The organism is Planococcus sp. NCCP-2050, from assembly GCF_023708025.1.
Taxonomy (GTDB): Bacteria; Bacillota; Bacilli; order Bacillales_A; family Planococcaceae; genus Planococcus.
Genome location: NZ_BRCX01000001.1, coordinates 1,783,236 through 1,840,906, shown reverse-complemented (window position 1 = coordinate 1,840,906; position 57,671 = coordinate 1,783,236). Strand labels below are relative to the sequence as shown.

60 protein-coding genes (2 of these 60 cut by a window edge) are annotated in these 57,671 nt (G+C 44.9%); 52 read left to right on the top strand and 8 right to left on the bottom strand.

Going from position 1 to position 57,671, the window contains the following annotated elements; all coding sequences use genetic code 11:
- The 9 genes from rsmG to NFU07_RS09155 all read left to right on the top strand — a co-directional run.
- Window positions 1-444: the 3' portion of a 16S rRNA (guanine(527)-N(7))-methyltransferase RsmG gene (rsmG, locus tag NFU07_RS09195; RefSeq protein WP_251476987.1), read on the top strand. Its footprint begins 270 nt before the window's first position; the window shows 444 of its 714 coding nt (coding positions 271-714); the start codon falls outside the window, past its left edge; its stop codon occupies window positions 442-444.
- 101 nt (window positions 445-545) lie between these two features.
- Window positions 546-1,400: a nucleoid occlusion protein gene (noc, locus tag NFU07_RS09190; RefSeq protein WP_251476985.1), complete on the top strand. Its 855-nt coding sequence runs from the start codon at window positions 546-548 to the stop codon at window positions 1,398-1,400.
- A gap of 169 nt (window positions 1,401-1,569) precedes the next feature.
- Window positions 1,570-2,331 carry a ParA family protein gene (locus NFU07_RS09185; RefSeq protein WP_235197732.1) on the top strand — a complete coding sequence of 254 codons (762 nt, stop codon included), beginning with the start codon at window positions 1,570-1,572 and terminating at the stop codon, window positions 2,329-2,331.
- Window positions 2,324-3,157 (top strand): ParB/RepB/Spo0J family partition protein, encoded by an 834-nt coding sequence (locus tag NFU07_RS09180; RefSeq protein WP_251476982.1) that lies wholly within the window; start codon window positions 2,324-2,326, stop codon window positions 3,155-3,157. The genes NFU07_RS09185 and NFU07_RS09180 overlap by 8 nt, the downstream gene beginning before the upstream one ends.
- Window positions 3,158-3,408: 251 nt before the next feature.
- Complete coding sequence (locus tag NFU07_RS09175) at window positions 3,409-4,122, top strand: DUF554 domain-containing protein (protein WP_235197730.1); 714 nt, start codon at window positions 3,409-3,411, stop codon at window positions 4,120-4,122.
- A 104-nt stretch (window positions 4,123-4,226) separates the two neighbouring features.
- A complete protein-coding gene (locus tag NFU07_RS09170) occupies window positions 4,227-5,063 on the top strand; it encodes a mechanosensitive ion channel family protein (protein WP_251477182.1) in 837 nt (278 codons plus the stop codon).
- Between the two features lie 18 nt (window positions 5,064-5,081).
- Window positions 5,082-5,285, top strand: coding sequence for a DUF951 domain-containing protein (locus NFU07_RS09165; protein WP_251476978.1), 204 nt, complete (start codon window positions 5,082-5,084; stop codon window positions 5,283-5,285).
- Between the two features lie 112 nt (window positions 5,286-5,397).
- Window positions 5,398-6,498 (top strand): redox-regulated ATPase YchF, encoded by a 1,101-nt coding sequence (gene ychF, locus NFU07_RS09160; RefSeq protein ID WP_251477179.1) that lies wholly within the window; start codon window positions 5,398-5,400, stop codon window positions 6,496-6,498.
- A gap of 110 nt (window positions 6,499-6,608) precedes the next feature.
- Window positions 6,609-6,980 carry a gamma-glutamylcyclotransferase family protein gene (locus NFU07_RS09155; protein WP_251476975.1) on the top strand — a complete coding sequence of 124 codons (372 nt, stop codon included), beginning with the start codon at window positions 6,609-6,611 and terminating at the stop codon, window positions 6,978-6,980.
- Between the two features lie 256 nt (window positions 6,981-7,236).
- Here NFU07_RS09155 and NFU07_RS09150 read toward each other — a convergent pair whose 3' ends face one another.
- The gene (locus NFU07_RS09150) at window positions 7,237-7,794 is read right to left on the bottom strand and encodes a DUF3267 domain-containing protein (protein WP_251476974.1); all 558 of its coding nucleotides are present in this window, start codon (window positions 7,792-7,794) and stop codon (window positions 7,237-7,239) included.
- Window positions 7,795-7,969: 175 nt separating this feature from the next.
- Between NFU07_RS09150 and rpsF the strand changes: the two genes are divergently transcribed.
- From rpsF to NFU07_RS09010, 27 genes are all read left to right on the top strand, one after another.
- The gene (gene rpsF / locus NFU07_RS09145) at window positions 7,970-8,257 is read left to right on the top strand and encodes a 30S ribosomal protein S6 (RefSeq protein ID WP_235197727.1); all 288 of its coding nucleotides are present in this window, start codon (window positions 7,970-7,972) and stop codon (window positions 8,255-8,257) included.
- A 44-nt stretch (window positions 8,258-8,301) separates the two neighbouring features.
- Complete coding sequence (gene ssb / locus NFU07_RS09140; protein WP_052649571.1) at window positions 8,302-8,772, top strand: single-stranded DNA-binding protein; 471 nt, start codon at window positions 8,302-8,304, stop codon at window positions 8,770-8,772.
- Window positions 8,773-8,823: 51 nt separating this feature from the next.
- The gene (rpsR, locus tag NFU07_RS09135) at window positions 8,824-9,060 is read left to right on the top strand and encodes a 30S ribosomal protein S18 (protein WP_052649572.1); all 237 of its coding nucleotides are present in this window, start codon (window positions 8,824-8,826) and stop codon (window positions 9,058-9,060) included.
- A 360-nt stretch (window positions 9,061-9,420) separates the two neighbouring features.
- Window positions 9,421-10,371 carry a YybS family protein gene (locus NFU07_RS09130; RefSeq protein ID WP_251476972.1) on the top strand — a complete coding sequence of 317 codons (951 nt, stop codon included), beginning with the start codon at window positions 9,421-9,423 and terminating at the stop codon, window positions 10,369-10,371.
- 13 nt (window positions 10,372-10,384) lie between these two features.
- Complete coding sequence (locus NFU07_RS09125) at window positions 10,385-12,358, top strand: DHH family phosphoesterase (RefSeq protein ID WP_251476970.1); 1,974 nt, start codon at window positions 10,385-10,387, stop codon at window positions 12,356-12,358.
- Window positions 12,358-12,807, top strand: a complete 450-nt coding sequence (gene rplI / locus NFU07_RS09120; RefSeq protein WP_235197724.1) for a 50S ribosomal protein L9 — start codon at window positions 12,358-12,360, stop codon at window positions 12,805-12,807. The genes NFU07_RS09125 and rplI overlap by 1 nt, the downstream gene beginning before the upstream one ends.
- Before the next feature lie 12 nt (window positions 12,808-12,819).
- Window positions 12,820-14,175, top strand: a complete 1,356-nt coding sequence (gene dnaB, locus NFU07_RS09115) for a replicative DNA helicase (protein WP_251476968.1) — start codon at window positions 12,820-12,822, stop codon at window positions 14,173-14,175.
- Between the two features lie 131 nt (window positions 14,176-14,306).
- A complete protein-coding gene (locus NFU07_RS09110) occupies window positions 14,307-15,593 on the top strand; it encodes an adenylosuccinate synthase (RefSeq protein ID WP_251476966.1) in 1,287 nt (428 codons plus the stop codon).
- A gap of 1,437 nt (window positions 15,594-17,030) precedes the next feature.
- The gene (locus NFU07_RS09100) at window positions 17,031-17,417 is read left to right on the top strand and encodes a M23 family metallopeptidase (RefSeq protein ID WP_397443713.1); all 387 of its coding nucleotides are present in this window, start codon (window positions 17,031-17,033) and stop codon (window positions 17,415-17,417) included.
- Window positions 17,418-17,631: 214 nt separating this feature from the next.
- Window positions 17,632-18,339, top strand: coding sequence for a response regulator YycF (gene yycF / locus NFU07_RS09095; RefSeq protein WP_052649579.1), 708 nt, complete (start codon window positions 17,632-17,634; stop codon window positions 18,337-18,339).
- 5 nt (window positions 18,340-18,344) lie between these two features.
- Complete coding sequence (gene walK / locus NFU07_RS09090; protein ID WP_251476962.1) at window positions 18,345-20,171, top strand: cell wall metabolism sensor histidine kinase WalK; 1,827 nt, start codon at window positions 18,345-18,347, stop codon at window positions 20,169-20,171.
- Entirely contained in the window at window positions 20,168-21,505 is a 1,338-nt protein-coding gene (locus NFU07_RS09085) for a YycH family regulatory protein (RefSeq protein ID WP_251476960.1), read from the top strand. The genes walK and NFU07_RS09085 overlap by 4 nt, the downstream gene beginning before the upstream one ends.
- Entirely contained in the window at window positions 21,492-22,301 is an 810-nt protein-coding gene (locus NFU07_RS09080; protein ID WP_251476957.1) for a two-component system regulatory protein YycI, read from the top strand. Before NFU07_RS09085 ends, NFU07_RS09080 begins: the two co-directional genes overlap by 14 nt.
- Window positions 22,302-22,313: 12 nt before the next feature.
- Window positions 22,314-23,102 carry an MBL fold metallo-hydrolase gene (locus NFU07_RS09075; RefSeq protein WP_235197718.1) on the top strand — a complete coding sequence of 263 codons (789 nt, stop codon included), beginning with the start codon at window positions 22,314-22,316 and terminating at the stop codon, window positions 23,100-23,102.
- A 328-nt stretch (window positions 23,103-23,430) separates the two neighbouring features.
- Window positions 23,431-24,633 (top strand): S1C family serine protease, encoded by a 1,203-nt coding sequence (locus tag NFU07_RS09070; RefSeq protein ID WP_251476954.1) that lies wholly within the window; start codon window positions 23,431-23,433, stop codon window positions 24,631-24,633.
- Window positions 24,634-24,743: 110 nt separating this feature from the next.
- Window positions 24,744-25,250, top strand: a complete 507-nt coding sequence (locus NFU07_RS09065) for a DinB family protein (protein WP_251476951.1) — start codon at window positions 24,744-24,746, stop codon at window positions 25,248-25,250.
- Window positions 25,251-25,551: 301 nt separating this feature from the next.
- Window positions 25,552-25,716 carry a CxxH/CxxC protein gene (locus tag NFU07_RS09060; RefSeq protein WP_251476948.1) on the top strand — a complete coding sequence of 55 codons (165 nt, stop codon included), beginning with the start codon at window positions 25,552-25,554 and terminating at the stop codon, window positions 25,714-25,716.
- 90 nt (window positions 25,717-25,806) lie between these two features.
- Window positions 25,807-26,286, top strand: coding sequence for a 23S rRNA (pseudouridine(1915)-N(3))-methyltransferase RlmH (rlmH, locus tag NFU07_RS09055; RefSeq protein ID WP_251476946.1), 480 nt, complete (start codon window positions 25,807-25,809; stop codon window positions 26,284-26,286).
- A 185-nt stretch (window positions 26,287-26,471) separates the two neighbouring features.
- Window positions 26,472-27,980 (top strand): DUF1846 domain-containing protein, encoded by a 1,509-nt coding sequence (locus NFU07_RS09050; protein ID WP_052649586.1) that lies wholly within the window; start codon window positions 26,472-26,474, stop codon window positions 27,978-27,980.
- Window positions 27,981-28,178: 198 nt separating this feature from the next.
- Window positions 28,179-29,762 (top strand): histidine kinase N-terminal 7TM domain-containing diguanylate cyclase, encoded by a 1,584-nt coding sequence (locus NFU07_RS09045; protein WP_285835943.1) that lies wholly within the window; start codon window positions 28,179-28,181, stop codon window positions 29,760-29,762.
- A gap of 396 nt (window positions 29,763-30,158) precedes the next feature.
- Window positions 30,159-30,572 carry an NAD(+)--rifampin ADP-ribosyltransferase gene (arr, locus tag NFU07_RS09040; protein ID WP_251477170.1) on the top strand — a complete coding sequence of 138 codons (414 nt, stop codon included), beginning with the start codon at window positions 30,159-30,161 and terminating at the stop codon, window positions 30,570-30,572.
- 36 nt (window positions 30,573-30,608) lie between these two features.
- Window positions 30,609-31,100, top strand: a complete 492-nt coding sequence (locus NFU07_RS09035; protein ID WP_251476943.1) for a GNAT family N-acetyltransferase — start codon at window positions 30,609-30,611, stop codon at window positions 31,098-31,100.
- Between the two features lie 46 nt (window positions 31,101-31,146).
- On the top strand, window positions 31,147-31,629 hold the full coding sequence (locus NFU07_RS09030) for a nucleoside deaminase (RefSeq protein ID WP_251476940.1): 483 nt from the start codon (window positions 31,147-31,149) through the stop codon (window positions 31,627-31,629).
- Between the two features lie 37 nt (window positions 31,630-31,666).
- Entirely contained in the window at window positions 31,667-32,473 is an 807-nt protein-coding gene (locus NFU07_RS09025) for a nucleotidyltransferase (RefSeq protein WP_251476938.1), read from the top strand.
- Window positions 32,474-32,533: 60 nt separating this feature from the next.
- Window positions 32,534-33,007 (top strand): GNAT family N-acetyltransferase, encoded by a 474-nt coding sequence (locus NFU07_RS09020; protein WP_251476934.1) that lies wholly within the window; start codon window positions 32,534-32,536, stop codon window positions 33,005-33,007.
- Window positions 33,008-33,138: 131 nt separating this feature from the next.
- Window positions 33,139-33,756 carry an NAD(P)-dependent oxidoreductase gene (locus NFU07_RS09015; protein WP_251476931.1) on the top strand — a complete coding sequence of 206 codons (618 nt, stop codon included), beginning with the start codon at window positions 33,139-33,141 and terminating at the stop codon, window positions 33,754-33,756.
- Window positions 33,757-33,892: 136 nt separating this feature from the next.
- Complete coding sequence (locus tag NFU07_RS09010; protein ID WP_251476928.1) at window positions 33,893-35,086, top strand: DUF4317 domain-containing protein; 1,194 nt, start codon at window positions 33,893-33,895, stop codon at window positions 35,084-35,086.
- A 145-nt stretch (window positions 35,087-35,231) separates the two neighbouring features.
- Here NFU07_RS09010 and NFU07_RS09005 read toward each other — a convergent pair whose 3' ends face one another.
- Window positions 35,232-36,101 carry a helix-turn-helix domain-containing protein gene (locus NFU07_RS09005; RefSeq protein ID WP_251476925.1) on the bottom strand — a complete coding sequence of 290 codons (870 nt, stop codon included), beginning with the start codon at window positions 36,099-36,101 and terminating at the stop codon, window positions 35,232-35,234.
- A gap of 111 nt (window positions 36,102-36,212) precedes the next feature.
- Here NFU07_RS09005 and NFU07_RS09000 point away from each other — a divergent pair, with 111 nt between their 5' ends.
- Together NFU07_RS09000 and NFU07_RS08995 are read left to right on the top strand one after the other, a co-directional pair.
- Entirely contained in the window at window positions 36,213-36,518 is a 306-nt protein-coding gene (locus NFU07_RS09000; protein WP_251476922.1) for a hypothetical protein, read from the top strand.
- 32 nt (window positions 36,519-36,550) lie between these two features.
- Window positions 36,551-36,886 carry a hypothetical protein gene (locus tag NFU07_RS08995; RefSeq protein WP_251476920.1) on the top strand — a complete coding sequence of 112 codons (336 nt, stop codon included), beginning with the start codon at window positions 36,551-36,553 and terminating at the stop codon, window positions 36,884-36,886.
- A gap of 62 nt (window positions 36,887-36,948) precedes the next feature.
- On the opposite strand, the gene NFU07_RS08990 is transcribed toward NFU07_RS08995, so the two are convergent.
- The gene (locus NFU07_RS08990; protein ID WP_251476918.1) at window positions 36,949-37,518 is read right to left on the bottom strand and encodes a YdeI/OmpD-associated family protein; all 570 of its coding nucleotides are present in this window, start codon (window positions 37,516-37,518) and stop codon (window positions 36,949-36,951) included.
- A 182-nt stretch (window positions 37,519-37,700) separates the two neighbouring features.
- On the opposite strand from NFU07_RS08990, the gene NFU07_RS08985 reads away from it, so the two are divergent.
- The 5 genes from NFU07_RS08985 to NFU07_RS08965 all read left to right on the top strand — a co-directional run bounded on the left by NFU07_RS08985 (window position 37,701) and on the right by NFU07_RS08965 (window position 41,682).
- Window positions 37,701-38,198 carry an LURP-one-related/scramblase family protein gene (locus NFU07_RS08985; RefSeq protein WP_251476916.1) on the top strand — a complete coding sequence of 166 codons (498 nt, stop codon included), beginning with the start codon at window positions 37,701-37,703 and terminating at the stop codon, window positions 38,196-38,198.
- A 159-nt stretch (window positions 38,199-38,357) separates the two neighbouring features.
- Window positions 38,358-39,059 carry a response regulator transcription factor gene (locus NFU07_RS08980; RefSeq protein WP_285835949.1) on the top strand — a complete coding sequence of 234 codons (702 nt, stop codon included), beginning with the start codon at window positions 38,358-38,360 and terminating at the stop codon, window positions 39,057-39,059.
- Complete coding sequence (locus tag NFU07_RS08975; protein ID WP_251476914.1) at window positions 39,056-40,003, top strand: sensor histidine kinase; 948 nt, start codon at window positions 39,056-39,058, stop codon at window positions 40,001-40,003. Before NFU07_RS08980 ends, NFU07_RS08975 begins: the two co-directional genes overlap by 4 nt.
- A gap of 70 nt (window positions 40,004-40,073) precedes the next feature.
- Window positions 40,074-40,997 carry an ABC transporter ATP-binding protein gene (locus NFU07_RS08970; protein ID WP_251476912.1) on the top strand — a complete coding sequence of 308 codons (924 nt, stop codon included), beginning with the start codon at window positions 40,074-40,076 and terminating at the stop codon, window positions 40,995-40,997.
- Window positions 40,990-41,682 carry an ABC transporter permease gene (locus tag NFU07_RS08965; RefSeq protein ID WP_251476910.1) on the top strand — a complete coding sequence of 231 codons (693 nt, stop codon included), beginning with the start codon at window positions 40,990-40,992 and terminating at the stop codon, window positions 41,680-41,682. Before NFU07_RS08970 ends, NFU07_RS08965 begins: the two co-directional genes overlap by 8 nt.
- Window positions 41,683-41,751: 69 nt before the next feature.
- Here NFU07_RS08965 and NFU07_RS08960 read toward each other — a convergent pair whose 3' ends face one another.
- Window positions 41,752-42,753, bottom strand: coding sequence for a GNAT family N-acetyltransferase (locus tag NFU07_RS08960; RefSeq protein WP_251476907.1), 1,002 nt, complete (start codon window positions 42,751-42,753; stop codon window positions 41,752-41,754).
- 209 nt (window positions 42,754-42,962) lie between these two features.
- Here NFU07_RS08960 and NFU07_RS08955 point away from each other — a divergent pair, with 209 nt between their 5' ends.
- The 3 genes from NFU07_RS08955 (at window position 42,963) to NFU07_RS08945 (ending at window position 47,054) form a co-directional block, all read left to right on the top strand.
- The gene (locus NFU07_RS08955) at window positions 42,963-44,528 is read left to right on the top strand and encodes a histidine kinase N-terminal 7TM domain-containing diguanylate cyclase (RefSeq protein WP_251476903.1); all 1,566 of its coding nucleotides are present in this window, start codon (window positions 42,963-42,965) and stop codon (window positions 44,526-44,528) included.
- A gap of 266 nt (window positions 44,529-44,794) precedes the next feature.
- The gene (locus tag NFU07_RS08950; RefSeq protein WP_251476900.1) at window positions 44,795-46,309 is read left to right on the top strand and encodes a malate:quinone oxidoreductase; all 1,515 of its coding nucleotides are present in this window, start codon (window positions 44,795-44,797) and stop codon (window positions 46,307-46,309) included.
- A 106-nt stretch (window positions 46,310-46,415) separates the two neighbouring features.
- The gene (locus tag NFU07_RS08945; protein ID WP_251476897.1) at window positions 46,416-47,054 is read left to right on the top strand and encodes an O-methyltransferase; all 639 of its coding nucleotides are present in this window, start codon (window positions 46,416-46,418) and stop codon (window positions 47,052-47,054) included.
- 50 nt (window positions 47,055-47,104) lie between these two features.
- Here NFU07_RS08945 and NFU07_RS08940 read toward each other — a convergent pair whose 3' ends face one another.
- Window positions 47,105-47,638, bottom strand: a complete 534-nt coding sequence (locus NFU07_RS08940) for an ECF transporter S component (RefSeq protein ID WP_235197691.1) — start codon at window positions 47,636-47,638, stop codon at window positions 47,105-47,107.
- A 343-nt stretch (window positions 47,639-47,981) separates the two neighbouring features.
- Between NFU07_RS08940 and NFU07_RS08935 the strand changes: the two genes are divergently transcribed.
- The 4 genes from NFU07_RS08935 (at window position 47,982) to NFU07_RS08920 (ending at window position 52,501) form a co-directional block, all read left to right on the top strand.
- Window positions 47,982-48,986 carry an S-layer homology domain-containing protein gene (locus NFU07_RS08935; RefSeq protein ID WP_251476895.1) on the top strand — a complete coding sequence of 335 codons (1,005 nt, stop codon included), beginning with the start codon at window positions 47,982-47,984 and terminating at the stop codon, window positions 48,984-48,986.
- A 359-nt stretch (window positions 48,987-49,345) separates the two neighbouring features.
- Window positions 49,346-50,533 (top strand): YhgE/Pip domain-containing protein, encoded by a 1,188-nt coding sequence (locus NFU07_RS08930; protein WP_251476893.1) that lies wholly within the window; start codon window positions 49,346-49,348, stop codon window positions 50,531-50,533.
- Between the two features lie 43 nt (window positions 50,534-50,576).
- Window positions 50,577-51,116 carry a PadR family transcriptional regulator gene (locus NFU07_RS08925; protein ID WP_251476891.1) on the top strand — a complete coding sequence of 180 codons (540 nt, stop codon included), beginning with the start codon at window positions 50,577-50,579 and terminating at the stop codon, window positions 51,114-51,116.
- A 134-nt stretch (window positions 51,117-51,250) separates the two neighbouring features.
- Window positions 51,251-52,501, top strand: coding sequence for a cation:proton antiporter (locus tag NFU07_RS08920; RefSeq protein WP_251476889.1), 1,251 nt, complete (start codon window positions 51,251-51,253; stop codon window positions 52,499-52,501).
- A gap of 181 nt (window positions 52,502-52,682) precedes the next feature.
- On the opposite strand, the gene NFU07_RS08915 is transcribed toward NFU07_RS08920, so the two are convergent.
- The 3 genes from NFU07_RS08915 to NFU07_RS08905 form a co-directional block, all read right to left on the bottom strand.
- Window positions 52,683-54,269, bottom strand: coding sequence for an NlpC/P60 family protein (locus tag NFU07_RS08915; RefSeq protein WP_251476887.1), 1,587 nt, complete (start codon window positions 54,267-54,269; stop codon window positions 52,683-52,685).
- Window positions 54,270-54,415: 146 nt separating this feature from the next.
- Window positions 54,416-55,180: a peptidoglycan editing factor PgeF gene (gene pgeF / locus NFU07_RS08910; protein WP_251476885.1), complete on the bottom strand. Its 765-nt coding sequence runs from the start codon at window positions 55,178-55,180 to the stop codon at window positions 54,416-54,418.
- A gap of 47 nt (window positions 55,181-55,227) precedes the next feature.
- The gene (locus NFU07_RS08905) at window positions 55,228-56,151 is read right to left on the bottom strand and encodes a DMT family transporter (protein ID WP_251476883.1); all 924 of its coding nucleotides are present in this window, start codon (window positions 56,149-56,151) and stop codon (window positions 55,228-55,230) included.
- A gap of 183 nt (window positions 56,152-56,334) precedes the next feature.
- Between NFU07_RS08905 and NFU07_RS08900 the strand changes: the two genes are divergently transcribed.
- Window positions 56,335-56,814, top strand: a complete 480-nt coding sequence (locus NFU07_RS08900) for an Lrp/AsnC family transcriptional regulator (protein WP_251476881.1) — start codon at window positions 56,335-56,337, stop codon at window positions 56,812-56,814.
- Between the two features lie 153 nt (window positions 56,815-56,967).
- Window positions 56,968-57,671, top strand: the 5' portion of a protein-coding gene (gene mnmH, locus NFU07_RS08895; protein ID WP_251476878.1) for a tRNA 2-selenouridine(34) synthase MnmH. It continues 358 nt past the right edge of the window; the window shows 704 of its 1,062 coding nt (coding positions 1-704); it begins with the start codon at window positions 56,968-56,970; its stop codon lies beyond the right edge, outside the window.

Sequence of the window (57,671 nt, the reverse complement as noted above, 5' to 3'; positions counted from 1 at the left end):
TTCCCTGAAATCAACGTGACGATTGTGGACTCACTTAACAAACGCATTCAATTCCTCACGCATCTAAGCGAAAAACTAAATCTATCAGGTGTGGAATTTGTCCATGCGAGAGCGGAAGACTTTGGCCAATCGGCTCAACGCGAAAGCTTTGACCTTGTGACAGCACGAGCAGTAGCCCGTTTGTCGGTACTCGCGGAATTATGCGTTCCTCTTGTTAAAAAAGGCGGGGTGTTTGCCGCAATGAAAGCAGCTTCGGCTCCAGATGAACTGAATGATGCAGAAAACGCTTTACAAAAATTGGGAGTAAAAATTGAAGATGTCTACTCTTTCAAACTGCCAGTAGAAGAAAGCGACCGCTATATTCAAGTGTTTAAAAAGTTCAAAGATACTCCGAAAAAGTATCCGAGAAAAGCAGGCATGCCAAATAAATCGCCAATCAGCTAAATCGATTTCAATGTTTCACGTGGAACATTCATCAATAAAGGTATTTTTGTATCGCACAGCGAATAATGAACAAGTGAGCTTTTAAAAGGTGGTGCTTGAGGATGAAGAGTCCTTTTTCCCGTTTCTTCGGAGGTGGAGATAAAGAAGAACCGGTGAAGGCAGCAAATGAAGCGACAGAGAATGTCGTGAAATTGCCGATTGAAAAAATAAGCGCAAATAAATTTCAGCCGCGAACGGTTTTTGACCAAGAGAAGATCGAAGAACTGGCAAAAACAATTCATATACATGGTGTGATCCAGCCGATTGTCGTTCGCACAACAGGCGACGATGGCCATTATGAAATCATCGCTGGAGAGCGTCGTTTCCGTGCAATGAGTTCACTCGGATGGGAAGAAGTTCCTGCCATTGTCCGAGAGTTGAGCGATAAAGAAACCGCTTCGATCGCTTTGATTGAAAATTTGCAGCGGGAAGAACTTACGGCGATTGAAGAAGCGAATGCGTATCAGAACCTTTTGGGGATACACGGCATTACGCAAGAAGCATTGGCACAGCGGCTTGGCAAAGGGCAATCGACGGTAGCCAATAAGCTGCGTCTGTTGAAACTTCCAGCTGAAATCCAGAAAGCCTTGCTGAACCGATTAGTGACGGAGCGGCATGCACGGGCTTTATTAAAGATAAAAGATCCTGAACTTCAGCAAAAACTGTTTAATGAAACCCTTGAACTAGGGCTTAATGTTAGCCAGTTGGAAGCGAAAGTGGCAAAGCTGTTGACCGATGAACCGAAAAAGCCGAAACAGCGGAGAAAAACGGTGAGCCGGGATGTCCGCATTGCGATGAACACGATCAAAGAATCGTTGAACATGGTGACGAAGACGGGAATCGAATTGACAACAGAAGAAGAAGACCACGACGATTATTATCAAATCACTGTAAAAATACCAAAGAAAAAAACGTAAAAAGCTCTTTCTGCTTACAGAAAGGGCTTTTTTAATAGGAATGTAATCATAAAAAGTACAAAGGTTTGCTACAATAGATAAAGAACTATCATTATTTCTAGGTTTCTAATGGTATTAAGCGTGTTGCCGCAGTAAAATGGAAGAAGTATGAAAGAAAGTTGGTGCAAGTGTGGGTAGAATTATTGCGATCGCCAATCAAAAAGGCGGCGTAGGAAAAACAACCTCTTCAGTGAACTTGAGTGCCTGCCTTGCTTATTTAGGCCAAAAAGTTCTCTTAATAGATATCGATCCCCAAGGAAACGCGACAAGCGGAGTAGGGGTTAATAAAGGCGATGTCGACCAGTGCATTTATGAAGTGCTGATTGATGACGTTAACATCAAAGACACGATTATGGAGACAAAAGTTGAAAATCTTCATATTGTGCCTGCCACAATATCATTGGCAGGAGCAGAAATCGAGCTTGTATCGACGATTTCAAGAGAAGTTCGGCTAAAAAACGCTATAAATGAAGTAAAAGACCAATACGATTTCATCATTATTGATTGTCCGCCGTCATTAGGGTTATTGACCATCAATTCGCTTACAGCTTCTGATTCAATTATTATCCCCGTGCAATGCGAGTATTATGCGCTTGAAGGGTTAAGCCAACTGCTAAGCACGATCCGCTTAGTCCAAAAACACTTGAATCACGATCTCATGATTGAAGGCGTATTGCTTACGATGCTGGATGCACGGACAAATTTAGGAATACAAGTGATTGAAGAAGTGAAGAAATACTTCCAAGACAAAGTGTACCGGACGATCATTCCCCGTAATGTGCGTTTAAGCGAGGCACCGAGCCACGGCGAACCGATCATCATTTATGATCCGAAATCTAGAGGGGCAGAAGTCTATCTAGAATTAGCGAAGGAAGTGATTCGTAATGGCTAAAGGATTAGGCAAAGGAATCAATGCATTGTTTCCGGGCGAATCAGTCAGTGAATCCGAAAAAATCAATCAAATCAGCATCAGCCAATTACGGACGAACCCATATCAACCTCGTAAAATTTTCGATGAAGCAGCATTGCAGGAATTGTCTGAATCGATAAAAGAACACGGCATTTTACAGCCTGTAGTCGTTCGGAAAGTGAACAACCATTTTGAATTAGTGGTAGGGGAAAGACGGTTCCGGGCAGCAAAACTTGCGAAAATGAAGGAAGTTCCAGCGATTGTAAAAGACTTAAACGACCAGCAAATGATGGAATTAGCTATATTAGAAAACCTTCAACGGGAAGATTTAACGCCGATTGAAGAAGCGGAAGCTTACCAAAAGTTGATGGAAGCCTTAAGTTTAACTCAAGAACAACTTGCTTTCAGGCTCGGAAAAAGCCGTCCGCATATTGCAAACCATGTCCGTTTATTGGCTTTGCCGGAACCTGTGCGCCAGATGATTTCGGACAAGAAATTAACAATGGGCCATGGCCGTACTTTGCTTGGATTGAGAGCGAAAAAGCTGATTTTAGAAACGGCTGAAAAAGTTGTGAAAGAAAATATGAATGTGCGCCAACTTGAGAATTTGGTGCAGCGACTGAATGAAGATGTTCCACGTGAAACAAATGAAAAGAAAAAGGATTTATTTATAGAAGAAAAGCAGTCCGAATTGAGAGACCGTTTCGGAACGAATGTGCAAATCAAGAAATCAAAAAACAAAGGCAAGATCGAAATCGAATTTTTCTCAGAAGAAGATTTGGAACGGATACTTGAACTTTTAAACTGACAAGCACCTATTTCCTGAAAAGGGAAATAGGTTCTGTTTTGTCGGAAGAAAAGCGGAGGCTCCCGTATAGGCTCGACAAGCTTAAGGCGCATGGCTTAGGAAATCTCGATTTCCTAAGCCAGGTGACTTAAGACCTCGAGAGCCTGGGAGCTGCAGCTGGACAAGAAAAGCGGAGGCTCCTGTATAGGCTCGACAAGGAAAAAGAGGAAGCGATTGAAAATTACATAGCACCGGGAAGGGGAAGTAAAGCGATGGTTCTCTTAGGAACATTGGTTAATGCGATTTTGATCGTAGTGGGAACGCTGATCGGCAGGGCGCTTCGGAATATTCCCGAGAAGATGAAAGAAACGGTCATGTATGTGATTGGCTTGGCTGTAGTGGTATTAGGGCTGCAGATGGGGTTAGAGAGCCAAAACTTCATTGTCGTCATCATCAGTTTGGTGTTTGGTGCTGTAATCGGTGAATGGATGAATTTAGATAAGAAGCTAAATGATTTTGGACGCTGGATCGAAGTGAAACTGGGAGCTAAAGAAAGCAAAGACAGCATAGCCCAAGGATTTGTAACCGCTACGTTGATATTTGTAATTGGGGCTATGGGGATTATCGGGGCGCTTGAAAGCGGCTTGAGCAACGAACATGGCGTCTTGATATCAAAAGGTTTGATAGATGGCTTCACATCGATTATACTGGCGTCTACCCTTGGAATCGGTGTGCTGTTAGCAGCAATTCCGGTATTTGTTTACCAAGGATTAATCGCTTTATTTGCTACTCAAATCAGTTTGATCGTTCCGGAAGCGGCATTGGATATGTTCATTACGGAAATGACCGCAACCGGCGGCGTTATGATTGTTGCCATCGGATTGAATTTGATGGGGCTAACGAAAATGCGCGTGGCGAATTTATTGCCGGGTGTCATAGTTGTAGGGCTGATTGTCACGGTGATGTTTAAAATGAACTTAGGATAATTGTGTGCAAGGAAGGTGAAAGAGTGGCTGTAGATACAGAGGCTGCAGTAGGTGCAGTAAGTACATTCACAGAAAACGTGAAGGATATTTTGACCGATGAGGAAATGTGGGTAGGTGTCGGTTTTGTGGCCATTAAAGTGATTTTGATCATTGTTGCGGCAGTGATCGTAGTGAAACTCGCCCGTCCGTTAATCCGGAAAACTTTTTCAGTGCGGATTAAAGGGCCGCTTCATTACAATGAACGCCGCCAGCAGACGTTATCGAAATTGCTTGAAAACGTGGTCGCTTATGTTGTTTATTTTATGGCTATAATTGCGGTGTTGTCCGCTTTTACAATCGATGTCACCGGACTGATTGCCGGGGCCGGGGTACTGGGTCTCGCTATCGGTTTTGGTGCACAGAACTTAGTGCGTGATGTGATTACCGGGTTTTTCATTATTTTTGAAGACCAGTTTTCAGTAGGCGATTATGTCCGGGTGGGCCAAGCGGAAGGAACCGTTGAAGAAATTGGCCTTCGGACTACAAAAATAAAAGGATTCACTGGAGAGCTGTTTATCTTTCCAAATGGCAATGTAACAGACGTTGTGAACTTTTCCATCCATAACTCGATTGCGGTGGTGGATGTGAACATTTCCTATGAATCGGATATTGCGAAAGTGGAAAAATTGATCCAGGAATTTCTTGTTGATCTTCCGGAGAGATACGAGCAGATTATCAAACCGCCTGAATTGCTCGGCGTCCAAAATATTACGACGACAGAAATCATTATGCGAATCACGGCAGAAACTTTGCCGATGCAGCATTTTGCCGTTTCCCGCGGCATCCGGAGAGATTTGAAAGAGTATCTGGATCGAAAAGGTGTGGAAATTCCGTATCCACGGATGGTTATGGTGCAGCGTTCGCCGGAAGAATCAAATCCTTCTGTTATTGCAAAAAAATAATAAAGGAGACTCCCAACGATGGAAATGAAAGAATTTGGCTTAAATGATGTGGTGGAAATGAAAAAAGGGCATCCTTGTGGGGCCAACGCTTGGAAAATTATTCGCATGGGGGCAGATATCCGTATTAAATGTGAAGGCTGCCAACATAGCGTGATGATTCCACGAGTCGAGTTCAATAAAAAGATGAAAAAGATTTTAGTCAAAGCGGAAGTTCCGGAATAAGCGGTTCACTTTGCAAAAGCTTTGAGGAATGGACAGATTCGTGTTTCATTCCTATAATGGAATGGTTGCATAAAAATAATTCGTTTTATATAGAGGAAAGGTCGTGAATCCTATGGCATTAACTGCAGGGATTGTAGGATTACCAAACGTGGGGAAATCCACATTATTTAACGCTATCACAAAAGCGGGGGCTGAAGCAGCCAACTATCCGTTTTGTACAATAGACCCGAACGTCGGGATCGTAGAAGTTCCAGATGAACGGTTAGACAAACTGACGGAATTGGTCGTACCGAAAAAAACCATTCCAACAGCATTCGAATTTACCGATATTGCCGGAATCGTTAAAGGCGCCAGCAAAGGTGAAGGGCTTGGAAATAAATTCCTTTCGCATATCCGTGAAGTAGATGCCATTTGCCAAGTTGTCCGTTGCTTCGCTGACGAAAACGTGACGCACGTATCCGGAAAAGTAGATCCGATTTCAGATATCGAAGTCATCAACTTGGAATTGATCCTAGCGGATATGGAAAGCATCGAAAAGCGCATTGCGCGTGCTGCGAAACTGGTAAAGCAAAAAGACAAAGATGCTGTTGCTGAAGAGCCGGTATTGATGAAACTGCGTGAAGCATTTGAAGCAGGGCATATGGCGCGTTCAATCGACTTCACAGACGATGAATTGCAAATCGCGAAGAACTTGAACTTGTTGACATTAAAGCCGATGCTTTACGTGGCTAACGTTTCTGAAGATGAAATTGCAGATGCAGAAGATAACGAATACGTTCAAAAAGTGCGTGAATACGCAGCGGAACAAAATTCTGAAGTAATCGTCGTTTGTGCGAAAATCGAAGAAGAAATGGCCGAGCTGGAAGACGAGGAAAAAGAAATGTTCCTTGAAGAGCTGGGCATCCAAGAGTCGGGGCTTGACCAATTGATCAAAGCTTCTTATAATTTGCTTGGATTGGCTACTTACTTTACTGCTGGCGTTCAAGAAGTGCGCGCATGGACCTTTAAAAAAGGAATGAAAGCTCCGCAATGTGCGGGCATCATCCACTCTGATTTCGAACGCGGATTCATCCGTGCCGAAACAGTGGCATACGAGGATTTAGTTGAGCTGGGTTCCATGGCTTCAGCGAAAGAAGCAGGGAAAGTACGTCAAGAAGGCAAAGAGTATATCGTAAAAGACGGCGACGTTATGCTGTTCAGATTCAACGTCTAAAAGTTAATTTCGACACCAATGATGAGAATATAAGGTCGCAGCAGCGATAAAAATAATAAAAACCGGATGCCTCAACCGCATCCGGCTTTTTTTCGGGGAGGCATATCAAATTGTTATTATTTGTATACGGAACATTGAAACAAGGCGGCAAGTATCATGCGTATTTGGAAGAAGCGAATCTAGTTTCTGAGCATGCATCAGCAAAAGGATCGCTTTATGACACAGGGCTTGGCTATCCAGCTTTTAGTTTGGCTGGAAGCGATGATGTCGTGGGAGAAGTTTATGATATTCCAGACGTCTTATGGCCGGCCCTCGACTTTTTAGAAGATTGTGTGGGTGACGAAAGCGATCTTTATGAGAAAAAGACCTTAACTGTCCAAACGGAAAACGGGACGCTAGAAGCGGTCGTCTATTTGGCAAGACAACAGGATTTATTGAAAACGAAGATTTCTTCAGGCAACTGGGAAATCGTCTATGCCTAACAAAAGCCCCGAGTGGAATCACTCGGGGCTTTTAAATTATCGAGAAACTAGGGGATTTTAACATCGTTTTTTATAGATCGCACTTCGGTGCTAGAGAACTCTTAAAAGATACAGAGCGAAATAGCAGAGACATTATTCTTAAGCCGTACAGCTTTTAACATCGTGCACTTCGTCGCTGTTTTACGGAATAAGGTGATCATGAAAACAACTTAATTTTGGTTTCACTTTTTTAATAAACTTAAAGCCCCGAGCACATTCACTCGGGGCTTTCGTTTATCGGTTTGCTGTTATATAGGTGAAGGCGCGGAAGTTCCGGATCGTCAAGCACCCAGATATCTTTCTTTTCTTTTAGAAGTTCACGGTACATGATGAAATCACCGGCAGCACCGGCAGCAAGCATAGCCCCGAGCAAAACAAGAACTTGGTCCTCCATCCAAAATCCAATGAGGGTAGGAAGGACAGCCGTGGTCCAAAACGGCAGCAGCAGCGCTTTTCTCATGGCCGAACTTGGCAGAGGGGTGCTGGTCGTGGCATAGGCGATGCCCAATTTTAAATTGAGTCCGTATTTTAAAGAATCAAAAGAAACTTTTCCAAAGAGCAGGAAGCCGATTAAATGGAAAAGTTCATGCAGCACAATCAATACGGCATAGCCGATGATGAAATAGAGAATAGCAGAAAAGGAAAAGCCAAAAGATAAAGGTTCTGCGAAAAAATGATAGGCAGCGGCGAAAATAACCAACAGAAAAATATTGATCCATAAAAGTTTAGGGGCAATCTCTTCTAAATTTATATCGATGACGCGAGAAGGTTTCATTTGTTCACTTCCTTTATTATTTTCTATCTTCACTATAGCTTACGGGAATGCGAAATACACTTGCAGAGGCAATGGCATTGTGATACAATACAGTGATGTGAGTAATATTATGAATTGCTTGCTCCTTGCCCGCTGGAAACAGCAGGGCCCAAGTCCATGAGGAGGTGACAACACGATGAGAGAATACGAATTAATGTATATTATTCAGCCTGCAATTGAAGAGGAAGCGAAAAAAGCTCTAGTTGAGCGTTTTAACGAAATCCTAACTTCAAACGGTGCTGAAATCATCGAGTCGAAAGAGTGGGGTAAACGTCGTTTAGCTTATGAAATCAACGATTTACGTGAAGGTTTCTACCAAATCGTAAAAGTTAACGCTGGTTCTGAAGCTATCAACGAATACACACGTCTTGCGAACATTAACGAAGACATTATCCGTCATATCGCTATCAACAAAGAAGCGTAAGCGTATAAACCTGTAAATATTGACTAAAAGGGGGTTGAATTCTGATGATTAACCGAGTTGTTTTAGTCGGAAGACTGACAAAAGATCCTGATCTTCGTTATACGCCAAGCGGAGCGGCAGTAGCACGCTTTACACTAGCTGTAAACCGTACTTTCTCCAATGCGCAAGGTGAAAAGGAAACGGATTTTATCAATTGTACGGTTTGGCGCAAGCAAGCTGAAAACACGGCGAACTTCTTGAAAAAAGGAAGCCTCGCTGGTGTAGAAGGCCGCATTCAAACTGGCAGCTACGAGGGACAAGACGGAAAACGCGTTTACACGACTGAAGTAGTAGCAGACAGTGTTCAATTCCTTGAACCTAAAAATTCTGGTGCTGGTGCAGATCGTTCACAAGGGCAGCCATCTTATCAGCAGAACCAATCGCCAAGTCAGCAAAACCATACCCGTGTAGATCAAGACCCATTCTCAAGCGGCAGCGGCCCGATCGAAGTATCGGATGACGATTTGCCATTCTAAGACAGGCTTGAACTGACGGACCAAAATTTAGTACAAAGGAGGTAATTCGATATGGCACCACGTCGCGGAGGCAAAAAACGCAAAAAGGTTTGTTATTTCACTTCAAACAACATTACGTACATCGACTATAAAGATACTGACCTATTGAAGAAATTCATTTCTGAAAGAGGAAAAATCTTGCCACGTCGTGTTACAGGCACAAGCGCTAAATGGCAACGTAAGTTGACAATCGCTATCAAACGCGCTCGTATCATGGCACTTCTACCGTTTGTTGCGGAAGAAAAATAAATAAGAAAAGCGGAAGCACCTGATCAGCTCCGACAAGCGCTGGAGGGCTTGAAGTTAATGGCGTTCTGTGCCATTAGCGGCAAGGCCGAAGCGACTCGAGGAGCCAGGTGCTGGAGTCTGGACATAAACATTCTCCTTTTAAGCTATTTTCATATTATAAGAAAGGCCGGGAAACCGGTCTTTTTTTATTTGGTTTACTTAAAGAAAGCCAATCAAAAATTTTTTTATCCGTCTCATCCAAGTAAACTCTTCTTTCAGCCTTCTTCAGCTTTGCTGAAGAGGCGTTTTTTGTTCCTGCACTTCAATCATGTTACAATTACAAGGATGAAATAAACCCGAAAGAAGGGGACAAATACTCGAATGCAGAATCAACAAACAAGACAACTTACACAGGGTGCCATGATGGCCGCAGTCTTTACGGTGCTGCTGGCGATTTCCATTTATGTGCCTCTTTTACAGATTGTCAGTTCGCTATTTCTAGCGCTGCCAATCGCTTGGTATAGTGCAAAATACGGCGGCAAAGCCTCGGCTCTTTTTACAGCAGTCTGTCTGGTTTTGACCTTTATCATCGGCGGAATATTGTCGTTGCCGCTTGCGCTTATCCACATCCCGCTCGGCTTGGTCATCGGTTTGTCTATTTATAATCGAAAAAGCAAGCTTTTTATGTTCATGGGATCAAGCATTGTCATTCTGATATCTCTAGTCGTGCAATATGTAGCTTCGATCGCATTGCTTGGCATCAATGTTTTGGAAGAATTCATGACTGAGATGAAGAGTTCATTTCAACAGACAAGTGCTATAATGGAAAATTTCGGCACCTTGCCGGAGGATTACACAGAAAACATGAATCAGCTATTGCTGTCCATGGAAATCTTAATGCCGACATGGCTAGTATTGGGTGTATTTATGGCCACTTGGGTCATGCTCCTTCTCTTGCTGCCAGTGTTAAAACGGTTGGGGATCGAAGTTCCGGCATTTCCTCCTTTCCGGGAGATGAAATTGCCGAAATCCGTATTATGGTATTACTTGATCGTCATCGTGGTTTCTGTGTTCACTGAATTCCAGCCGGGAACCATGCCTTATATGATTTTGATGAACGCAACCCTCATGCTCCAATTCCTATTGTTCTTGCAAGGGATTTCGTTCTACCATTACTACATCAAGCAAGAAGGCTGGCCAAAATGGGTGACGGTCATCGTGACCATCCTAGCCATACCGCTGCAATCATTTACGAGCATCGTTGGAATCGTGGACCTTGGATTTGATATCCGGGGCTGGGTGAAGCGGGCACACGAGTTTAAAGGAAAATAAGGAGCTGAAGAGAATGTCGGCTTTTTTTAGGAAAAGAAAACTTCGATATCCGCTTATAGCGCTGCTAGTGTTAGGGTTAGTGGCGGCAATTCTGATTTCACTTTGGTCGGAATGGGCAGCAGGAGGTTTTGTCCTGCTTTTTGCGGCAGCATTTGCCGCTGCCTGGATGACAGAAAAAAGAGTGTACGAAGAAACGGAAAAGCATATCGAAACGCTGTCTTACCGCGTCAAAAAAGTGGGCGAAGAAGCGCTGCTAGAAATGCCGATCGGGATTTTGCTCGTCAATGAAAATTTTGATATTGAATGGGCCAATCCGTATATGACAACTGAATTGGAGTACGATACCTTAATCGGCGAATCGATTTATAGCTTATCCGATGAATTCCACACAATGATAAAATCGGAGGAAGCGAAAGAAACGATCATCACGCTTGGTGAACGGAAATACCGGGTTTATTACAAAGCGGATGACCGGTTATTCTACTTATTCGACATCACGGAGCAAGTGGAAATCGAAACGCTTTATTATGCCGATCGGACCGTCCTTGGAATTCTCTTCATCGATAACTATGATGAGTTGTCTCAAGGGATGGACGACCAGACGCGAAGCAATTTGAACAGCTTGGTCACATCGCTGATCAATGAATGGGGCGCCGACCACGGAATTTTCGTGAAGCGGATTTCTTCGGACCGGTTTATGGCCGTGTTCAACGAATCCATTCTAAAAGAGCTGGAGCTGTCGAAATTCGCGATTCTGGATAATATCCGGGAAGTGACATCAAAAGACAATTTGGCGTTGACTTTGAGCATCGGTGTCGGTGCGGGATCGGCGTCCTTAGTGGAGCTTGGCAGCATGGCACAATCCGGGCTGGATCTGGTTCTTGGGCGCGGCGGCGACCAAGTGGCGATCAAACATCCAAGCGGCAAAGTGAAATTTTACGGCGGCAAGACCAACCCGGTCGAAAAACGGACACGGGTTCGGGCACGCGTCATTTCCCACGCATTGCGCGATTTGATGCAGGAAAGCGACCAGGTCTTTGTCATGGGCCATAAAATGCCCGATATGGACGCCATCGGAGCGGCAGTCGGCGTTGCCAAAATGGCCGCGATGAATAAGGTCAACGGCCGCATTGTTTTGGATTTCAATGAGTACGACCGCAGCGTCATGCGCTTAATGCAAGAAATCGAACAAGATCCGGATTTATTCGACCGCTTTATCACGCCGGAAGAAGCGCTTGCTGATATGACGGACAATTCACTGCTCGTCATTGTCGATACGCACAAACCTTCAATGGTTATTGATGAACGGCTGCTGCAGCGCATGGAACGGATCGTCCTGATCGACCACCATCGCCGCGGCGAGGAATTCATCACCAATACGATGCTCGTTTATATGGAGCCTTACGCATCTTCAACGGCGGAACTGGTGACCGAATTGATCGAGTATCAACCGAAATACGAAAAACTGACGATGCTTGAAGCGACGGCTATGCTCGCCGGCATCATCGTCGATACGAAAAGCTTCACGCTCCGCACAGGGGCAAGAACGTTCGAAGCGGCATCGTATTTGCGATCAAATGGCGCTGATACGGTGCTGGTGCAGCGTTTACTAAAAGAAGACCTGGATACCTACGTGGAACGGGCGAAAATCGTCCAGACCGTCGAGTTTGTCGGGGACGGCATCGCCATTGCGAGAGGCGAACCGGGCCGCATCTACAGTCCGGTGCTGATTGCCCAGACGGCGGACATTCTGTTGACGATGAAAGACGTCAATGCGTCGTTCGTCGTAGCGGAAAGAAGCGAAGGCGGCATTGGCATCTCGGCACGCTCCCTTGGAGAAGTGAACGTGCAGATTGTCATGGAAAATATGGGAGGCGGCGGACATTTAACGAATGCCGCAACGCAAATCCCCGGCTCTACGATCGATGAAGCAGTCGACCGATTAAAAGAAGTAATTACCGAACAATTTGAAGGAGGCACAACTTAATGAAAGTGATATTCTTGAAAGACGTTAAAGGAAAAGGCAAAAAAGGCGAGATCAAAAACGTGGCGGATGGCTACGCACATAACTTTTTATTGAAAAACAACTTAGCAAAAGAAGCCGATCAGGCAGCGATCAGCCAATTGGCTGGGCAGAAGAAAAAAGAAGAAAAAGAAGCTGAAAAAGAATTGCAGGAAGCACAAGAGCTGAAAGCGAAGCTAGAAAACCTGACAATCGAATTAAAAGCGAAATCAGGGGAAGGCGGCCGTTTATTCGGTTCGATTACAACAAAGCAAGTGGCAACAGAACTTGAGAAAAAACATGGCATCAAAGTGGATAAGCGCAAAATGGAATTAGATGATGCAATCCGTGCACTTGGCTATACGAACGTGCCAGTCAAATTGCATCACGATGTCACAGCTACTCTTAAAGTCCATGTAACAGAAGAAGCGTAAGGTGATGACCCGATGAACGAAACACTGGATCGTGTCCCTCCGCATAACCATGAAGCCGAGCAATCGGTTATTGGGGCCATCTTTTTAGAACCGCAATCGTTGATCACCGTAGCAGAAATCGTTATGCCGGAAGATTTTTACCGCCTCGCCCATCAAAAGATTTTCCAGACCATGCTGACGCTGTCAGACCACGGAAAAGCAATTGATGTTGTAACGGTAACGGAAGAATTGTCGGTCAAAAAGGAACTTGAAGATGTTGGCGGCTTGTCGTATTTAACGGAAATCGCCAATGCTGTTCCGACGGCTGCAAACGTTGCGCATTACGCCCATATCGTGGAAGAGAAGTCGCTGTTGCGGCGCTTGATACGGGTTGCGACTTCGATTGTGGAAGACGGTTTTACGCGCGAAGATGAAGTGGAAGCTTTACTTTCGGAAGCTGAGAAGAAAATGATGGAAGTGTCGAACCGCAAGAATGCAGGCGACTTCATCCATATCAAAGATGTACTCGTAAAAACCTATGATAATATCGAATTGCTCCATACCCGAAAAGGAGACGTTACAGGCATTCCTACAGGCTTCCGTGACCTGGATAAGGTAACAGCAGGGTTTCAGCGCAACGACTTGATCATCGTCGCTGCACGGCCTTCTGTCGGTAAGACAGCCTTTGCATTGAACGTCGCCCAGAACGTGGCAACAAAAACCGATGAGAATGTCGCGATTTTCAGTCTGGAGATGGGGGCCGAGCAGTTGGTTATGCGTATGCTCTGTGCAGAAGGAAACATCGATGCGCAAATCATGCGGACCGGAGCTCTTCAGAATGAAGATTGGCGCAAACTCACTATGGCAATGGGAAGCTTGTCGAACGCAGGAATCTTTATCGATGACACGCCGGGGATCCGGGTCAACGATATCCGTGCCAAATGCCGTCGTCTAAAACAGGAATACGGCCTTGGCATGATCATGATCGATTATCTTCAGTTGATCCAGGGACCTGGCCGTTCCGGGGAAAACCGGCAGCAGGAAGTATCGGATATTTCCCGCTCGCTGAAAGGCCTTGCCCGTGAACTGGAAGTTCCGGTTATCGCCTTGTCCCAGTTGTCGCGTGGCGTTGAGCAGCGGCAAGATAAACGTCCGATGATGTCCGATTTGCGGGAATCCGGAAGTATTGAGCAGGATGCTGATATCGTATCCTTCCTGTACCGTGAAGATTATTACGACAAAGAGACCGAAGATCAGAACATGATTGAAATCATCATTGCCAAGCAGCGTAACGGCCCGACCGGTACGGTGAAATTGGCATTTGTGAAGGAATACAATAAATTCGTGACCATTGACTGGAGCCAACACGAAGGCAGTCCGGATTTCTAAAAAAACGAACGATAGATGCAGAAATGCATTTATTGTTCGTTTTTCTTTGGGATTTTATTGACGAAAGGGCATTTCACTGCTACAATAGAGACTGTTTGAGATAGGGCAGAGGCCTAACGGAGGTGCGGACAATGACATCAGTCGTAGTAGTAGGAACGCAATGGGGAGACGAAGGAAAAGGGAAAATCACAGATTTTCTATCTGAGCACGCAGAAGTGATTGCGCGTTACCAAGGCGGAAACAATGCTGGACATACCATCATTTTCGGCGGCGAAACGTATAAATTGCACTTGATTCCATCGGGGATCTTTTATAAAGACAAAATTTCAGTAATCGGCAACGGAATGGTAGTGGACCCGAAAGCGTTAGTAAAAGAGCTAAAAGCTTTGCATGAGCGCGGAGTCACTACTGAGAATCTGCGCATTTCCAACCGTGCACACGTTATTCTTCCTTACCACATCAAGCAGGACGAAGTGGAAGAAGCGCGCCGCGGGGCGAATAAAATCGGAACAACGGGCAAAGGCATCGGGCCTGCTTATATGGACAAAGCAGCGCGTGTCGGCATCCGCATGGCGGATCTTTTAGACCATGTTGTGTTCGAAGAAAAACTGCGTATGAACTTGAATGAGAAAAACCGGATGTTCGAGAAATTCTACGAAACAGAAGGATTTACAGTAGAAGAAATTATGGAAGAATATTATGGATATGGCCAAGAAATCGCCAAATACGTAACCGATACGTCGAAAGTATTGAATGATGCAATCGATGATGGCCGCCGTGTCCTTTTTGAAGGCGCACAAGGCGTTATGCTCGATATCGACCAAGGAACTTATCCTTTTGTCACTTCTTCTAACCCGGTAGCCGGGGGTGTAACGATCGGCGCTGGTGTTGGACCGACAACGATCCAGCACGTAATTGGTGTATGTAAAGCTTATACATCACGCGTTGGAGACGGCCCGTTCCCGACTGAACTTTTTGATGAAGTCGGCCAACAGATCCGCGAAGTCGGCAAAGAATACGGTACGACTACTGGCCGTCCGCGCCGCATTGGCTGGTTCGACAGTGTAGTCGTTCGCCATGCAAGACGCGTCAGCGGGTTAACGGACTTGACGGTTAACTCAATTGACGTATTGACAGGCCTTGAGACAGTGAAAATCTGTACAGCTTACCGCTACCAAGGGGAATTGATCACGGAATATCCTGCGAACTTGCGTATGCTTGCTGAGTGCGAACCGGTATACGAAGAACTGCCAGGTTGGTCAGAAGATGTAACGAAATGCAAATCCCTCGATGAACTTCCGGATAATGCCCGCCATTACTTGGAGCGCATCGCCCAATTGACAGGGGTACAGATTTCGATTTTCTCGGTCGGCCCAGACCGCAACCAAACGAATATCGTAACAAGCGTTTGGCGTTAATTTGAAAAGCGAAAGCGCTCAACTAACGATCGAATAGGATAAAAGAGCTGAAATGAACTTTCATTTCAGCTCTTTTTTTATGTTTTTTTATTATTTTAACAAAATGTACACATTTGTTGCTGTTGAAAACCCTTCCTATGTAACAAATATGACAATAAACGCGCATTTTGATAAAAATATATTAGAAAATATTTCTATTAAAGCGGGAAAAAGATGAAAAATCGTATAAAAATAACCAGTAATTAGAATTTATTGCCAAGAATACGACAGACTGTTTACAAAAAAGCGATTGGTGCTATTTCAAAATAAGAATGTGCTAGAGTAATGGAAGCTTAGAAAAAGAGTAGAAAGCAGCAGCGAAAATGCTGTCAATAAAAGCAGGGGGAAAACAATTAAAATGAAAGAAAAAAAGAAAGCGGGCCAATCGACTAAATTGAAATTGGCGGCTGCATCCATTCTCTTAGTGACAGGCTTTGGAATTAATACCGTTTCAGCAAAACCTATTGAAGAATCAGGGCTAGAGCCCATTTACCATATATACAATAACGGCGAATACTTAGGGGCCGTCAGTAATAATGAGTCGCTAAAAGCGGCAGCAGAAGAAAAAATCGACCATACACAATCGGCTTACGAAGAGTTGAATCTCCAGGTAGACCGTCGAGTGAATGTCATTGAAGAGAAAGTCTTTGCTTCGCCTATTTCCAATGACCATGAAGCACTCGACCGGGTAGCAGAAGCTTTGCCAATCAAAGCAGCAGCTTTTAGCTTGTCAGTAGACGGCGAAGCGGCAGTGTATGTAAAAGACCGGGAAGCATACAACGAAACCATCAAGCAAGTGAAGCTGGCATTTGTGTCGCCAGAAGAGTTGGCGGAATGGGAAGAGCGGTTAGAGACGGGGAAAGCACCTGCCGATATCGGTGTCGGTGAAACCCGGCTAATGGATTTAGCCATTGCCCAGAAAATCTCAGGTGCTTCGCAGCAAGTGGATCCTTCGGCCGTAATGACAGTTGACCAAGCAGTGAGCTACTTGCTGAAAGGCGAACGTTTCCACAGAGCAGCAAGCGGGGAATCGGCACAACTGATTGCGGAAGAATTTGATATGACTGTAGAAGATTTGAAAAAAATGAACCCGAACTTGAATTTAGCTGCGTTTGAAGTAGGCACTTCCATAAAAGTCGCAGAAGAAGGACCTAAAGTGACGGTGCAAGTTCAACGTGAAGAAAAGACGGCTAAAGCCATCGCGAATAAAACCATTACGAAAAAAGACAAGAATGTGTTGATCGGCGAGAAAAAAGTGAAGAAAAAGGGCGAGCTGGGGAACGGCATGTCACCTACTCCATCCGGGAAGAGAATGGACAGCGGACCGGGCGTACGGTGTCAGCAGAAGGCGTGGCGAAAGATCCAGTTGACCGCATTGTCCTGGAAGGCACGAAGCCATTGCCGAGTGTCGGGACCGGAAAATTTGCTTGGCCTGCTGAAGGCGGCTATATCTCAAGCGGCAGAGGCGAACGTTGGGGACGCCTGCATAATGGCATCGACATTGCCCGCCCAGACGGACTTGCGATTAAAAGCGCCGACCACGGCGTAGTAAAAGCAGCCGGGGCGGCCGGCACTTTTGGCAACCGCGTCGTTGTAGACCATAAAAACGGCTATGAAACCATTTATGCGCACCTTTCATCCATTGATGTCAAAGTGGGCGAAAAAGTCCCGAAAGGCAAAAAATTGGGCGTCATGGGCTCCACGGGACGTTCAACTGGCCTCCATTTGCATTTTGAAGTTTCCTATAAAGGCGTCACTAAAAACCCGTTAAATTATATTAAATAAACTTTTGAATCGATCCATTCACGTGGATCGATTTTTGTTATTTTATTGGCGCTTCGGAATTAGCGGAAATACAGCCGGCAGTATTTCCCGGGGAATAGTGGAGAGGGAGTCAGAGATGCGAAACCTCTTCAACAATGATAAAGTAAAGGGTAGAAAAGAATGTACAGCGAAGGAAATTCCATCGAAAGCTGGAATAAAAAGGGGAGAAAAACTGATGAGTAAAACGATTTTGGTTGTAGACGATGAGAAGCCGATTGCGGATATACTGCAATTTAATTTGAAAAAGGAAGGATTCAATGTCGTTTGTGCCTATGACGGAGATGAAGCAGTGAAGATTGCAGAAGAAATCCAGCCGGATTTGATGCTTTTGGACATTATGCTGCCCAACCGTGATGGCATGGAAGTATGCCGGGAAATCCGCAAGAAGTTCGATTTTCCGATTATCATGCTGACGGCAAAAGACTCGGAAATCGATAAAGTGCTAGGGCTTGAACTGGGAGCGGATGATTATGTAACAAAACCATTCTCTACCCGTGAATTGATTGCGCGTGTAAAAGCGAATTTGCGCCGCCAGAATGTCACGCCTGCAGATGAAGAAGGGCCAAGTTCAAATGATATTGAGGTAGGTTCTTTAACCATTCAGCCAGACGCATATTTGGTCCAGAAACGCGATGAAACCATCGAGTTGACTCACCGCGAGTTTGAATTGCTTCATTATCTCGGAAAACATATTGGCCAAGTGATGACCCGCGAGCATTTATTACAGACGGTATGGGGCTATGATTATTTTGGAGATGTCCGTACAGTCGATGTAACGATTCGTCGCCTGCGTGAAAAAATTGAAGACAACCCAAGTCACCCGGCCTGGATTGTGACCCGCAGAGGAGTAGGTTATTACTTGCGGAATCCTGAACAGGAGTAGGTTGAATGCACAAGGTAGGTTTTTTTAAATCGATTCATGTGAAATTTGTGCTGATCTATATTCTGCTCATTTTACTGGCGATGCAGATTATCGGCTTGTATTTCGCACAGCAACTGGAAGATTCATTGAGTAAAAACTTCAAAGATTCGATAGAGGACCGGATGAATATTGTGGAGTTCAGTGTCCGTGAAGAATTGATCAAGGACCGGACGGATGAAGATTTAACGCTTGAACAAAGCTTGTATTCCGTCCTTTACGGATTCCAATCGGAAGATATTGACGAAATTCGGGTCATCGATTCGAGCTACCGGATCCTGGCTTCTTCAGAGATTGAAAATCAATCATTGGTAGGGCAACGGTCAACCGATGAATTGGTCATGCAGTCGGTTGTCGGGGAAACACCGCTCGACCGCACGAAGATCAATCGCCAATCCGAGCGGCGTATATGGGTCCGGACGCTGCCGATCATCACATCAGGCGGTGAAGTCCTCGGTACGTTATATATGGAAGCAGATATTGAAAATGTTTATGAACAAATGAATGAAATCAACTCCATTTTAGCAGTCGGAACCGCCATTTCCATGGCAATTACGGCTATTTTAGGAGTGCTGGTGGCGCAGACCATCTCAAAACCGATTTCTGATATGAGAAGGCAAGCCCAAGCGATGGCTAAAGGAAATTTCTCACGGAAAGTCCGGGTTTACGGAGAAGATGAAATTGGCCAGCTGGCAAGGGCATTTAATAATTTGACGAACCGGTTGCAAGAATCACAGCAATCGACTGAAAGTGAACGAAGAAAACTGGCATCGGTCCTGTCGAATATGACAGATGGCGTATTATCGACCGACAGAAGAGGGCGCGTCATCCTGATCAACGATCCGGCACTCCGCCTGCTAAATGTTTCACGTGAAACGGTTATCAACCGGCCCATCACTTCGGTTCTGAACTTGGAGTCCGAATATACATTTGAAGATTTGATCCACATAAAAGAAGCGATTACGCTTGATTTCAGCAATTACGAAGAAAGTACGCTGCTCCGGACAAGCTTCTCTGTCATCCAGAAAGAAACCGGCTTTGTAAACGGCGTTATCGCCGTCTTGCATGATAACACCGAGCAGGAAAAAATCGATATGGAACGCCGCGAGTTTGTGGCGAACGTGTCGCATGAATTGCGGACGCCGCTTACGACGATGAGAAGTTACTTAGAAGCTCTCGCAGACGGTGCATGGGAAGATCCGGATTTAGCTCCGAACTTCTTGAACGTCACCCAAACCGAAACCGAGCGCATGATACGCCTCGTCAACGATTTGTTGAAACTATCGAAAATGGATTCCAATGAAACGGAATTGAACAAAGAAATGGTCGAGTTCAATGTATTCTTTAACCGCATCATTGACCGTTTTGAAATGTCGAAATCTCAGAACGTCCATTTTGAGCGCCAGTTGCCAAAAGAACAGTATTTCGTGGAGATTGATCCCGATAAACTTACCCAAGTTATCGATAATATCATTTCAAATGCATTGAAGTATTCTCCTGAAGGCGGGAAAGTCCGTTTTGACATGATGGAACAAGACGGCTTCATCATGATTCGCATCAGCGACCAAGGAATGGGAATTCCGAAAGAAAATGTCGATAAGATTTTCGACCGTTTCTATCGCGTCGATCGGGCGCGTTCTAGGGAAATGGGCGGTACGGGCCTCGGCCTGGCGATTTCAAAAGAGATGATCAATGCTCATGGGGGCGTAATCTGGGCAGAAAGCCAATACGGCCGAGGGACGACGATTTATTTCACCTTGCCTTATGAACTTGATGATGGAGATGAGTGGGAATGAAATACATTGAACAAATCAAATCCATTGCCTTAGCATTATTGATTTTTTTGAGTTTAGCCCTGACTTTTACCATTTGGACCTTTACACCGACACTTGAAACAATTGAGACGACTTCAGCAGTAGAAGTGGAACTGGGAGAAAAGAAAGTCGTGGACCAAGTGGTACAGCCGCTTAATGTGCTGTACCAATTCAGCGATGAAAACATCACGGGGACAAGCGACCAGGAACAGATTACGCTGCTGCTTAGCGAGATGGAGCAATGGCAAATCCATGACTTGGCGATTGTGGTGGAAGAAGCGCCTCTTGAAACTTTAAGAGCCTATCTTCACGGGACAAACCGGGCAGTCCTTTACTATCCTGCGCCTGTTCCGTTTCCTGTCTATGACGACATGATGGATATCACGGATAAGACCATTCCAGAAGCGTCTTTTGACCGGATTGTCATTGATTGGGGCAATACGAACGCTAATAATTTTAATCTGTATTTCGTTAACAGCAAGTCGAAACGAATTTACACCGGAAGCGTATCAGCGATTCAATTGGAGCGGTTCGATTCGACGATTGTCCAGCGGGCTTTCGAGTACGCCACTTATGTGACGAATGAAAAAATAGGGGAATTGCCGATCTACATCCAAAAAGATGCAAAAGATGTAACGACTTACCGTTACTTGCAGGAAGACATTCCGCCGCAGCGCTTTGTCGATGGGCTTTTTGAAAATCCTGGCAGCGTGCAATCAACAGGCGCGATTACCAATAAAGAATACAGCGATGAATCAGAGGCGATAATGGGCGTAGAAGATACGAATAAGAGCATCACCTATGTCCAGCCAAAAGCGGAAACATCCGATCCCGCGATTCCATCCGATTTGATCTTTAAAACGGTGGATTTCATCAATAGCCATAGCGGCTGGACAAATGACTACCGCTATTTCAATATGGTGCCGTTGAATCAGCAAATCGAATATCGCTTGTTTGTCGATGGGGCACCGGTCTTTGGGCCGCTTGCCACGGATTTAAAGCTGAATTGGGGGATTGAGTCGGAAGTGGAGCAGATTTTCCGCTATGAACGCCCATTTTACATCCTGGAATCTTGGGGAGAAACCGGCACGACGAAGATGGAAGCCGGCGAATCCGTTTTGAAAGCTTTCAATCATCTGGATGAAAAGGATCTAGCGACCATTACAGACATCGTGCCCGGCTATGAATTAAGACGTGATGACCGAGAGCCCGAGCGGCTATTGAGCTTGGAACCGGCTTGGTACTTTAAAGCGGACGGCAAATGGCATCACCTTTCCAAAGAAATGCTGGGAGGTGGCAAATTTGGATTGGAGTAAAACAAAATCCATCTTTATCATTGTCTTTGCCATATTGAATATCTTTTTATATTCTTTGTACTTGGAACGGTATAACGCTGGGCAGCGATTGGAAGAACTGACCATTCCGTCGATTGATGAAAAGTTGGATCTTGAGAATATCACTTACGAAGAACTTCCGGAAAATATAGGGAACCAAGCCTATATGACCGGAAAGAAGAAATTATTTGTAGCGAATGATGTTCCGGGTGTAGACTTACAGATGAACACGACGAATGAAAATGCGTTAATCGTCACATTCGACGAACCGCTGCCACTTAGCGGAGACCCGGACGAAGAAGTTCTGACCGAATTCGTGGAAGGAACCATCTACGAAGGGGAAGATTATGTCTTCTGGAGGATGGATGAAGAAGAGCAGGAAGCGATATTCTTCCAAGAGATAAACGGAAAACCACTGTTTTACAGTGACAACGGTTTATTGACGTTGCATTTTAATGAAGATGCGAAAGTCACTCATTATGAACAGACCTTGTTCGAAAATGTGGAAGAAGCCGAATTGCAGAAAAAAGTGATTCCGCCGCTTCAAGCCATTCATACCCTATACCAGAAACAAGTATTAAAGCCGGATACCCATATCGATTCGGCAGCGCTTGGCTACACGGAATATGTCACGGTTTCCGAAAACACAGTGATGTTTTTGCCGACATGGCGCATTCGGGCTACGCTCGCAGATGGCAGCAAAGATGAATATTTCGTCAATGCCATCAAAGACGGCGTAGTGGAAGTTAAGAAAGATGAGATGGAGCTCGAAGAATAAGGAGTTTTTATTATGCGTTTTAGTGTATTAGCAAGCGGCTCAAGCGGCAATGCTATCTATATAGAAAACGATCAGCATTCATTTCTTGTGGATGCGGGGTTGAGCGGGCGGAAAATGGAAGAGCTTTTCGCTTCGATCGGCAAAAGCATGAGCAACCTGGACGGCATCTTGGTGACGCATGAACACAGTGACCACATCAAAGGTCTCGGCATTGTCGCAAGAAAACATAAAGTGCCGATTTATGCGAACGCCAAAACATGGGAAGCCATGGACGGCCTGGTCGGTGCGATTCCGGTGGAGCAGCGTTTCCATTTTGATATGGAAACGGTGAAGACCTTCGGTTCGATCGACATCGAATCGTTTGCGGTGTCCCACGATGCGGCAGACCCGATGTTCTACGTGTTCCATGAAAACGGCCGGAAGCTTGCGCTGATTACCGATACCGGCTACGTCAGCGACCGCATGAAAGGCATCATCCAGGCATCGGATGCTTTTGTTTTCGAAAGCAATCACGATGTCGGGATGCTGCAAATGGGACGTTACCCATGGTCCGTTAAGCGGCGCATCCTGAGCGATGTCGGGCACGTATCGAACGAAGATGCAGCTGTGGCGATGAGTGAAGTGATGGCGGAAAAACCGACGCGCATCTACTTGTCCCACTTGAGCAAAGATAATAATATGAAAGACCTCGCACGGATGAGCGTCGAACAGACTTTGCAGACAAAAGGCATCATCGTCGGCGAATATGTCGACCTGCTCCATACGGATGCGAACATCCCAACCGAATTAGTGATCGTGTAATTGATAAAGCCGGAAGCGCAGCTGCTTCCGGCTTTTTTTAGTTTGAAGAGCGTATTTTGCCGGCAACCGGGCGTATTTTAGGAATTGCTGTGCGTATTTCAAGCGTTATAGAGCGTATTTCCGAATCAACTGTGCGTATTTTAAAAAAACGGAAAAGCTTCTAGCTTGCCGACTCGATATTGCTGCCATTTTTTCCTGTCTAAAAACGAACTATCCAAGTTTCTGAAGTATCCGTGAAGCGGCATTGCTGCAGCTTGCATTGTCCGTTTCGGATTCTTAAACTAAGGTTATATAAAGAGTAGTTGAATTGAGAGAGAGGATGAATGCGATGGGATATTATAATAGCCCACAGAAGCAGAGCCGTGCAGGAACGTTCCTGGCAGGAGTAGCGGGTGTCGCAGTCGGTGCGCTTCTTGTGTGGCTTTTGTTTTATTCGGTGCCGGGTTTAGCGCCTGACAATGAGGAAGAATCGGCGAACACGTCAGAAGCGGTAAAGACAAACAGCTCCACGGAACAGTCGTCAACAGCAGTGGAAATTACGACAGATGTCACGCAAGCTGTGGAAGAAGTGGCGGATGCGGTGGTCGGAATTACGAATTTACAAGCGGGGTCTGATTTCTGGTCACAGACGCCCGGACAGGAACAAGCTGTCGGGACCGGTTCAGGTGTCATTTATAAAAATGAAGGCGGCACAGCTTACGTGGTGACGAACCATCACGTAATTGAAGGAGCCAATGGCATCGAAGTCACGCTCGCAGATGGCTCGAAAGTGGAAGCGACCCTTGTCGGAAGCGATATCTGGACCGATTTGGCGGTTCTTGAAATGGACGGTGCGAATGTGCCGGACGTAGCTGAATTCGGGGATTCGGATGTATTGAAGCAAGGCGAAACCGTTATCGCGATCGGCAATCCGCTAGGCCTTGATTTTTCAGGATCGGTTACGACCGGCGTAGTTTCTGGAACGGATCGTGCGGTTCCCGTGGATTTGGATGGAGACGGACAGGAAGATTGGCAGGCTGAAGTTCTTCAGACAGACGCAGCGATCAACCCCGGGAATAGCGGCGGCGCGCTTGTGAATTTAGCCGGCCAGCTGATTGGCATCAACTCGATGAAGATTGCGACTTCCTCCGTGGAAGGAATCGGTTTTGCCATCCCGATTAATTCAGCGATGCCAGTGATCGAATCGCTTGAAGCGAATGGTGAGATGGTGCGGCCAGCGATGGGCGTCACGCTTCTCGATCTTGCTCAAGTGCCGCAGACTTATCGCCAGGAAACCTTGAATTTGCCGGAAGATGTCACAAAAGGCGTTGTAGTGAATTCAGTCGTGGCTGATTCGGCTGCCGCAAAAGCGGGAATGGAGCAATTTGACGTCATTGTTGAAATGGACGGGGAAGCAGTCGGTGACATCATCGAACTTCGCAAACATCTATACAATGAAAAAGAAATTGGCGACACGCTGGCAGTAAAAGCTTACCGCAACGGAGAACTCATGGACTTCGAATTGGAGCTTGTGGACAACTCTGCTTTATAATTTTTGAAAGAAGCTGTTCTTGCGACAGCTTCTTTTTTATATGCGGCAGGAATTCAAACCTCCATACCGAATAAAACACCATAACACATTAAATTTTTTGGAGGGATTCTATGTTTGCAAGCATTGATGATTTTTTGCGGGAATGGCAGCCGGAAGCGGAAGGCACTCAGAAGGTCTTGGATAACTTAACAGACGCTTCACTGTCGCAGCAAGTAACAGCGGATCACCGGACATTAGGACGTCTTGCTTGGCATTTGACGACCACTTTTGATGAAATGGTTGCTGGGCACACGGGACTCCAGTTTGAAGCGGCTAAATTTGGAGAGCCGGTTCCCGAAACAGCTAAGGAAATTGCGGACGCTTACCGACGGACAAACGAATCCATGATCGGAGCTATCCGCCAGCAGTGGACGGACGAAACCTTAACAGAGGAACGGGATATGTACGGAGAGATGTGGACGATCGAGACAGTTTTGAAAGTGCTCTTTACCCATCAAATCCATCACCGGGGGCAGATGACCGTATTAATGCGGCAAGCGGGTTTGAAAGTTCCAGGGTTATATGGCCCTGCAAAAGAGGAATGGGCGGAGTTCGGGGGACAAGCGCCCGAAATTTAATAAGGGAAGTTACACCATCTTTCATTCTGCGAATGGAAGGTGGTTTTTTAGTGGATAAAAGTTTGTAATGTTATTGTAATCTTTGTAAAGAATTTTAAAGAAAAGCGCAGCAACGTTCGTGAAAGCATAAAAATGACATGTGGATAACTTTTTTAGAAAAGCCAATCTATTCACAATCCACAGGCATTTAAAACCCCAGCTTTCAGTAACCGTTTTCTTCTGGTAAAATAGCTTGTGGATAAACGTGAACGAATTGTGTATAACTGTGTGGAATATTCGGAAATTAAAGGAGGCGAAAAAAATGGAGATCAAATCATGCAAAACCCATGTAGAGCATGCGTTAGACATGTTTGTGGCGGAGACAAAAAATTATCCTATTCTTACAGAATTATCAGATGGAGAAAAGTTATCCACAAAATGTGATTACTGCGAAGAGGCTGCAACGTATCTTGTGGCGAACGAATGAGCGGGCACAAGATATAGAAAATACTGTGGATATGTGTATAACTTCTGTTAGTAAGTTGTTTGTAAAGATTGCGTAAAGGGGGGATAAGTTGTGAATATCTCAATTATCAGTGTAGGAAAGCTGAAAGAGAAATACCTGAAATCGGGAATTGAAGAATACACGAAACGGCTGGGAAGCTACGCAAAAGTCAACGAAGTCGAAGTGGCAGATGAAAAAGCGCCGGAGCAATTGAGCGAAGCGGACATGGAAATCGTCAAAAAGAAGGAAGGCGAACGGATCCTGGCTAAAATTGCACCAGATGCCTACGTCATCGCTTTAGCCATTGACGGCAAAATGAAAACATCCGAACAGCTCGCAAAAGACATCGAATCGCTGATGACTTACGGCCGCAGCAAAATCGTCTTCGTCATTGGCGGATCGCTCGGCCTCCACGAGGAAGTGTTGAAGCGGGCGGATGAGAAGCTGTCGTTTTCAAAAATGACGTTTCCGCATCAATTGATGAAGTTGATTTTGGTGGAGCAGGTGTATCGGGCTTTCCGGATTATGAAGGGAGAACCGTACCATAAGTAAATAAGCTTGCCGCGCCTATTAGAATCACTCCATCACCAAACCAAACGGGTCTGTTTTCCTTTCTCTTTTTTTAAAAAGCTATATAATGATAAATGATAAATTTTTTAGCTGGAATCTTCTCGTAAGGCGTTTTTACACATAGAGTTAAGAGAAAGCTTGAAGCAGAGAAGGCGGGACGGAAATTAATGAAAAACATTGGATTTGATTCGGAGAAATATTTGCAGGAACAATCAGCTTACATCCTGGAACGGGTGCAGCAGTATGATAAACTTTATTTGGAATTTGGCGGGAAATTGATCGGCGACAAGCACGCGAAGCGTGTCTTGCCCGGATTCGATGAAGATGCCAAAATCAAACTTTTGCACACATTGAAAGAAAATGCGGAAATCATCATCTGTGTCTACGCTGGAGACATTGAACGGAACAAAGTCCGTGAAGATTATGGCATCACTTATGACCAGGATGTCTTGCGCTTAATTGATGAATACCGGGCATATGGCATTTCGGTCAACAGTGTCTTGATCACGCGCTACCAAGGCCAGCCGACCGTTAAAGTGTTTATGACAAAGCTTGAGAGAAACGGCATCAACGTCTGCATTCACCGCGAAATCGAAGGATATCCGACAAACGTGGACGCGGTCCTTGGGGAAGAAGGATTTGCGACGAATCCTTATATTGAGACGACCAAGCCGATCGTGGTCGTGACGGCTCCTGGTCCGGGCAGTGGAAAGCTTGCCACGTGCCTTAACCAAATGTACCACGAGAACAAACTGGGGAATGAAGTCGGCTATGCCAAGTTTGAAACGTTCCCCGTTTGGAACTTGCCGTTAAAGCATCCGGTAAACATCGCTTATGAAGCCGCTACGGTCGATTTAAAAGACGTGAACATGATTGATAATTACCACTTTGAAGCATACGAAAAAGTAGCGGTCAATTACAATCGCGATATTGAGACGTTTCCGGTCATCAAACGGATTATCGAACGGATTACCGGCAAAGCGTCTGTTTACAGCTCACCGACGGATATGGGCGTGAATCGCCTGAAATCGGGCATCACCGATGATAACGTTGTCCAGGAAGCGGCCAAGCAGGAAATCATTCGGCGCAGCTTTGTCGTAGAGAACGACTATAAAAAAGGGCTTGCCAACGAGGACAGTGTCCGCCACATGCAAGTGATTCTGGAAGAGACCGGTTTAAAGAAAGAGGACCGGGCGCCGGTATTGCCGGCCCGCAATTATGCGAAAGCCATCCAAGCACAGCTGGACAGCACGAATTTACAAGCCGTCATTGCGCTTGAACTGCCGAACGGCGAGATGATCACGGGCCGGACGACTACGTTGATGGATGCTTCGGCAGCCGCAATTTTAAACGGGTTGAAGAAACTGACCAATATTTCTGATGAAATTGATCTATTGTCGCCGATGATTCTGCAAACGATTCAACGGTTGAAAACCGAGGACTTGAACAGCCGCGTCCCGACATTAAGCGCCAATGAAGTGCTGATTGCACTGGCGATCAGTGCCGTCACCAATCCGACTTCCGAGCTCGCTTATAAGCAATTGCCGAATTTAAAAGACACGCAAGCGCATTCCACGGTGATATTGAATAGAGAAAACGAACAAACCTTTAAGAAGCTTGGCATCGACATCACCAATGATCCGGTCTATCCGACTGAGAACTTGTATTACAACTAAAGTTTAGGAAATCATCGCTTCTTCAGGCTGTCGAGAAACTTTCTCGACAGCCTTTTTTTAATGTTATTTATTTTGAAAATTTCAACCGCTAAGAAAAGAAAGGATAGTGTAAATAAGAAACTGCATGCTAATATTACGATTAGGTAGACCAAAACTAAATTTCAATTTGCATCCTTTCCCAGTCATCTGCAGAAGCTATTGAAAGACATTATCGGGGGAATTCACATTATCAGCCTTAATTTTATCCTTTCATCCATTTTATTTCTCTTTACTTTTTGCTACATGGTGCTGCTCCATTACGCATGGCAAAATAGAGCCACCCCTATTTCCATTAGTTATGGCTTAGGGGTCATGGCTGCTTTTTTCTACACCTTTGGCTACGCGTTTCAGCTTTTAAGTACGACCGTGGAGCACATGATGTTTTGGATCCACATTCAATATTTTGGCATCGCTTTCGCTCCGTTCGTTTGGATTGTGATGGTCCTGCAATTCACTGGAAATCGCCGGTTTTTGAAGAAAAAATGGATCGCGTTATGGCTTCTTGGCCCGATTTATACATTAAGTGCCCATTTTACAAACGAATGGCACCATTTGTTTTATAGGAGTGCAGGCTTGGACGGTTCCCTCGGATTTCCGCTGATCGATCTCGACAGGGGACCGTTGTTTTACATCCATATCGGCTGCATTTACAGCTACCATTTAATCGGCATCGGTTTGCTGGTTAACTTGTATTTGAAGGCGAATAAAGAAAGGAAAAAGCAGGCAGCCTTGATGATGATCGGCTCATTATTTGTATTTGGTGTGCCGTTCATCCATTCCATTGGCGCGGTCAAAGTGGCAATCGATATTTCTCCTTTTGGGCTTGTCATTTCTTCTTTGTTTTACTTATGGGGAATTAACCGATTTAATTTGCTGAAGCTTTCTCCGCTGGCCATGAAAAAAGTTTTTGAATCCATTAACGATGCGGTCGTTATTTTTGATACGGACAATCAGCTAAAACTCTATAATAAATCTGCCAAAAGATTGTTAGCCCAATTGCCGGACAAAAAGTTGATTGGCCACCCGGCTGCAGAAGTGCTGTCCCAATTCCCATCCCTCGTCCAATTTATTGAGCGCTCAACGAAAACCAGTGCAGCTGCCCAATCCATGCAACTGAAGGATAAGCATTATACGGTTCACTTTTCATATGTGGAAGGAAGCAATCATCAGCCGATAGGCAAAATGTTTATACTTCATGACATTACGGAATCTATAAAGTATGAGAAAAGTCTGCTCGAACAATCAAAGCAATTTGAATATTTGGCCCACCATGATGTTTTGACAGGGTTATACAATCGCACTTATTTTGAAGAGGAAGTAAAACGAAAACTGGCTCAGCCCGGCAAAACAAATGCCGCAATGGTGCTATGTGATTTAAACTTTTTTAAAGAAATCAATGATGTATATGGCCACCTGACAGGAGACCATGTGCTGATGTTTACAGCCAATTGCTGGCGTGAACATTTGCCGGAGCCCAGCATCCTTGCCCGTTTAGGGGGCGATGAATTTATCATGTTTTTTGAGCATATAGCATCCAAAGAAACGTTTATGAAGCAAATCCATGAGGTGCGCTCCGCTTTTCAAGAGAATTTATTCAGGCAAGACGGAATCGAAATTGAAGTGGTCCCGAGTATTGGCGCAGCTTTTGTGGAAGAAGACGGCAATGATTATGAGCATCTCTACCATACGTGCGATACGCGCATGTATAAGGATAAAAAGAAGACAAAAGCATTCTATGTATAAAAACATCCAGTTTCCGGAATTGGCTCGTATGAACTCATATTTTATTTGGAGGGAACTTCGATGGAGACAAAATTCAGTCCAGCTAATGCCGTAGTAAAGCTTTGCATGAAGGGAATGGCTCAAGAAGACGGCGGCAACAGAGGAGCAGCCGCCGAAATTTTTATGCAAGCCTGGAAGGAAGCCACTGATGACTTTGAACGGTTTATCGCAGCTTACCACTTCGGCCGTGTCCAGCAGAACCCTGCCGAAAAATTGGAGTGGACGGAAAAATCCCTGCAATGTGCACGGGCAATCAACGATGGGAACGTCAAAAGCGCGTATTCCACGCTGTACCGAACCATTGCCGAATGCCAGAGGGAGTTGGGTGATCAGGAAAGCGCAAAAAGACAGGAAGAATTGGCCAAATCATTTGAAGGGCCGCCAACAGATCAGGGCCCGTTTTATCACGGAACGAAAGCGGATCTCTCAGTCGGTGATTTATTGACTCCGGGCGGCAATTCCAATTACCAAGACGGGCTGAAGATGAACCATATTTATTTCGCCGCGAATCTTGACGGAGCTGGGCTTGCAGCGGCACTTGCGGCCGGGGACGGAAAAGAGCGCGTTTACCGAGTGGAACCGACAGGCGAATTTGAAAATGACCCCAATGTAACAGACAAAAAATTCCCTGGAAACTTAACGCGTTCTTATCGCTCGAAAGAGCCGCTGCGAATCATTGGAGAAGAAACGGAATGGACCGCATTGCCCCTCGCTCAACTGCAAAGGATGCGGGAAGGTTCTGCGAAGAAATCAGGGGAGATTATCAACTAAGCGGTTGTCGGTTAATGCGGCGAGGAGGTTCGAAAAGTGGAGACAGCACCGTTGTTCAACTCAGAAAGATGCTTTGTCCGTCCATTTCATGCGGATGATCTGGATGATTTCATGTCCTATCGCAACAATTTCGAATGGATGAAATATCAATATTTCAAAGGCCGTACAAAGAAAGAATACGAAGAAGCGCTATTGGCAGACTCGTCCATAGAAAGCGGGGCGCAGTTTGCGATTATCCGAAAAGCCGACCAGCAGCTGATTGGAGATGTCTACCTCAAAAAAGAAGCGGACACGTTCTGGATCGGCTATACGGTGAGCCCGGCCTTCAAAAGACAGGGATATACATATGAAATCGTCCGTGCGCTGATTGATTGGATCCGGCAGCAAGGAGATTGCAGCATTCGGGCCGGGGCCGCGCCGGAGAATGTCGCTTCCATTCGCTTACTCGAGAAATTGGGGTTTTCAAAAGTGGAAGCGAACGAGGTGGAAGTGGTTTATTGCCGAGACTCTAAAGCCTTCGGCAGTTAACCGAAAGTCATTAAATAGAACGAATGAGACGGGAGAAGATGCAAACATGCTAACTGAAACGGATTTAAACCATCTGCGGCGTTGTGTGGAACTTGCAGAAACCGCGTTAGAAAAAGGGGACGAGCCATTCGGTTCGGTATTGGTGTCTGCTGAGGGGGAAGTGCTGTTTGAAGACCACAATCATGTGGCAGGCGGCGACTACACCCAGCATCCGGAGTTTGCGATTGCAAGGTGGGCTGCCAGCCATATGGCGCCTGACGACAGAAGGAAGGCAATTGTTTATACATCGGGGGAGCATTGCCCGATGTGTTCAGCAGCTCATGGGATGGTTGGTTTAGGGAAGATCATCTATGCGAGTTCCTCAAAGCAATTGGCCGCTTGGCTCCGTGATTTTGGGGTGGAGCAAGGGCCTGTCTACAATCTGGCCATTGAAGAAGTGATCAGAGACGCCCAAGTGGAAGGGCCGGTTCCCGAACTGGCAGAGCAGGTCCGCGAACTGCACCGCCGGCTTCATGCGGCAAAAGGGTGAAAATAACTATCCATAGCAAAAGGAGCGTCTTTTACGGGTGAATATGAAAACTTTTTCTTCCTATATCATGCTGATGGGCACTGTAATCGTGGCCTTAAGCGGAAATTGGGTGCTGAAACATTACGATACTCTTTCCCTTTATCCGAAACCCCTCTCCATAACGTTTGGAGTCGGCTGGCTCTTGATTGTATGCGCCTACATCTTAAATATCCGTTCCCCTTACCACGAAGTTCCGCCTACGGACAAAAGAGACAACCGGGACGTGATCAATCAGTGGGAACGGCATAGGAAACGGCTGGAGAACGGATTCGTCGGCATCGCACTCGTGACGCTGGTGCTCGCTGCTTTCTCCAGCTGGTCGCTTGTGTTCGACTTGTTCTTCCTGTATTTTTTCATTGGCATGGTGGCGGCCGGTTTTCTTTTTGTCATGCAAGGCGATCGAGTGGAAGGGCCGGACGAATTGAATTTTAAGGGAAAAACGAAAAAATTTCTGGATGTCATTGACTACCGGCGGCATCCGTTCAGCCTTTCCCTGATTTTATTTACCTTGATCGTGGGAAGTTTTGTAGTGAGCAAGGAATTTGGCATTCCTTTCTATATGGAAGTTAGCGGCGATCCGCGCTACGCCACGGATTTGCCGAATTTCGCTTTTTCCCTCTCCAGCCTATTAGTCGTCAGTGGCTTTATCTACATCATAAACAACGGCGACCTGTTTGGCATTCGCAAAGCCAAGCAAAATGGGATGAAAGTCTTGTTCATTCATTTTTTCGAAATCATCTTTTGCGGTGCTTCGTTGTTTATCTGGTTGTTCATTGTGATTGAAGCACTGGTTTTGCATTATTAGCCGGACGGAATAAAAGAATTTGAAAGTGCAAGATAAAGAATGGTTCTGAAGGAGAAGTCTATGGAATTTACAAAAGCTGCGGAAATGAAACATGCCTTTATTCAAATGTTTAATCTTTATGCCCATGAACTTTCGGCGCACAACCCTTGGATCGGAACACAAATCGATAGGGAGGGGAATTATTTATCAGAAGCTGTAAGCCAATTGTTGACGGGTATAAGCCAGGAAGCGTTTTGCATAACAGAAGACGGGAAGCCGATTGGCATGGCCGTATTTTCCTCTTCTGAAAAGGAATGTTCTATCGATGAAATTTTTTTGGTGCAAACAAGCAGGGGGAAGGGAATAAGCGAAAGAATCTGCACAGAGTTTTGGAACAAACATACAGGCATCTGTACCTTGCATGTATTGAAACGAAATGATGCTGCAGTGAAGTATTGGGAAAAACTCATTCCACGATGTGGGTATCGTTATAAAAAGCGTGAGGAAAATGAACAAATGTGGCGTTATGAAGTTGAACTTGAATCAGGCAGATAAGGGGAGGCAGCCCCGCTCCGCTTATTTCAAAATCGAAATGGCAGATGCGTGTATAATGGGAGTGAGCAAAAGATTCATAGGAGCAGGCTATTTGGCGCTATAGCCTACACGAGAAAAGGGAGGGACCTGTAATGAAAATCATCGTTTTCGGCGCAACCGGCGGAGTCGGGCAAGCGGTTATCAAACAAGCAGTGGAAAGCGGACTGGAAGTGACGGCATTTGTCCGGACTCCGGAAAAATTGAAAACGTCTCATGAAAACTTGACAGTAGTCCAAGGAGATGCCTTTAAACCGGCAGAAGTGTCTGCAGCCATTGCCGGGCATGACGCCGTGGTTTCTTGCCTCGGTTCGAGCCAAGGCATGAAGAAATCATCGGAACTGGAAGAAATGACGAAGCACATTGTCGCAGGGATGCAAGAGCACGGCGTAAAACGGATCGTCTATACGGCTTCAGCCGGCATCAACAATGAGCTTCCGGGTATGAGCGGCAAGCTGATGATGGGCATGCTGAAGAACGCGCTTATCGACCACCGGGCGGCCGTAGACTGGATTGAATCGCATGGATTAGTCTATACGATTGCCCGTCCGATGGGGTTGACCAACGGCGATTTTACAGGCGTCTACCGCGAAGCAAAAGAAGGCGTTCCGGAAAAATCCAGAACCATCCCGCGTGCGGATGTGGCGCACTTCCTCTTAAAAGCCTTGAAAGACCCAAGCTATGAAAACACATCGGTTGGGATCGCCACTTAAAAGGCAGAAAAGGTGAAGCCATTCATTTACCCAAACTATTGGTATACTAAAAGAGCGCCAAAAGCCGGAATTTCGCTTTGGCTGCTCTTTTTTTTGCACCATACGGATTTTATGAACCAGGGAGTTGGAATTGAAAATGAATAATAAAGATATAGCCGATATCCGCAAACGATTTAAGCTCGATACGGACCTCTTAAAAATCGCGGAGATATACAATGTCTACATCCAAGGGGAAGCGACGGAAATTTTCCACGAAGACAGCCGGTCGTTTTCGCTGCTTGACCGTGAGCAGCAAGAACTGTTTCTGGCCAATTTTAAAAAGGTATTAGGTGGGAAGCTCGATGCCAAACTGTTTGAAGTGAAGTTTTTGCCGCAGGAAGAAGGGCAGGCAGACCATACTCAGCGCTTATTGTATGAAGGGCTTGAAACGAAAGATGCCGCGGAATGGCAAGAGAACATGCAGCGCATCGCGTTAAAAATGATTGAAGAAAAACCGTTTGAGAAGGACATGGTCATCACATTTATCCGCGGGACGTACTTCAAGACGACGAAGCGCGAAGCGGATGAAACCGAAATCGACATGCGCGATGAAGTGTACACGACGCCGTTCATCCTCGGCAGCATGAACCAGACAGAGTTGCCGAAAAGCTCGCTCGTGTTTGATTTTGCCGAAAAGGAATTCAAATCGAATATCCTGCTCGATCCGATGATCAAATTAACTTCACCAGTGGGAGGCTTCCTGTTTCCGGGCTTCACGGACAATGCCGCAGACATCAACCACATCGTCTACTCAGCGAGCAAAGCGAATAAGCCGGATTTCCAGTTTATCGAAAACGTGCTGAACGGCGACGAAATCGTCACGGCGGAGGAAGACAAAGCGGTGTTCGAGGAAATTGTCAAAGCGGTGATCGGCGAAGAAGTGAATTCCCGGACCTTAGCTGGCCTCTATGATGAAATCAACCTCATGCTTGAAGTGGAAAAAGAAGCGGAGAAGGAAGACGTGGAAGTTCCTGTTTTGGATACGGTGGAAGTGACGCGGGTGCTGAAGGCAAGCGGCGTGAAAGACATCAGTGCCGAAAAAGTGGAACGCGCTTTTCAGCAAGTCGTGGAAGATAAAAACTACGAAATGAAAGCAAGCCATGTCGTGCCGAGCTACGCATCGAAATCCATCAAGATCAACACGAAAGTCGCGGAGATCAAAATCAGTCCGCAAGACTTGCGCTATGTTAAACAAGTCAATTACAACGGCAAGCGCTGCATCTTGATCGAAGTGGAAGAAGACACGATGATCGAAGGCTTCAAGCTGCTGGAAGAAGAACAGCTGGATTAAAAAAAGAAAATCAACCAAACATCTCTTAGGAGGTGCTTGGTTGATTTTTTTATTACAGCAAGATTTGGATAGCAGGAGGAAGCGGTTCGCCGCTACATTGGAATTACCAAAAAAGAAAGGAGCGGCAAGCAAACTGGGGTGAACATCAAAAATCCGAATCGATCGGCAGTTTCTTGATCGGGGCATAGATTTGATAGTCGGATTCAAGGTGGTGGACGTCGTCGAAGACTTGAACGAGTTCGATTGTCGAGTCTTCTGTTTCCTGCTTGGAAATTTTTAAAAACCGGGCGTAGTCGCTTTTCAGGACATCGCCGATATCGAGCAAATCCCCTGAGTAAGTGAATTTGGCGCAAAAAAGCGGGGGAAGGTCGACTGTGAAATAATAAGGTTCATCAATTTTTATCGCAGAGGGAATTCCGAATAGAACTTTAAAGCGCGTGGAATCGGGCTGGCAGTTGGAGTAGACCACATAGCACGGGCCGCTCACGCTTTCGTCAAGATGGCTCAACAGTTTCTTGGCATAGGAGCGAATTTCCGCTTTATAGGCATCCGTGATCAAATCGACTTCAAAAGCGATGCCGCTGAGCTTCGTGTGCTCGAGTTCAATGAGGCTGAAATTCGCCACCACATCGCCATTGATGTTCTTTACCGCTCTTTTGACGACCGTAGGCACTGGCGTTGCAGAAATCCGCCTGCTTCCTGTTCGTAAAGCTCCTGGAGCAATTTGATACTGGCGCTTGAAGGCCCTGTTAAAAGAAGATTGAGTGCCGAAATTCAACCGGTACGCAATTTCGGTTAACGAATCCTTTTGGTTTTGGATGAAATCCAGTGAAGCATTCAGCCTTCTTGCCAGAAGGTAGTCATTCAAAGAACAGCCGATCATCGCCGAAAATAATCGATGGAAATAATATTTGGATAAATTGGCTGAAGCGGCTACAGAATCCAATGACAAGGGCTGCTCAAGATTCTCTTCAATATGCATCAGCGCATCTTCGATGATTTCATAATGATTCATCCGGATTCCCCTTAAAAAAGACTGTTTTTTCAGTTAATTATATCATTCTCCTACTGGCTTGAGGCAATACAAAAATGATTTTACTTTTATTCAGAAAGGGAGGAATAGCTTATGGCAACACTTTTCACGACTACCGAAGAAAGAAAAACCATTTCAGCTGACGGTTTAATCCGCTGGATGGGATTATCAGCGATTCTAGCCGGAAGTTTATTCATCACAATCCAACTGATCCATCCGCCGGATCAATTATCCTCGGTTCGAACAAGCTCCTGGCTTGTTGTTTCAGGGCTAACCAGTCTGATGTCTTTTTCGAGTTTGATTGGAACCGTAGGAATTTACACAAAGCAAATAAAGGAAAGCGGCTGGCTCGGACTGGCGGGAACGCTCATCTTTAGTCTGTTCTGGCAGCCTCACTGATTTTCAGCTTTATTGAAGCGTTGGTTCTGCCCGTGCTCATCGACGAGGCACCTGAATTTGTCGAAGGATTCTTGGGGATATTTGGCGGCTATTCAACGGGCGCAGATCTCGGATTTCTGCCGCTTTTAGCGCCTTTGGCTGGAGGAATGTATATTCTTGGCGGCGTCTTGCTCGGTTTTGCCATCATCCGTGCCAAAGTGCTGCCGCGCCTTGCCGGTGTTTTCCTGGTCTTTAGTGCCGTCGCTACCCTTGGAGCTTCCATCATTCCGCATCCATACGACCGGGTGCTGGCAGTACCGATGGGGCTGACCTTAATCTGGTTGGGCTATCTCCTTTGGTCCGGGCGGAAAAAGAACATGCTTCTTTAAAGCCCGCTGTAGTCAGTGATACCGTAAAGGCTGCCGAAATCATCTGGCAGCCTTTTCTCGTGTTAATAATCAATCAAACGTCCGTTATCATGCCACTGGCCATATAATTTATTTTTCTTCGTGTTTTCGATAAACTTCTCCAATCGTTTATTGAAAAGGTCAGGATCGCTTTTGGAGCTTTGGATGGTATCGATGCGAATTCTTTTGTAGGGTTCCGGAAAGTGGAGGAAATGTTGCCAGACTTGCTCGTCTTCTTTCAAGCGAGCTTCAATTTCAGAATCGATGATAAAAGACTCCGGACGCATATCCGGCAAGATGCTCCGGCCACGATCTGTCATCAAGCCCAATTTTTCGAGCCTCAGCACACGTTCTTTGTTCAACTCTGTGAAATTGCTCTTTTTTTGCCGCGGGGAAAGCCGTTGGGCAACTTCGGTATCGGATACCCTCTTTTTGGTGCTGTCGATCCAGCCGAAGCACAGCGCCTCTTCGACCGCATCTAAATAGAGGAGCGTTCCGGGCTGCTCTTTTATGCTGACGACCACCCAACAGAACTTTTCAGTTGCTGCGTGTTCCTCCAGCCAAGTTCTCAGCTCTTGACGGGTTTTCACAGGTATCAAATTCTCGATCTCCATAAATGGCTCATCCTTTCGGAAAATAATTGCCTTTAGTATAACCGGTGGAAAAGGGATACGGAATGCTTTTCCACGTATCCAAAAGAATCGTCTTGAATCGGAAACCAAGCGCTTGTAAAAACGTATACAAGTTAATAAGGATTTTGGCGAAGTTTTTAATTTTCGAAAAGGGGATGAAGAAAATGAAGCAATTCTACATCAAACAGAAAGTCTTCAGTCTGAGCGGCAAATTCACGGTAAAAGATTCAGCAGAAAACGATGTCTATTATGTTGAAGGCAGTTTTATGCAAATTCCTAAAACCTTTTCCATCATGAACCCGGCGAGAGAAGAAGTGGCGCTTATCACAAAGAAGACATTCAGCTTCCTGCCTAGGTTTTTTGTGGAAGTGAATGGGCAGGAGCGGTTGACGATCCAAAAAGAGTTTTCTTTTTTAAAAGCCCGTTATACGATTGAAGGCACGGGCATCGATGTTCAAGGAAATTGGTGGGATATGAATTTTCAAATCCTGCAGCACGGAGAAGTGGTGGGCCAGGTCAGCAAGGAATGGTTCACTTGGGGAGACAGCTACAAAGTAGAGATACTGGATGAAGAAATGGAAACTGTGGTGATTGCTATCGTTGTGGCCATTGATTGTGTCAAATCGGATCAGTCTGCTGCCGCTGCCGGAGGAGCGGGGTAACGACTGACGATACGGCAAGGTTTGAAGCTGTCGATACTCGGCAGCTTTTTATTTCGGAAACTTGCTCTGAAAAAAGGAAATTTTCCCTTTCGAATGGAATCATAGAAACAGGAAACGATTTAAATTAAACGGGCACAAGACGAGAAAGAAGTGAAAACAGTGAACGAAACGATATTAGTGGTTGAAGATGATCAGCAAATCCACGAAATGGTGGCAAACCACTTGAAAAGGGAAGGCTATGCCGTTACGTCAGCGTTTGACGGTGATGAAGCGCTGCGCCTATTTGCGAAAGAAACGGTGGATTTGGTCATCCTGGATTTGATGCTTCCGACAGCAAACGGACTGGATATTCTGCAGGAACTAAGAAAAGACAGCATGCTGCCAATTTTGATCATGTCTGCAAAAGGCAGCGATGTGGACAAAGCGCTTGGGCTTGGGTTCGGGGCGGATGATTATATCGCAAAGCCATTTTCATTGATTGAAATGACGGCACGCGTGAAAGCGGCGCTGCGCCGTTCCAAACAATACAGCCATACGGCAACGGGACATCCCGATCAACTGGTGAAAGTGGATGAGCTCGAAATCAATCTATCGAATTTTGCCGTTTTGAAAAACGGCAGTGAAATCAACCTGACAGCGAAGGAATTTCAAATCCTCAGTTTGCTCGCGACCAATCCGAACCGCGTCTTCACGAAAGGCCAACTTTTTGAAAGCGTGTGGAAAGAGGCATATTACGGAGACGATAATGTCATCAATGTCCACATCCGGCGGCTCCGTGGGAAGATCGAAGAAGATGCGTCCTCGCCGAAATACATAAAGACCGTTTGGGGAATCGGCTACAAGATGGAGATGGAGAAATGATTTATGTGAGCGCTGTCCTTTTAATTTTGCTGCTGTTTGTAAGCTACCGCTATTACAAGATAAAAAAAGCCATCACAGAAGACCTTCCGTATATTTCCCGGAAAATAAATGAAATCATGGATACGCAATCGACTGAACGGCTGCGGATCGTTACTGATGAAAAACCGCTCCGTGAGTTGCTGGCGAGCATCAATTCCCTGCTTGATTACCATCAGGAATACACAGCTGACGGAGCACGCATCCGAATGTCGATGAACCGCATGCTGTCCAATGTCTCCCATGACCTGAAAACGCCGTTAACGGTCATTCTGGGCTATATTGAAACGATTCAGCACGACAAGCGCTACACGCCTGAAGAACAGGAAGAGCTGCTTTCGAAAGTGAACGGAAAAGTCATTGAAGTCGGAAACCTGATCAGCAAATTTTTTGATTTGGCGAAGCTGGAATCGGATGATTGGCCGATTGAAATTGAAACGGTCGACATCAATGAAGTATGCCGTAAAACCATCCTCGGCTTTTACGATACCTTGACTGCGAAAGGCTTTGAAGTAGCGGTTGAAATCCCGGAAGAATCGATTTATATCCAAGCGGATTCGGAAGCCCTCACGCGGGTGTTGGAGAATCTGATATCCAATGCCATCCGGTACGGAAAAGATGGGCAGATACTCGGGCTCAAATTAGAGCGGAAGAAGGATGAAGTGCAGATAGAAGTCTGGGACCGGGGCAAAGGGATCAACGACAAAGATCTCCATAATGTATTCGAGCGCCTTTACACCTTGGAAGATGCGAGAAGTTCCTCCGCTGAAGGAAGCGGGCTCGGATTGACTATTGCGAAAAGGCTCACGGAACGCATGAAAGGAAGCATTGATTTTTCCAGCGTCCCTTTCAACAAGACGGTTTTCACCCTGAAATTCAAAGCCCTAACAAACGTAAGGAATTCGTAAGGATTTAGTAAGTGAAACGACAGTTCCCTTTGATAAAGTGTATCTAAGAAGCAAGAGAGGAGATGGCGGAATGGTTTATATTCTTAGAACGCAAGGGCTGACGAAAACTTATCGCGGGGAAGAAGTGGTTTCCGAAGTGAGTATGAATATACGCAAAGGGGAGATTTATGGCTTTCTTGGACCGAACGGCGCAGGAAAAACGACGGTCATGAAAATGATCACCAATTTGGTGAAGCCATCTGGAGGCGAGATTGAAGTGTTGGGTGAGAAAGTCCACGGAACTTCTTACGAACTGCTGAAAAGAATGGGAAGTATCATTGAATACCCGATTTTCTACGAAAAGCTGACAGCGAGAAAAAACCTCGAACTTCATTGTGAGTATATGGGGTATTACGACAAAAAGGCGATTTCCGAAGCTTTGGCACTTGTGAACCTGATCAATGTGGAAGACAAGCCGGTCAAGGAATTCTCGCTCGGCATGAAGCAGCGGCTCGGCATTGCAAGAGCAGTCATGACAAAGCCAGAACTTCTGATTCTAGATGAGCCGGTGAATGGGCTCGATCCGGTTGGCATGCATGAATTGCGCGATCTTTTTATGAAATTGAGCCGCCAATACGGCATCACTTTATTGATATCGAGCCATAACCTGGCAGAAATTGAACATATCGCCGATACAGTCGGCGTCATCCGAAAAGGAAAACTCATTAAAGAAGCTTCCATGGACGAAATCAGAAACTCGCACGCCAATCACTTGGAACTTTTTGTTGAAGATTACCCAAGAGCGGCTTTCGTACTGGAAAACGAATTGAAATTGAAGAACTTCCGAGTGAAAGAAGAAAAAGGCTTGATCAATATCTACGATGAACACATTTCGCAAAATGACATCATCCAGGCAATGGTCCAAAGCCACGTCGCCATCGGGGCCATCAATCATAAACAGCAGCCTCTCGAAGATTATTTCCTGCAGCTTATAGGAGGAGATTCCCATGCTTAATTTGATTAAACTGGAACTGAAAAGAATGAATTTAACGAGTGTCGCTTTGAGTTTTGTGTTCATCAATCTAGCCATTCTCAGCATTTTGATGCTGCTCGGTCTTGAACCGGAAGCGGCACAGGAATTTCTGGCCAGCGGGCAAGAAATCCGCCTGCTGATTGAACTGCTGGTCGTTGCGGCATTTGTGATTTATGCGTCGGTGCTGCTTTCCAATACCATTATCGAAGAGTTTAAGAATAAAACCATTTCTGTCCTGTTCATGTATCCGATCAGCCGGAAAAAGCTGCTGCTCGCTAAACTGATCATCATCAGCGTGCTCACTTTTTTTTTCATCATCGCCTCAATCTTGATCGTCTACTACAGCTTTTCCTTTATTAATGGTTTTTACACCGTCACGCCCGTTGATCTGCCGGCTGCATTACAAACCGATTACCTTATCCATCTCGTTGTGTTAGCCATTGCTTGTGCAGGTATGTCCTTAATCCCGCTGTTTTTCGGCATGATGAAATATTCAGTGCCGGCAACGATCACTTCGTCCATCCTCATTGTGGCGTTATTGTCTTCATCAGTGGATACGATCGGCACCAACCTGCTTTCCTTTACAGCCGTTCCGGTCCTGCTTGGTGTTTTTGGCTTCATTGTCGCCAATTTAGTAGTAGGAAGAGCTGTTCAGAAAGATTTCTAAGTAGTGCAGGACGGAGCGAAAAAGAATCTTCATTTTCTAAAATGAAAGCTGCCTTAAAAGGCAGCTTTTTTACTTTGTTGAATTGCTGCCGTTCGCCCAAAGAACGCGGGCGTCAATTTGGCGATGGAGCCGGTAGGCATAAGGTTTAAATCCGCGCCTTGGCAAAAAGTTGGAGATGGGGAGATTCGCCATGCGCCAGTCGGTCTCGAAAAATTCGAATCCGGATTGTTTTGCCTCGTTCAAAACAATCGATAATAGCTGGCTCGATAGCCCTTTTCCGCGAAATCCTTCTCTTGTGGCGACACAGCTCACTGTGCTGCAACGTTCCGGTATGCGCATATTCGCTTCAGACGCTTCGTCAGGCCAGGCAGCGATGCAGCTGGCAATCGTCCCGTCTTCTTCAAATGCCGCCCAAAACCGCACATCTTCTTCATCCAATAATTCCGCATAGCCGTCATTCAAATCCGGCAGCATTTCGGGCAATGTAGCACCCCAGGAAGGAGCGGAAGCGACTTGGGACGGTATCATATTCGACATTTCCCGGACAGCCGCCTCGTCTGACTTTACCGCTAAACGAATGGAAGGATCGTAGGAGTCGAGCGGCTGAACATTTTTCAAGTCCAGCAATCCATGGACTTGTTCGTAGGCAAAACAAACTCTGAACCAAGCATCCATCGCTTTTGGATTGCCGCAAGGCGTCAGCACAAAATGGCTGAAATAGCCAAGCTGCACCAATTGTTCACCTAATTCGCAATAAAGTTGGCGGATCAGTTCTTCTGATGCATCCAGATCCAATGCATATCCGGCATAATCAATCCAGGCATGGCGGCCTCTTTGCGGTTCGTTTAGAGTTTGGGCAATCATGTAACCGACCATTTTTTCATGCCGGAAAGCGGCTACTCCTACAGACGGCGATTTTGCTAACAATCCCCGGATGGCTTTTTCCGCATGCTCCGATTTCTCAAAGCGGGCAGGCAATTCGGGAAAAAGGGCTCTTTCGGTTTGATGGCGGCCTGCAAGCAAAGCAGCAGCCTGAGAAGCCATAGCCGCATCGAAATTTCTGATTTCCATGAAATTCCCCCTCTCAATTCAGACATCTATAGTATTCCATGTAGAAAAAGGAATTCCTTTCAACAAAAATTATTTTCATAATCAGTTTCATACAACCTATGGGAAAATTGTGCTAATTTGTTTAAAAATATCTTCTACTTTCTATCTACTTTTTCTGTAACATGTGCTACATTATAAGAAAAAATTTAAAGTTTGAAGAAGGTAGTATGATGAGTTCTCAATTAACGACCTATATTACACTGATTTGCACATCCGGTGTATTAAATTTGTATTTAGGCGCATATGTCTTTGCCAAAAGGCAGCAATATAAGAAAATCGCTAATTTTTTTATGATCTATACAGCTTCTATCACCATCTATTGCTTCGCTTCCGCCTTTAGTTTAACCGCGGATACCATCGGGCAATTGAAGTTTTGGAACACCTTGCTATACATTGGCATGGCGGCTTCGGCGCCTTTAGGATTGCTGTTCATCATGCATTATTTAGGGATAAAGCTGACGAAAAAAAGAATTGCAGCGATGCTTGCTATACCCGCCATCAGCTTTCTGATGGTAGCTACAAATGATTTTCATCATCTGCATTACAAAGTGTTTGAAATTGACCCTTCGCTAGGCGCTCCTTTCGTTCATCAAGAAATCGGTCTCTGGTACCTTATCCACGGAATTTATACCTTCGGCTGTATGTTGGCTGCTTTCTTACTGGTGCTTTTCCGCTGGAGAGAAACGGCGAAAGCTTACCGTCCACAAATTTTTGCTTTATCAATTGGCCAATTGATTCCCATGTCCACTGCATTTATTTACTTGATCGGCTTAACGCCTGAAGGAATTGATCCGGTGCCGATGGTTATTTGCGTTTCTTCCATTCTCTATCTATGGGTGATCAACCGCTCGCAATTATTTGCGGTTATGCCGATTGCCAAAGATGCGATATTCAATAGCATAAGCGATGGTGTTTTTGTGCTGAACGAATCACTTAATCTCATTGAATTTAACCAGTCGGCTGAAAAGATGTTTCCTTCGCTCGATGCATCGCTATTCGGTGTACATTTTGAAAATGTATGGAAAGGGTTGTCTGAAACAGCATTTCCATTTGAATTAAAAGCGGCAGAGTCGCTGCAGGAAATCGAGTTGAAAAACGAACTTTTGGAACGTGTTTACCAAGTGCGCATTTCTCCGTTGCGGCATGGCAGCGAAAATAAAGGCTTGCTAATCATCTTCACGGATATTACAGAATTAAAGAGCTTGCAGCGAAAGCTTGAGCACCAAGCCTATTACGACGAACTGACCGGGGTTTTCAACCGGCGGGCATTCTTCCAAATAAGCGAGCAGCAATTTGCCAAAGCCAAACGAGTGGAAGCTCCTTTCACTGTGATGCTGATTGACATCGATCATTTCAAACAAGTAAACGACACATTTGGGCATCAAGTAGGCGATCAGCTGCTGAAACATGTGGTCGACATTTGCCGAGCAGAGTTGAAAGAGAAGATGTTGTTCGCGCGCTATGGCGGCGAGGAATTTGTATTAGCGTTAGACGGAGGGAATATTGAAGAAGGGGCAGCAGTGGCAGAGCGGCTGCGCCGCCAAGTAGAAACCAGCTTTTTGCATGTGGACGAGAACCGGATCTCCGTAACCATAAGCAGCGGTGTGGCTGAAGCTTCGGCGATGCCAGAAGAAACCCTCTATCAGCTCCTGAACAAAGCGGATCTCGCTTTATATGCGGCAAAACACGAAGGGCGCAACCAGGTGAAAACCTATGCGGCTGAACAGCTCCTATAAAATCACTAAAGAGATAACGGAAAGTATGAAAGCCTTCTCCTTAAAAAAATGGGAAAAGGCTTTATTTTTATGCAAATTGAAGTCTTTTTAACGGACTTTTCTCTTTAAAAGGCTTATAATAGTAATGTTTTGAATTGTAAATAACTACGAGCCAGTATGATATAGTTAATAGTAAAGCAGAAATCAGCATTCTTCGGCGGTGTTTGACACCAAGAAAGCCATGCCTTGAGTTTTCTGCAATAATCGGTTAGAAAAGGAAGGTTATAATGGGCAACCTACAGAAGAAAACAGACGTTATTTTAATTGGTGCTGGAGTCATGAGCGCGACTTTAGGGTCAATGCTTAAAGAGGTAGCACCTGAGATGGAAATCCAAGTGTTTGAGAAGCTTCCAAGCGCAGGGGCTGAGAGCTCTAACGAATGGAATAACGCGGGTACAGGACATGCTGCATTATGCGAGCTGAACTATACTCCTGAGAACTCTGACGGATCCATTGATATCAATAAAGCGATCAAAATCAATGAACAGTTCCAGTTGTCGCGGCAATTCTGGTCCTTCCTTGTGAAAAACGGACGGATCAGCAACCCGGAAGATTTCATCAAGTCGATTCCCCATATGAGTTTAGTAGAAGGGGAAGACAATGTGAAATTCTTGAACAACCGCTTTAAAGCATTGGCTGATATTCCGTTATTCAAAGGAATGGAATACGCAGAAGATGCAGAGACATTGAAGAAATGGATTCCACTCATCATGGAAGGCCGTACATCAACTGAGCCATTGGCAGCAACTAAAATCGATACAGGTACAGATGTAAACTTCGGCGCGTTGACAAAAATGCTTTTTGAACATTTGAAAGAGCAAAATGTCGACATCAATTACAAACACAGCGTGAAAGATATTAAACGCAACAGCGAAGGCAAATGGGAAGTGAAAGTGCATGATCTTGAAAGCGACAAAATCGAGTATCATACAGCAAGCTTCGTATTTATCGGCGGCGGAGGCGGAAGCTTGCCATTGCTGCAGAAAACAGGCATTCCGGAGTCCAAGCATATTGGCGGATTCCCGGTAAGCGGCTTGTTCCTTGTCTGCAACAAACCCGAAATCGTTGAACAGCACCATGCGAAAGTTTACGGAAAAGCAAAAGTCGGAGCTCCTCCGATGTCTGTTCCGCATCTTGACACACGCTTTATCGACAACAAAAAATCATTGCTATTCGGTCCATTTGCCGGTTTCTCTCCAAAATTCCTGAAGACCGGTTCAAATATGGATCTAATCGGTTCTGTAAAACCGAATAACGTTTTCACAATGCTTGCAGCAGGTGCTAAAGAGCTTTCTTTGACGAAGTATCTAGTGCAGCAATTGATGCTTTCAAACGAACAGCGCATCGAAGAATTGCGTGAATTCATCCCGACGGCAAAACTTGAAGACTGGGATGTTGTGGTAGCAGGACAGCGCGTTCAAGTGATCAAAGATACCGATAAAGGCAAAGGGACGCTTCAATTCGGTACGGAAATCGTAACAGCAGCTGACGGTTCGATTGCAGCATTGCTGGGCGCTTCTCCTGGTGCATCGACAGCAGTCCATGCCATGCTTGAAATCTTTGCAAAATGCTTCCCAGAACAAATCAAAGATTGGGAGCCGAAGATCAAAGAAATGGTGCCATCTTACGGCAAATCATTAAACGAACATCCGGAACTTCTAAAAGAAGTCCACACTTCAACAGCTAAAACATTGGGATTAGTGGTTGAAGAAGAAACAAAATCAGCTGTATTGACGAAGTAATTCCAAAAGAACCATTCCTCCCGCCACAGGGAAGAATGGTTCTTTTTTTGATGGGGAAGTTATAATAAAGGCATCATCCATAAATCGGAAAAGGGGAATCTGTGTTATGAAAAAGACAAATGCCTATATTGATGCTGTATTTAATACTCAAGATGCTCTATTGGAAGAAGTCGTAGCTTCCATCGCAGAAAATGGCATGCCAGCCATTTCAGTTTCACCCTCTTCCGGAAAATTGCTGACCATGTTAGTGGCGATTTCTGGAGCGAAGAATATCTTGGAAATAGGAGCGCTTGGCGGATACAGCGGAATTTGCCTGGCTCGTGGATTCGGCAGCGAAGGAAAGTTAACGTCCTTGGAGCTGGAAGAACGTTATGCAGAAGTTGCGGAGCGAAATTTGACCAAGGCCGGTTTTGAAGAACAGATTAGCTACCTGACAGGCCCGGCGCTGGAAAGCCTGGAAAAGTTGATTGCGGACAAGAACACATTCGATTTTTTCTTTATCGATGCCGATAAAGAAAACTATGAAAATTATTTGAATGGCTGTCTGCAGCTTGCAGAACCAGGTGCATTGATTCTTTCGGATAATGTATTGGCAGCGGGAAGTGTCGTTGACGATCTAGCCGAGCCAAAACGGTATACGGATATCATGAAAAAATACAATGACTTAGTAGTCAATCATCCACGATTGGAATCTTTATTAATTCCAATTGGTGATGGAGTAACTGTTTCAAGAGTCATAAATTGATTGGAATGAAAAAGAGGATGCAGCAATTTCGCATCCTCTTTTTTATGTGTTTATTTGAAAAATGGGGTTTTCTTTAATGCTGCCACGACTGGAATCGCCACAGCGAGGCCAACAATATTTTGAACAAGGTTGCCTGGGATAGAAGCCAGTGGAATAATCCAACTGCTGAAGAGCACAGCTTCGCAAACATAATAGCCAGCGAGCATAAACGGCAGCGAGACAAGAGCCGCCAGAATATTAAAGCCGATGCTTCCGCCATTCCGCCCTTTAGCCCAAGAGATTTTGCCGACAATATAGCCTTGCAGGCCGCGCGTCACGAGACTGAATGGCGCCCAAAGCGTCCATCCGGAAAACAAATCGAACAATCCCATCCCCACACCGCCGGCAATGGCTCCTTTTTTAGGGCCGAAAAGGGTGGAAATGATAAAAAGCATAGCGGTTCCTAAATGGACCAATCCGCCATTTGCAGCGATAGGAAGTCGGATATTTAACAAAAGAGTAGCCACAAATACGAGAGCGATGGCCATAGAAGTTAAAATCAGATCAAAAGTGCGTGTACTCGGGTAAGTAGTTGTTTTTTGCATGGTAACCCATCCTTATCTATTGTTTCGGTCCATTGCAATGCTGTAACGGACTGTTACCATACATTATCAAAGGGATGGCCTAGTGAAAAGTATCAATTTAAAAGAAAATGTAGAGGTCAGTTATAAAAAATAGAAATAATAACTGAAAAAACTAATTTTTATTTCCTATAAACGTCAATAGATAATTAGTATGAATTTTCAAAATTGGGTATTTCTATTCTATTAATATTGATAGCACATTGGTATAAATAGGAGAAGGCCTTTATTACAAATATTACTATAATATTTAAACAACTGGGAAATAAAGGCGAGAATGAACCCATTTAAGAGGAGGAATTAGTGAATGAAAATCGATTCGAAAAAATTCAAGTATTTCGCAGTAGCAGGAGCTTCGGCTGCATTAGTAGCTACTGCAGTAGTGCCAGCGGTTGCAGCTGATGAAGTGAAAACAGCAGCTTTCACTGATGTATCCGAACGTTATGCGTTGCCAATTACGTATTTGGTGACAAATAATTTATCAAACGGTTTGACGAAGACTTCATTTGGCGTAAATGAAACGATCAAACGCGGCGATGCAGCTATTATTTTGGCACAAGCATTGAACTTGAAGGATCCTAAAGCTCCGGCATCTGGATTCAACGATGTACCAACTCGCGGTACCCTTGCGATCAATTCATTAAAAGCAGCTGGAATCATTAACGGGAAGACATCTAAAACTTTCGGTTTCAACGACACGATTACACGTGGAGAAGTCGCTTTAATGATGAGCAACGCTAATGCGTATAACTTTAAAGGCGATGTATCGAACATGACGTTCACCGATGTAAACAGCCGCTATAGCCAGGCAGTAGCCGGCTTGATGGCAAATGGCATCACGCAAGGGGTTTCTGCTACTAAGTTCGCTCCCGATAATTCCATCAAACGCGGAGATTTCGCTATCTTCATTTACAGAGCAGAAATGCTTGAAGTGGAAGAGTTGAGCGAAGACTTCCGAGATGCAATGAATGGATTTGCTTCTCTTGGAGCAGAATATGGCTACGATGTAGTTGTAGACGAGTCCCGAGTGAATACATTTAATATTGAGGGATCTGGAGATCTTCCAGCACCTGAATCAGGTACAGGGTTCTTCCAATCGTTAGCAGACCAAGGAATTGAAACAGTCCTAGTCAATAACGTTTCTTATGAAATCTCTAATGGCAATGGCACAGTTGCTGCTGGCGCTCAAGATGCAAAACAAGCAATCATGGTTTCATTGGCAAGCAAAAATACGGTAGATATTACATTCAACCTTCCGTATAATGACGAATTCCGTGGCATTACTTACACATTCAATTTCTTCCCTGAATGAAGAAAGTAAATGAACACTTATAATTTTTCCTCTTAAAGAAAAATGCCTGCAGATATTAGGGTTGTCCTAACATCTGCAGGCAATTTTTTTGTGCAAATTTAAAAGGAACACTTTGCTCAGAACCCCTATCATTTAGAAGATAAGAAATGTTTCACATGAAACAATTTATCGACTGCCTTAGCCTCATCCAAATATTTCCTTCCCTATATATACATATTTCCACTATCGGTAAAAAAAGATGGATTGATTTGTTGAACTTCAAAACAAAAGAGAGTAGAATGCTAACTAGTTTAAAAATAGTACTCTAATTAAAGTACTATTTAAAAAGTGAATTGAAAAGAGAAAGAAGGAAGCAACAGATGAAGTTTACACAGTTCTTAAAGAACAAAGGCGCAATCGCCGCCATTTTTATGGGGATTTTCTACGCGATTGCTATGCTGGGCATTTTCATTCCCGGTTACTCGGCCATTCCGAATAATATTGATCAAATGCCGATTGCAATGGTGAATGACGATGCCGGCGAGTATGGCAAAATGATTTCCGAGCAATTATCGGAAAAACTGCCATTTGAAGAAATTGAAACGGGTCTAACAAATAAACAAGCGATGAAACAACTGGAAAAGAATGATTTAGCATTAATCATTCACATTCCGGAAACTTTTTCTGCTGATATGCAAAACGGGGAAGCGGCATCAAGCATCGACTTCACCACGAACGGTGCAAGCGCAACCGTCGTATCTTCAACGATGACCTCCATCGTAAATCAAATCAATAACCAATTAAGTACACAATTTTCTACACAGACGGCACAAGGTGTATTAATGAACTTGAATATACCGGAAGAACAAGCAACGGAAATAGCGCAAATGATTGAAACGTCTTATACAGGCAATATGGTGACGATCAACGAAGTGCCGGCGGGCATGAACAATAACATGCTGCCGATGTTCTTGACGATGGCTGGATATACCGGAGCCATGATCGGAGCCATGCAGTTGGTGTCAGCCTTTAAAGACAGCCGCGGCAAAGCAAGCAAAACCCGCTTGTTCATCTATCTTCAATTGACTGCTTTAATGATTGCTGTTGTATCTTCGGTTCTTGGCGTGGCGATTTCTTATTTCGTCAACGGCTATGGAACGGAATTGCTGCTGGGGCTAACCGCACAGCAAATCTTAAACTATATGGTCTGCTTTAACTTCACTGCCATTTTGATCTTCTTGGTAGGCGAAGGCGGCATGGTGCTAAACTTGCCGATTCTATTGATTCAAACGCTTGCGAACGGGGCGACTATGCCTCGCGAAATGATGTATCTGCCATATGAGTGGATGAGCTATATTTCACCGATGTATTATTCGGTCCAAGCTTATTTTGCTACTTTGTATGGCAGCGTCAGCGCGGCGCCTAATCAATGGATGATGGCAGCCATCGGAGGAGCAGCGCTGCTGATCAATATCTTGATCGTGGCATTTCTTCACAAACCGGTTCCGATTGAAGCGCCGGAAGCACAAGAAGCAAAACTCCAGAACGCTGCTGAAATCACAGCGTAAGTTTGCTACAATGAAGTCAGTTCTTGCCAAAGGAGTCTAAAAGATGGCAATCCAAATTTATATATTGAGCAAACTGATCGAAGGCAATAATTATCCTTACGAATTGAAGCGGCAGCTTTCTGAACCGATCCCGTTTGACGAATTTGCGGGATTAACGGAAAGCAAACTTTACTATCATTTTGAAGCCCTTACGAAACAAGGCTTAATCGAAGTCGTTGAAGTGATTAGAGAAGAGCATCGTCCGGACAAACAAGTCTTTGCAATCACTGAAAAAGGCCGGAAAGAGTTGCCGAAGAAAATCTATAGCTTATTTGAGAAGTCGAAAGCCGTAAATGAAATGATCATCGGTTTGGCAACCTTGGATTATGTGGATCGGGATAAAGTTGTGCTGATCTTAGAAGGAAAACTGCAAAAACATAAAGAGCGTTGGGGACATATGGCCACTTTCCGGGAAATGATCGACGTGGACGAATCAAGAACGAATTTTGTTGATTTCATGAATGATTATTTTAACAGCAAAGCGGAGCATACAGCGCATTGGATCGAAGAGACGATCAAACGCATCAAAGAAAGAAAAATCTAGCGAACTGAAAAGCTTCAGGCAAGACACTATTAAGGTGGTCATTGTCTGAGGCTTTTTTTTATAAATTCTAGAATCGAGTAGCGGAGCCGACTGGTACTTTGGAAGGTAAAAGTTTAACTTTGAGAAAGAAAGGAATGAAGAGAAGTAAGGTCTGTGTAGAAAATTTGAAAGGCGTGGATACCTTGCTGGCTCATCAAATTTTACTGCTCTTATTGATTGGGTACATTGTTTATACAATCGATATCAAAAAGAATTACTTTCCGGTTCCTGTGGTTCTTGTACTGATCGGGATCGGTCTTTCATTTCTTCCATTTTTCTCAAATCTGCATATCACCAAAGACATCATTTTCACTGTTTTTCTTCCTGCTATTTTGTTCACATCGGCCTATCAGTTTCCAATCAAGCAGCTGAAGGAAAATGCAGGGATTATTGCGGCACTCAGTACATTGGGGCTGATGGCGACCGCTGGGCTTTTAGGGCTTGGCATCTACTGGATGAGCGGATTGTCGATATCCATTTCACTGACGGCGGCCTTTCTTTTGGCTGCGATTCTCATTCCGACAGATCCAGTTTCGATAACAGCTATATTGAAGCAAAGTAAAGGAGAAGAGAAAATTGCAGATGTAGTAGAAGGGGAATCGATGGTCAATGACGGAACGAGTGTTGTCATTTTCACTATTTTTCTTGCGATGTTCCAGACAGAGGATGGCTTTTCAGCAGGAAAGTTCATTTCCGAATTTTTGGTGGTGTCCCTTGGAGGGATTGCGGTCGGCTTGTTTCTTGGCTGGCTCATGAGCAAAATCATCCATTACACGCATAACCGGCATTATCATGTCATGCTGACGATTATCGTAGCTTATGGGGGTTTTTATCTGGCAGAGGCGATAGGCGTTTCCGGCGTTTTGGCAACCGTAGTTGCAGGTATCGTATTAACTTTTGAATTCGATGAGGATAAAGACAATAGCCACATCCAAGAATCGCTTGATGGCTTTTGGAATATTGTCAACCCGACGCTTTTAGGGTTGCTGTTCCTATTAATCGGTATTCAAGGCGCTGAATACTTGGCCTTTTCAAAATGGGGACTAGCAGTGGGGATTTTCCTGTTATCCATTTTCGCCAGGTTTATTGTGCTGGCCGTGTTTATTTACGGGGTTCCAGCCTGGAGAAAGGAATTCACCAATGATTTTTCAACCACTTCGCTGCTCACCTGGTCGGGCATCAAAGGCGCAATGTCGGTTGCGTTGCTGCTCTGGCTTGAAAATGAAGTAGGAGAGAAAGATGATTTGTTGGTGTCGCTGGCTTTTGCGGTCATTCTTTTATCACTTGTAATCCAAAGCATTGGAGTTTATCCATTAACCAAGTTCATCAATAAACAAGACAAATGAGAAGTGTAAAACATTGACACAGTTTCCGCCATGCTCTATTGTTAAAGACGCGATGAGCTCGTTTGCGTAAGACGGACAAGCATTCCTTTATGGAACACGTTGTGGAGCGTGGCTTGATACGCCGTAAACTATCGAAAACCCCCATGCCTTTTGGCATGGGGGTTTTACTTTGTCCATTAACTTATTCCAGGTATCTTCTAGCTCCAGAGTAATTCTTCAAATAAACTCCGGAATTCAACGCCTCAATTCGCACTTTAGAAGAGGCATTCGGCGCATGCAGCATTTTGCCGGAGCCGATATAGAGCCCCACATGATAGACTTTTCCTCTTCCGCCGTTATAGGCGAAGAACACCAAATCACCAGGCTGCAAATCTTTCTTCGCTACCGCCGTGCCTTTTGTCGCTTGATAGAACGAATCGCGCGGAATCGTGATTCCGAAGTTTTTGTAAACAGCGTAGATGATTCCGGAACAATCAAAGCCGTAAGCGGAAGTGCCTGCCCATAAGTAGGGAAGATCCAAGAACCTTTTCGCTTCATTGACGATGTTTGCTTGTGATGGTTTAGGAACGGATTTATAGTTCTTATACGATTTGGCATCCGCTTTCCGCAGAAGTTTGATGCCATTAGCTGGTGTTTGCACATGGTACCATTTATTGTCTGATTTGATGACCGGCAAGATGGTTGAATAGCTGATTTCCATGAACTGCTTTTGGTCGTTCGTATTATACAATGGTGCGAGTTTTGCTGTAACGATGGCAATGCCGCAATCGGAATAATCTTTTGTCACTTTCGCTATATGGGATTTTGGGACCCATCCCGGGTAGCCTTCTTTTTGATAAGGTACATATTGATCGTTTGCTGCAATCTCAACCCAATTGCTGCCGGTTGTGAGCAAGCTGACTTCTTCACCGAACACCGCTTGAGTATCGGTTTTTTCAACTAGCCATTTCTTTTCATTCAAGGTCATGCCATTGATCCATTTTTTCATGTCAACGGGCTTGGACAGGGAAGGCTTGTCGACAGTCCGGGTTTTATTTGGGTTTTTCCACATATTTGTTACGGAAACATTCACTTTATAAGTGGCTGTTTTGCTTGGCTTTTCACATGAAGCTGGCGGAACAGGAGTTGGCGCCGGTGGTGGTGCCGGCGGTTTGGGATCCGCCCGGAATGCCGGATTCAGGATCCGGGCTATAAATACGGCAAAATGCGATTTCGTTAAATACGTATAAGGCTTAAATGTGTAGTCGTTGTAGCCGGCCGTAATTTTATTGGCAATCAGGATTTGGATCGCTCCGTAAGCTGCTGAACTAGGGGAAACGTCTTTGAACACGGTAGTGGTTTTGCCGGATAGTTTAAAGGCTTTTACAAGAACGGTAGCCATTTGGGCGCGCGTCAGTTTTTCATAAGGATTGAACTGGCCTTTGCCATTTCCGACCATGATTTTCTCATCGACGATGGTGGCGATGAGCGGGAAATTCGGGTCGTCAGCTTTCACATCGGTGAAAACAGGGGCCGGCCTATTCGTGGTGTCGAGCTTTAAGGCCTGGATCAAAATGCCAACCGCTTCGATGCGGGTGATTTCTTTGTCTACACCAAAATCTACCGCTGGATCTGCAGTCAAAATCCCTTGTTTCACTAAATAATCGAATTCGGCTTTAAATTTGTATGGGTCCTGGACATCTTTATAGACGGGAGCGGCAAAGGCAGTGTGAAATGGCGTCAACAGGATGAGAAATGCCAGCAAAACCATTATCATTTTTTTGTTCATGTAGTTTCCCCTTTTGAAATTGTCATTTTATGCTAACTATACCTTAGAAAAACAAGGAAAGTAAGACTAAATATTTAGAAATATGAAATTTTATAATTCCATTTACTCTATTAACAAATGAAAAAAGAAGTGCAAGGCGATTGCCTCTACACTTCTTTTTTCATGATAAAGCCCATATGCCGTCCGCTTTTCTTGTCTTGGCGATAAGAAAAGCCGGAAGGGTCTTGGAACGTACATGTCCGGTCAATGGTGATTTGGCTGGCCGGAATTCCAGCCAGCTCACATTGCTTTTGAACGGTCAATTGATTGTCGATATGGTACTTTTTGGTTTCGGCGTTAAAGGAAATAAACTCATCGGCATAACCCAAGTCTTTGAATTTCAAAAATACATCTTCGTCCACTTCAAATTTCTGCTGGCTGAGTGCAGCACCGATTTGTACGTGGAAATCAGTTGGATCGCATTGTTCCTGCTGCTTCAAGTGTTCAAAGAGTTTCAAGGAAATTTCTTTGACCGTCCCTTGCCAACCGGAATGGATTGCACCGACAACGCCGGAAACTCCGTTGTAAAAAAGGACAGGCACGCAATCAGCGGCAAAACTGCTCAAAATAAGATTCGGTTCGAATGTGTAAAGCGCATCCGTATTTTTAATCGCAGTGTCTTTTGTTTCTGCGCCGCGGCCTCTATCTTGCGCTATGACCCGGTGGAAATTTGCGCTATGGGTTTGTTCGGCAGCGACGAAATCGGTCAAAGGCCGGCCAAGTTCAGCAGCGAGTTTTCTGCGGTTTTCTACGATTGATGCCGGATTTTCACAGACATGCAGCGCCATATTATTCTGTTCAGCTTCTGCGGGGTCTTTGAACGTCATCCCTGCGATAAATTTTTCATTGTCTACATATAATTTCTTTTTCATCTGCATCACCTGCTTACAATATAGCGGAAATCATCCTGAATGTGTAGCTACACCTTTGAACTTTGCAGATTTGGCGGAACGATGCTGTCAGCCGCAAATTTTTTCGTTTTAAAATAGCTGAAGAAATAGCACCCGCTGATGACAATGAGGCTCCCGATAATTTGGACAGCTGTCATCTTTTCGCCAAGCAGCATAAAAGCTAAAATCGCTGTGAAGACCGGATTGAAATTCAGGAAAAGGCCGGAAGTCGTTGCGCCGAGCTTTTGAACGCCCAGATTCCATAAGACAAAACAGAGCACAGTCGAAATGACGCCGGTGTAAAGGATGGAATAGACAAATGAGGCGTTGACGTCCACTACGGCAAAATCCGTGATATTGAACGGCAGCAGGAAGGCGAGCCCGAATACGCCAGAATACAAAGTCGCCATCGCAGCACTCGTATTGGCCATTGCCCATTTGCTGCAGACGGAATAGATGCCCCAAATACTGACAGCAGCGAGCATGTACAAATCACCTTTATTGAAATGAAGCGACCAAAGCAGGTGGAGCTCGCCTTTCGTCAAGACGAGCAAAACACCGAGAAAGGAAAAGCCCATCGCAGCCATCTGCAAAGAGTTGATGCGTTCTTTTAAGAAAATCACTGAAAATAAGGCAATGGAAATCATGTTCAAGGTGGAAATCAAGCCCACGTTGGAAGCGGAAGTCTGCTCCAATGCCAGGAATTGAAGAATATTAAAAAAAGCGACGCCTGTAATTCCCATCAAAGCTAACGGAAGGATCGCTTTTCGCGAAGGTTTAATTTTTTTCTCTGTCAACCAGACCAAAGGCAGAAGGCAGAGAATGGCGATGAGCCAGCGAAGACTAGTTAACGTCATCGGAGAAGCATGGCCGACTAGCCATTTTCCGACGATGAAGTTTCCGGCCCATAAAAAGCTGGTCAATAACAGCAATAAGAAGTACAAATAACGCATATGCAGACCTTCTTTCGATTTGATAATGAATAATTTTATCATTTAAACGAAATTTTCCGTATATTATTCTGTTTATTGCGCTATATTTAAAATAAAATAAGAAATATGAAATAAATACTTTTATTTATTCTGTTTAGGGATAGCTAGAGCAAGTTATTTGGAATGATTGAAAGGGGCAAAAAAATGGAATCAATCGTCAATAAAGTGTTAGACCAAACCGATGTACAGATTTTGGATATTTTGCAGAAACAAGCGCAGCTCAGCAATACGGAAATCGCCAAACAAGTAAATTTGTCGCCGCCGGCTGTCCATTCCCGGATTAAGCGTTTGGAATCAGAAGGCTATATCATCGGGCACGTAGCGATTCTCAATCAGGAAAAGCTCGGCTTTGATTTGCTGTGCTACATTTTTATCAGCACGGATATTCATCAAGCGGAAGAATTGAGTAGACTGGAACTTGCCTTGGTGGAGATGCCGGAAGTGCTGGAATGCCAATGCTTGACCGGGGAGTATGATTATTTGCTGAAAGTGGCCAATAAGAATCGGAAAGACCTGCAGGATTTTATCCGAAAGCTCAATAAATTGGGGATTACGAAGATCCAAACAAGCCTCGCACTCCGGGAAGTCAAATATTCCACGGTGCTGCCAATCAGAGGAGATTGAGGCGAGAAAGTCCAAATTTCCAGGGAATGGGTGTATACTTAATAGAGGAAAAATCAACTTAATTGGTCTTAAGCCAGTAAAATCAGGGGAATTCCCCGGTACTATAAAGCGTTCAGCAAGCAGAGCCTTGTGATCATGCTTTTGGAGGAAAAAATGTTCAGCAATATCCGAGTAGAAGAGTTAATGTCCGGCAATCGAAAAAACGAAATGACGCTAATTGATGTGAGATCGCCTTCTGAATACAAAAGTTTCACGATTCCAGGAAGCATTAATATTCCTTTTTTCAATGATGCAGAACGGGCAGAAATCGGTACACTCTATAAACAAGTAAGCGTCCATGCGGCAAAAGAGCGGGGCCTTGAAATCATTTCTGCAAAACTGCCGGATTTTATCCGCCAATTCAAAGAAGTGGAAGGCGATAAAACGGTCTTTTGCTGGCGCGGAGGCATGCGCAGCAAAACGACTGCGACGCTTCTCAGCTTAATGGATGTCCACGTCAGCCGTTTGGAAGAAGGAATCCGTTCTTATCGAAAATGGACAATTGATCAGTTGGAGCATATCGAAGCTCCTAAAAAAGCGATTGTGCTAAACGGTTTGACCGGCACCGGCAAAACCCGGATCCTAAAAGCTCTTGAAAAAGAGGGTTATCCTGTTATTGATTTTGAAGGGATGGCCAATCACAAAGGATCAATATTCGGCCAGATCGGCTTGGAGCCCCACAATCAGAAAACCTTTGATGCATTATTAAATGAACGCCTGATTGAACTCAAGGATTCGCCTTATGTTATTTTTGAAGCGGAAAGCACCCGAATTGGCCGAGTCGTCATTCCACCGTTTCTCAGTGATTTGAAAAACAC

Bases quoted from the DNA above. Each gene is read 5' to 3' on its own strand.
- NFU07_RS08950 (WP_251476900.1), top strand. From the start codon at position 44,795: ATGGGCAACCTACAGAAGAAAACAGACGTTATTTTAATTGGTGCTGGA.
- NFU07_RS08900 (WP_251476881.1), top strand. From the start codon at position 56,335: ATGGAATCAATCGTCAATAAAGTGTTAGACCAAACCGATGTACAGATT.
- walK (WP_251476962.1), top strand. From the start codon at position 18,345: ATGCACAAGGTAGGTTTTTTTAAATCGATTCATGTGAAATTTGTGCTG.
- NFU07_RS08920 (WP_251476889.1), top strand. From the start codon at position 51,251: ATGAAGAGAAGTAAGGTCTGTGTAGAAAATTTGAAAGGCGTGGATACC.
- NFU07_RS09020 (WP_251476934.1), top strand. From the start codon at position 32,534: ATGGAATTTACAAAAGCTGCGGAAATGAAACATGCCTTTATTCAAATG.
- dnaB (WP_251476968.1), top strand. From the start codon at position 12,820: ATGAACGAAACACTGGATCGTGTCCCTCCGCATAACCATGAAGCCGAG.
- ychF (WP_251477179.1), top strand. From the start codon at position 5,398: ATGGCATTAACTGCAGGGATTGTAGGATTACCAAACGTGGGGAAATCC.
- NFU07_RS09030 (WP_251476940.1), top strand. From the start codon at position 31,147: ATGCTAACTGAAACGGATTTAAACCATCTGCGGCGTTGTGTGGAACTT.
- NFU07_RS09050 (WP_052649586.1), top strand. From the start codon at position 26,472: ATGAAAAACATTGGATTTGATTCGGAGAAATATTTGCAGGAACAATCA.
- ssb (WP_052649571.1), top strand. From the start codon at position 8,302: ATGATTAACCGAGTTGTTTTAGTCGGAAGACTGACAAAAGATCCTGAT.
- NFU07_RS08990 (WP_251476918.1), bottom strand. From the start codon at position 37,518: ATGGAGATCGAGAATTTGATACCTGTGAAAACCCGTCAAGAGCTGAGA.
- NFU07_RS08985 (WP_251476916.1), top strand. From the start codon at position 37,701: ATGAAGCAATTCTACATCAAACAGAAAGTCTTCAGTCTGAGCGGCAAA.
- NFU07_RS09150 (WP_251476974.1), bottom strand. From the start codon at position 7,794: ATGAAACCTTCTCGCGTCATCGATATAAATTTAGAAGAGATTGCCCCT.
- NFU07_RS08940 (WP_235197691.1), bottom strand. From the start codon at position 47,638: ATGCAAAAAACAACTACTTACCCGAGTACACGCACTTTTGATCTGATT.
- NFU07_RS09060 (WP_251476948.1), top strand. From the start codon at position 25,552: ATGGAGATCAAATCATGCAAAACCCATGTAGAGCATGCGTTAGACATG.
- NFU07_RS09065 (WP_251476951.1), top strand. From the start codon at position 24,744: ATGTTTGCAAGCATTGATGATTTTTTGCGGGAATGGCAGCCGGAAGCG.
- NFU07_RS08935 (WP_251476895.1), top strand. From the start codon at position 47,982: ATGAAAATCGATTCGAAAAAATTCAAGTATTTCGCAGTAGCAGGAGCT.
- rplI (WP_235197724.1), top strand. From the start codon at position 12,358: ATGAAAGTGATATTCTTGAAAGACGTTAAAGGAAAAGGCAAAAAAGGC.
- NFU07_RS09070 (WP_251476954.1), top strand. From the start codon at position 23,431: ATGGGATATTATAATAGCCCACAGAAGCAGAGCCGTGCAGGAACGTTC.
- NFU07_RS09015 (WP_251476931.1), top strand. From the start codon at position 33,139: ATGAAAATCATCGTTTTCGGCGCAACCGGCGGAGTCGGGCAAGCGGTT.
- NFU07_RS09085 (WP_251476960.1), top strand. From the start codon at position 20,168: ATGAAATACATTGAACAAATCAAATCCATTGCCTTAGCATTATTGATT.
- NFU07_RS08975 (WP_251476914.1), top strand. From the start codon at position 39,056: ATGATTTATGTGAGCGCTGTCCTTTTAATTTTGCTGCTGTTTGTAAGC.
- NFU07_RS08930 (WP_251476893.1), top strand. From the start codon at position 49,346: ATGAAGTTTACACAGTTCTTAAAGAACAAAGGCGCAATCGCCGCCATT.
- NFU07_RS08925 (WP_251476891.1), top strand. From the start codon at position 50,577: ATGGCAATCCAAATTTATATATTGAGCAAACTGATCGAAGGCAATAAT.
- NFU07_RS09000 (WP_251476922.1), top strand. From the start codon at position 36,213: ATGGCAACACTTTTCACGACTACCGAAGAAAGAAAAACCATTTCAGCT.
- NFU07_RS08965 (WP_251476910.1), top strand. From the start codon at position 40,990: ATGCTTAATTTGATTAAACTGGAACTGAAAAGAATGAATTTAACGAGT.
- rpsR (WP_052649572.1), top strand. From the start codon at position 8,824: ATGGCACCACGTCGCGGAGGCAAAAAACGCAAAAAGGTTTGTTATTTC.
- NFU07_RS09175 (WP_235197730.1), top strand. From the start codon at position 3,409: ATGGTTCTCTTAGGAACATTGGTTAATGCGATTTTGATCGTAGTGGGA.
- NFU07_RS08970 (WP_251476912.1), top strand. From the start codon at position 40,074: ATGGTTTATATTCTTAGAACGCAAGGGCTGACGAAAACTTATCGCGGG.
- NFU07_RS09075 (WP_235197718.1), top strand. From the start codon at position 22,314: ATGCGTTTTAGTGTATTAGCAAGCGGCTCAAGCGGCAATGCTATCTAT.
- NFU07_RS09180 (WP_251476982.1), top strand. From the start codon at position 2,324: ATGGCTAAAGGATTAGGCAAAGGAATCAATGCATTGTTTCCGGGCGAA.
- NFU07_RS09010 (WP_251476928.1), top strand. From the start codon at position 33,893: ATGAATAATAAAGATATAGCCGATATCCGCAAACGATTTAAGCTCGAT.
- NFU07_RS08915 (WP_251476887.1), bottom strand. From the start codon at position 54,269: ATGAACAAAAAAATGATAATGGTTTTGCTGGCATTTCTCATCCTGTTG.
- yycF (WP_052649579.1), top strand. From the start codon at position 17,632: ATGAGTAAAACGATTTTGGTTGTAGACGATGAGAAGCCGATTGCGGAT.
- NFU07_RS09130 (WP_251476972.1), top strand. From the start codon at position 9,421: ATGCAGAATCAACAAACAAGACAACTTACACAGGGTGCCATGATGGCC.
- NFU07_RS09170 (WP_251477182.1), top strand. From the start codon at position 4,227: ATGTGGGTAGGTGTCGGTTTTGTGGCCATTAAAGTGATTTTGATCATT.
- NFU07_RS08960 (WP_251476907.1), bottom strand. From the start codon at position 42,753: ATGGAAATCAGAAATTTCGATGCGGCTATGGCTTCTCAGGCTGCTGCT.
- pgeF (WP_251476885.1), bottom strand. From the start codon at position 55,180: ATGAAAAAGAAATTATATGTAGACAATGAAAAATTTATCGCAGGGATG.
- NFU07_RS08955 (WP_251476903.1), top strand. From the start codon at position 42,963: ATGAGTTCTCAATTAACGACCTATATTACACTGATTTGCACATCCGGT.
- rpsF (WP_235197727.1), top strand. From the start codon at position 7,970: ATGAGAGAATACGAATTAATGTATATTATTCAGCCTGCAATTGAAGAG.
- NFU07_RS09125 (WP_251476970.1), top strand. From the start codon at position 10,385: ATGTCGGCTTTTTTTAGGAAAAGAAAACTTCGATATCCGCTTATAGCG.
- NFU07_RS09165 (WP_251476978.1), top strand. From the start codon at position 5,082: ATGGAAATGAAAGAATTTGGCTTAAATGATGTGGTGGAAATGAAAAAA.
- NFU07_RS08945 (WP_251476897.1), top strand. From the start codon at position 46,416: ATGAAAAAGACAAATGCCTATATTGATGCTGTATTTAATACTCAAGAT.
- NFU07_RS08905 (WP_251476883.1), bottom strand. From the start codon at position 56,151: ATGCGTTATTTGTACTTCTTATTGCTGTTATTGACCAGCTTTTTATGG.
- NFU07_RS09005 (WP_251476925.1), bottom strand. From the start codon at position 36,101: ATGAATCATTATGAAATCATCGAAGATGCGCTGATGCATATTGAAGAG.
- noc (WP_251476985.1), top strand. From the start codon at position 546: ATGAAGAGTCCTTTTTCCCGTTTCTTCGGAGGTGGAGATAAAGAAGAA.
- NFU07_RS09110 (WP_251476966.1), top strand. From the start codon at position 14,307: ATGACATCAGTCGTAGTAGTAGGAACGCAATGGGGAGACGAAGGAAAA.